The 57,671-nt window shown below is 35.7% G+C and carries 38 protein-coding genes (2 of these 38 running past the window's edge); 4 read left to right on the top strand and 34 right to left on the bottom strand.

Annotated features, from left to right (window positions below; translation table 11 throughout):
* From QMG60_RS14955 to QMG60_RS14895, 13 genes are all read right to left on the bottom strand, one after another.
* Positions 1 to 405: the 5' portion of a glycoside hydrolase family 32 protein gene (locus QMG60_RS14955; RefSeq protein ID WP_281865464.1), read on the bottom strand. The gene continues 1,152 nt to the left of window position 1, outside the view; the window shows 405 of its 1,557 coding nt (coding positions 1-405); the start codon lies at positions 403 to 405; its stop codon lies off the left edge, out of view.
* 19 nt (positions 406 to 424) lie between these two features.
* Complete coding sequence (locus tag QMG60_RS14950) at positions 425 to 1,822, bottom strand: DUF4960 domain-containing protein (RefSeq protein WP_281865463.1); 1,398 nt, start codon at positions 1,820 to 1,822, stop codon at positions 425 to 427.
* Positions 1,823 to 1,841: 19 nt separating this feature from the next.
* Positions 1,842 to 3,533 carry a RagB/SusD family nutrient uptake outer membrane protein gene (locus QMG60_RS14945; RefSeq protein WP_281865462.1) on the bottom strand — a complete coding sequence of 564 codons (1,692 nt, stop codon included), beginning with the start codon at positions 3,531 to 3,533 and terminating at the stop codon, positions 1,842 to 1,844.
* 15 nt (positions 3,534 to 3,548) lie between these two features.
* The gene (locus QMG60_RS14940; protein WP_281865461.1) at positions 3,549 to 6,653 is read right to left on the bottom strand and encodes a TonB-dependent receptor; all 3,105 of its coding nucleotides are present in this window, start codon (positions 6,651 to 6,653) and stop codon (positions 3,549 to 3,551) included.
* Between the two features lie 18 nt (positions 6,654 to 6,671).
* Entirely contained in the window at positions 6,672 to 8,279 is a 1,608-nt protein-coding gene (locus tag QMG60_RS14935; RefSeq protein ID WP_281865460.1) for a glycoside hydrolase family 32 protein, read from the bottom strand.
* Positions 8,242 to 9,600, bottom strand: a complete 1,359-nt coding sequence (locus QMG60_RS14930) for a sugar porter family MFS transporter (protein ID WP_057118115.1) — start codon at positions 9,598 to 9,600, stop codon at positions 8,242 to 8,244. The genes QMG60_RS14935 and QMG60_RS14930 overlap by 38 nt, the downstream gene beginning before the upstream one ends.
* A 230-nt stretch (positions 9,601 to 9,830) precedes the next feature.
* Positions 9,831 to 12,569 carry a substrate-binding domain-containing protein gene (locus QMG60_RS14925; protein WP_281865459.1) on the bottom strand — a complete coding sequence of 913 codons (2,739 nt, stop codon included), beginning with the start codon at positions 12,567 to 12,569 and terminating at the stop codon, positions 9,831 to 9,833.
* 692 nt (positions 12,570 to 13,261) lie between these two features.
* A complete protein-coding gene (locus QMG60_RS14920) occupies positions 13,262 to 14,263 on the bottom strand; it encodes an NADP-dependent oxidoreductase (protein WP_281865458.1) in 1,002 nt (333 codons plus the stop codon).
* A 377-nt stretch (positions 14,264 to 14,640) separates the two neighbouring features.
* Positions 14,641 to 15,231, bottom strand: a complete 591-nt coding sequence (locus tag QMG60_RS14915) for a TetR/AcrR family transcriptional regulator (RefSeq protein ID WP_281865457.1) — start codon at positions 15,229 to 15,231, stop codon at positions 14,641 to 14,643.
* Between the two features lie 279 nt (positions 15,232 to 15,510).
* A complete protein-coding gene (locus QMG60_RS14910; RefSeq protein ID WP_281865456.1) occupies positions 15,511 to 16,023 on the bottom strand; it encodes a RidA family protein in 513 nt (170 codons plus the stop codon).
* A gap of 80 nt (positions 16,024 to 16,103) precedes the next feature.
* Positions 16,104 to 17,021, bottom strand: coding sequence for an alpha/beta hydrolase (locus QMG60_RS14905; RefSeq protein WP_057118121.1), 918 nt, complete (start codon positions 17,019 to 17,021; stop codon positions 16,104 to 16,106).
* A 237-nt stretch (positions 17,022 to 17,258) separates the two neighbouring features.
* Positions 17,259 to 17,666 (bottom strand): cupin domain-containing protein, encoded by a 408-nt coding sequence (locus QMG60_RS14900; protein ID WP_281865455.1) that lies wholly within the window; start codon positions 17,664 to 17,666, stop codon positions 17,259 to 17,261.
* Between the two features lie 163 nt (positions 17,667 to 17,829).
* Positions 17,830 to 19,128: an amidohydrolase family protein gene (locus QMG60_RS14895; RefSeq protein ID WP_281865454.1), complete on the bottom strand. Its 1,299-nt coding sequence runs from the start codon at positions 19,126 to 19,128 to the stop codon at positions 17,830 to 17,832.
* A 98-nt stretch (positions 19,129 to 19,226) separates the two neighbouring features.
* On the opposite strand from QMG60_RS14895, the gene QMG60_RS14890 reads away from it, so the two are divergent.
* From QMG60_RS14890 to QMG60_RS14875, 4 genes are all read left to right on the top strand, one after another.
* Positions 19,227 to 20,051, top strand: coding sequence for an AraC family transcriptional regulator (locus tag QMG60_RS14890; protein ID WP_281865453.1), 825 nt, complete (start codon positions 19,227 to 19,229; stop codon positions 20,049 to 20,051).
* A gap of 303 nt (positions 20,052 to 20,354) precedes the next feature.
* Positions 20,355 to 20,750: a DoxX family protein gene (locus tag QMG60_RS14885; RefSeq protein ID WP_281865452.1), complete on the top strand. Its 396-nt coding sequence runs from the start codon at positions 20,355 to 20,357 to the stop codon at positions 20,748 to 20,750.
* 155 nt (positions 20,751 to 20,905) lie between these two features.
* The gene (locus tag QMG60_RS14880; RefSeq protein ID WP_281865451.1) at positions 20,906 to 21,793 is read left to right on the top strand and encodes an oxidoreductase; all 888 of its coding nucleotides are present in this window, start codon (positions 20,906 to 20,908) and stop codon (positions 21,791 to 21,793) included.
* 63 nt (positions 21,794 to 21,856) lie between these two features.
* Positions 21,857 to 22,672 carry an AraC family transcriptional regulator gene (locus QMG60_RS14875; RefSeq protein ID WP_281865450.1) on the top strand — a complete coding sequence of 272 codons (816 nt, stop codon included), beginning with the start codon at positions 21,857 to 21,859 and terminating at the stop codon, positions 22,670 to 22,672.
* Positions 22,673 to 22,864: 192 nt separating this feature from the next.
* On the opposite strand, the gene QMG60_RS14870 is transcribed toward QMG60_RS14875, so the two are convergent.
* The 21 genes from QMG60_RS14870 to QMG60_RS14770 form a co-directional block, all read right to left on the bottom strand.
* On the bottom strand, positions 22,865 to 23,632 hold the full coding sequence (locus tag QMG60_RS14870) for a LytTR family DNA-binding domain-containing protein (protein WP_281865449.1): 768 nt from the start codon (positions 23,630 to 23,632) through the stop codon (positions 22,865 to 22,867).
* The gene (locus tag QMG60_RS14865) at positions 23,613 to 24,629 is read right to left on the bottom strand and encodes a histidine kinase (protein WP_281865448.1); all 1,017 of its coding nucleotides are present in this window, start codon (positions 24,627 to 24,629) and stop codon (positions 23,613 to 23,615) included. Before QMG60_RS14865 ends, QMG60_RS14870 begins: the two co-directional genes overlap by 20 nt.
* Positions 24,630 to 24,898: 269 nt before the next feature.
* Complete coding sequence (locus tag QMG60_RS14860) at positions 24,899 to 25,669, bottom strand: DUF1223 domain-containing protein (protein ID WP_281865447.1); 771 nt, start codon at positions 25,667 to 25,669, stop codon at positions 24,899 to 24,901.
* Between the two features lie 54 nt (positions 25,670 to 25,723).
* A complete protein-coding gene (locus QMG60_RS14855) occupies positions 25,724 to 26,134 on the bottom strand; it encodes an organic hydroperoxide resistance protein (RefSeq protein ID WP_134141431.1) in 411 nt (136 codons plus the stop codon).
* A 60-nt stretch (positions 26,135 to 26,194) separates the two neighbouring features.
* On the bottom strand, positions 26,195 to 27,235 hold the full coding sequence (locus QMG60_RS14850) for an alpha/beta hydrolase (protein WP_281865446.1): 1,041 nt from the start codon (positions 27,233 to 27,235) through the stop codon (positions 26,195 to 26,197).
* A 500-nt stretch (positions 27,236 to 27,735) separates the two neighbouring features.
* Positions 27,736 to 28,116, bottom strand: a complete 381-nt coding sequence (locus tag QMG60_RS14845; RefSeq protein ID WP_057118138.1) for a response regulator — start codon at positions 28,114 to 28,116, stop codon at positions 27,736 to 27,738.
* A gap of 281 nt (positions 28,117 to 28,397) precedes the next feature.
* A complete protein-coding gene (locus QMG60_RS14840) occupies positions 28,398 to 29,519 on the bottom strand; it encodes an alpha/beta hydrolase-fold protein (protein WP_281865445.1) in 1,122 nt (373 codons plus the stop codon).
* 27 nt (positions 29,520 to 29,546) lie between these two features.
* Positions 29,547 to 30,773 (bottom strand): glycosyl hydrolase family 8, encoded by a 1,227-nt coding sequence (locus QMG60_RS14835; protein ID WP_281865444.1) that lies wholly within the window; start codon positions 30,771 to 30,773, stop codon positions 29,547 to 29,549.
* A gap of 181 nt (positions 30,774 to 30,954) precedes the next feature.
* Positions 30,955 to 32,451, bottom strand: a complete 1,497-nt coding sequence (locus QMG60_RS14830) for a RagB/SusD family nutrient uptake outer membrane protein (RefSeq protein ID WP_281865443.1) — start codon at positions 32,449 to 32,451, stop codon at positions 30,955 to 30,957.
* A gap of 9 nt (positions 32,452 to 32,460) precedes the next feature.
* Positions 32,461 to 35,469: a TonB-dependent receptor gene (locus tag QMG60_RS14825; protein WP_057118144.1), complete on the bottom strand. Its 3,009-nt coding sequence runs from the start codon at positions 35,467 to 35,469 to the stop codon at positions 32,461 to 32,463.
* Between the two features lie 678 nt (positions 35,470 to 36,147).
* Positions 36,148 to 38,091 carry a glycoside hydrolase family 97 protein gene (locus tag QMG60_RS14820; protein WP_281865442.1) on the bottom strand — a complete coding sequence of 648 codons (1,944 nt, stop codon included), beginning with the start codon at positions 38,089 to 38,091 and terminating at the stop codon, positions 36,148 to 36,150.
* A 77-nt stretch (positions 38,092 to 38,168) separates the two neighbouring features.
* Positions 38,169 to 39,527 carry a glycoside hydrolase family 43 protein gene (locus tag QMG60_RS14815; RefSeq protein ID WP_281865441.1) on the bottom strand — a complete coding sequence of 453 codons (1,359 nt, stop codon included), beginning with the start codon at positions 39,525 to 39,527 and terminating at the stop codon, positions 38,169 to 38,171.
* 35 nt (positions 39,528 to 39,562) lie between these two features.
* A complete protein-coding gene (locus tag QMG60_RS14810) occupies positions 39,563 to 41,476 on the bottom strand; it encodes a glycoside hydrolase family 97 protein (RefSeq protein ID WP_281865440.1) in 1,914 nt (637 codons plus the stop codon).
* Positions 41,477 to 41,497: 21 nt separating this feature from the next.
* Positions 41,498 to 44,092 carry a xylan 1,4-beta-xylosidase gene (gene xyl3A / locus QMG60_RS14805; protein WP_281865439.1) on the bottom strand — a complete coding sequence of 865 codons (2,595 nt, stop codon included), beginning with the start codon at positions 44,090 to 44,092 and terminating at the stop codon, positions 41,498 to 41,500.
* A 41-nt stretch (positions 44,093 to 44,133) separates the two neighbouring features.
* Positions 44,134 to 45,711 (bottom strand): glycoside hydrolase 43 family protein, encoded by a 1,578-nt coding sequence (locus tag QMG60_RS14800; protein ID WP_281865438.1) that lies wholly within the window; start codon positions 45,709 to 45,711, stop codon positions 44,134 to 44,136.
* Between the two features lie 52 nt (positions 45,712 to 45,763).
* Positions 45,764 to 48,076: a glycoside hydrolase family 127 protein gene (locus tag QMG60_RS14795; RefSeq protein WP_281865437.1), complete on the bottom strand. Its 2,313-nt coding sequence runs from the start codon at positions 48,074 to 48,076 to the stop codon at positions 45,764 to 45,766.
* 52 nt (positions 48,077 to 48,128) lie between these two features.
* Positions 48,129 to 50,657 (bottom strand): glycosyl hydrolase 115 family protein, encoded by a 2,529-nt coding sequence (locus QMG60_RS14790; protein ID WP_281865436.1) that lies wholly within the window; start codon positions 50,655 to 50,657, stop codon positions 48,129 to 48,131.
* 71 nt (positions 50,658 to 50,728) lie between these two features.
* Positions 50,729 to 53,446: an alpha/beta hydrolase-fold protein gene (locus QMG60_RS14785; RefSeq protein ID WP_281865435.1), complete on the bottom strand. Its 2,718-nt coding sequence runs from the start codon at positions 53,444 to 53,446 to the stop codon at positions 50,729 to 50,731.
* 17 nt (positions 53,447 to 53,463) lie between these two features.
* Positions 53,464 to 54,699, bottom strand: a complete 1,236-nt coding sequence (locus QMG60_RS14780; protein ID WP_281865434.1) for an SGNH/GDSL hydrolase family protein — start codon at positions 54,697 to 54,699, stop codon at positions 53,464 to 53,466.
* Positions 54,700 to 54,804: 105 nt separating this feature from the next.
* Positions 54,805 to 56,535 (bottom strand): glycoside hydrolase family 43 protein, encoded by a 1,731-nt coding sequence (locus QMG60_RS14775; protein ID WP_281865433.1) that lies wholly within the window; start codon positions 56,533 to 56,535, stop codon positions 54,805 to 54,807.
* 138 nt (positions 56,536 to 56,673) lie between these two features.
* On the bottom strand, positions 56,674 to 57,671 hold the 3' portion of the coding sequence (locus tag QMG60_RS14770; RefSeq protein ID WP_281865432.1) for a RagB/SusD family nutrient uptake outer membrane protein. Its footprint extends 943 nt past the window's final position; only the last 998 of its 1,941 coding nucleotides appear in the window; its start codon lies beyond the right edge, outside the window — the gene reads right to left on this strand; its stop codon occupies positions 56,674 to 56,676.

The following is a 57,671-nucleotide window of genomic DNA, read 5'->3' as shown; positions in this document are numbered from 1 at the left end:
ATAAAGACTGCCCGCTTTGATAACTGACCCAGTGCCAATCGCAAAATCAGGTTCAAGGTTTGAACCATACGGAATGGTTTGGCCTTCATAAGTAAAATGCGCCAGATCTATGCTCTGATATTCATGAATATCATGAAATCCTTTTCCTGCTGGTTTATTCTGTGCGTCATGCAAGAAGTAGATATGAAATTTTCCGTTATCAAAAAAAGGCATTATATCTCCAGTATAACCCGCGCTATAGTACGGATCGTCTGCGCCCATCCATTGCGCTGGCGGAACAGGAAAAACACTTGTTATTTCAGAATTGCCTCCTGAAATCGAACCTCCAATATAAGTTTCATCTTGACTGCACGAAGCAAGCCAAAAGAAAGCGAGAGCAATTGTAATTATATTTCTGTATTTCATTGTATTAAATTCAAGTGATTTATTTTCCCGCTAGGTAATTGATACTGTTTTGTGTCAGCAGTCTGATGTTTGCAATAAACTCATTAGACTGGCTTGGCACGCCGCTGCTGTTGGTTTCATTGTACCAGTCGTAAGCCCCCATTGAAATAACAATTACATTTTTATTTGTACTTGTATTTGGAAATTCTGCAATGGTAACCCTTCCGTTCAGTTCATTATCCCAAGCTTCACTTGCCAGATTGGTTCCTCCTGTTTGGTTTCTCCAACCTTCTCCATTATTGTATCCGCCCCATTCCGGTAAAAACCACCATGCGGTATGATTTAATCTGAAAGTGCCGCTTTGCAGTAAATTAGCTTTTCCAGCTTCAAAAGTGGTTAAACCCTGAAATATTGGATGAGCTTCATGACCAACAAATGACATTCCCCATGAATTTCCGTCTACAAATCCATTTGGAGGAAAATCACCAAAAACATTATTTGGTCCTTTTCCTGATGGAACAATTCCTAAAGCATCAACGTATTGTGAAGCGAAAGAAGTCAAAAGCAGGTTTCCGCCATTTGCCCTAAAATTTTTAAGTGCAGTGGTAACGGCAGGATTATAAGCAATAGAAGGTAAATTTGCAGCCGAATCAAAATGCCACCAAATCACATCGACATCACTTAAATCTGCACCATTCTGAACACTTTCAAAGGAAATATATTTAGCTCCCGGGAAATTATCAAATAACCAGTTTGAAGCTGTAACTTCATCCATGTTTGTGATTCCTGATCTTGTAGCTGCAGTTCCTAAAAATGCAACTGTTAATCCTGTAACTGGAACTCCGACATTTGCAGTATAGTTAACGCTCTTACCATTTGATGTTATTACAAAAGTGACTGCATTTGTAAAATCAACTGTTGCTCCTGAAGCTGGTGAAATTGTAACGCCTGTTGTAACTTCGATCACTGGTTTAAGCGCTGTTAAGTCAGTATTTTCAGGTAAGGTCAAATTAATTGTTCTGCTGATGTCGTTTACAATTGCTGCTGCACCATTGATCGTGAAACTCTTAATTGGACTTAAAACGGTTGTTGTTACTGTGTAATCTTTGTATAAATTACCGTTAACCACTCTGAATTTTACTGGATTTGTAAAATTAATAGCTGAATTTAATTCCAGATTTGACGTTGCTCCTTCTTCTAAAACAACTTCTGGTTTTATGGCTGTTATATCTGATCCGTAAGGCATTACAACAGTAATTTTCCCTGTTGTCTGATCAATGCTTCCTGAAACTCCGTTTAATTTAAATGAAAGTACATTTGAAGGCGAATTCATATCAAATCCGCCAGTTTCAAAACTGTTTTCGCAGGCAGTAACCATAAAAATCATTGCCAAAACTATAGACATTTTAGTCCAATATTTATTTAAAGCTTTTTTCATTTTGCTGATTCTTTAAGGATTAATAACCTGGATTCTGTTTATACAATCCCTGACTGAAATTAATTTGCTTCAACGGAATTGGGCAGTATTCTTCTTTGTGTGCATCAAAAAAAGCATCCTGATAATAGGTACGTTTTGTTTTTTCTTTTGCATAAAAGTCATTCATAACCTGATCTGTAATTCCCCAGCGAACAAGATCGAAGAATCGGCTTCCTTCCATAGCCAATTCTAAACGACGTTCCCAGCGCAAAGCTTTACGGGCAAAATCCTGTGTCCAGTTGCAATTGCTTCCGTCCACATATGTATTGATTTTAAAATTGTTTACGTAAGGCAGTCTTCCTGTGCTCTGTGCAGCTCTTTCTCTTATTTCATTAATTAAAGGCAAAGCTTCAGATTGTCTTCCTAATTCAATCAAAGCTTCGGCACGCATCAGAACCACATCAGCATAGCGAATCTGGATTCTGTTTTTTGAATTTCCATAAAACGGATCAATATTTACCACACAGCTGCAGCTTGGTGCAACATTTTCTTTTAGAGAAGCAAAATAACCATACGTTCCTGGAGATCTAACCCAAGCTTCAACATATAGAAATTCAGGATCATATTTATAAGGCAGACCTGGCATTGCAACGGTATGATATAATCTCGGATCAACTGTATTAGCATCTATGTTTTTATAATCAAAATCCTGATCATTATAAGTATCAAATTCCGGCAGACCATTTACGCCTGTTTTAAAGGCATTCACTAGATTCTGGCTTGGCTTATGAAAATCGCAGCATCCTAAACCTTGCGGCGTTGAAAGAACGTCTGAGAAATTCAATCTTCCATAAAGCGTACCGTCATTATCAGAAAACTGGATTGAGAAAATAGATTCTGGTCCGTTCTCGTAAGTTCCGGGAAGAAAGTTGTTTGCAAAATCAGGTTCTAAAGAAGCTTTTCCAATTACGTTATCTGTTGCCGCAACTACTTCCTGCAGATGCTGCTGGTTTATACCTGTAACTTTAAATGTTTCATCCTGCGTATAGGCCTGATACAATCTTGTTTTTGCCAGATAAGCATAAGCCGCTTTTTTAGTGGCACGCCCCACTTGTGGCTGTGTATCTGGCAAATTATCGGCTGCAGCCTGAAAATCTTCTGCAATTTTATTCCAAAGTTCTTCGTTTGAAAGCGCTTTGTTTGAAATTGTTTTATAATCTTCTACTGGAATATCTTCTGTTATGTAAGGAACATTTCTAAACATAATTTTCAGCATAAAATAAAAATGTCCTCTTAAAAAACGCATTTCAGCCATTCGTGTTTTTTTCAGCGGATAATCCGCTTCTGAGAGCTGCTCTAATGCTTTTAAGGCTTTATTGGCTCTTGAAACTCCTACATAGCTGATATACCAGAAAGAATCCAACTCTCCAAAATCGGGTCTGATATTATTGGATACTTCAAAAAAGTGAAAATCCTGTATGTCATTTGTACCGCTTCCTCCTTTGTAAGCATCATCTGAGCGGACATTCCCGAATGGCCACAGACTATACGGAGAATCATAATGATCGTTTCCTAACTGTGCATAAGCTGCATTCATAAATCCTTCAACGGACTGAGGTGTAACAATATCTTCTTCTGACAACACCCCACGCGGATCATTTTCTAAAAAATCGGAACAGGAAGCCAAGAAACCCATCACTGCAAATCCTGCTATATATAGTATTTTTTTCATTTTTTCAATCTTTTATTATAAAGTAAAATTAAGACCGGCAGTAAAGGTTGTCGGCTGAGGATATCCAAAACCTGCATTTTCCGGATCAACTCCTGTGAAGCTTTTGGCATCAATAATCAATAAATTCTGTCCGCTTATGTAAAGTCTAAAACTCTCCATATTTAGTTTCTTCAGTAATTCTTTAGGAAAACTATATCCAAACTGCAAAACTCTAAGTTTAAGATAATTTCCATTTTCTACATAATAAGTTGAAAATCTCGACTCTGCATTTCTGTCAACAGTTGTCAATGCTGGGATTGTAGAATTTGGATTGTCTAAAGACCATGCATTAAGCAGGCGGGTTCCTTTGTTTGATCCCACATCATCAACACTCCAGAAATCAGTCTGATATTTGGTATTATTGATAACATCTACATCGCTTGCTCCTTCCCAAAAGGTTGTAAAATCAAAGTTTTTATAAGACAAGTTTAAATTAATGCCGTATAGGAGTCCAGGATTTGGATTTCCAATCCACGTGCGGTCTTTATCTGTAATTGCCCCGTCTCCATTTAAATCTCTGTAACGGATTCTTCCAAGCCCCTTCCCTTCTTGAATTGCCGAATTATCCACCTGATCCTGACTTGTAAACAATCCGTCAGTAACATATCCGTACATCGAATTGATTGGTCGCCCTAAAATATTATCATTCAGTCCGTCACCACCGTAATTGTTTTTTACTTCATCTGGCAATTGTGTAATCTTATTTTTGTTTGCCGAAATATTTCCTGAAATATCATATTTCAGTCCAAATGAGGTTTCATCATGATAGCCCAGAGAAAACTCCCAGCCTTTGTTATCCATAGAAGCTCCGTTTACCCAGCGGTTTCCGCCTTCTCCAATAACTCCTAAATAAGGTGGCAATACTAGAATATCATCTGTTTTTTTGATATAATAATCTACAGATCCGCTTAATTTTTGTTTGAATAAACCAAAGTCCAAACCAATATTCGTTTGTGTAGTTGTCTCCCATTTCAAATCATCATTTCCAGACTGAGTCGCAATAAAACCAGACGGAAGTAATCCGTTTCCATTTCCTGCAATATCGTAAGCTGTTCCAAAAGAAGTTGCCCATGTTGGACTTCCACCCGCATAACTTGCCAGATAAAGCGAATAAACCGCAGTATTACTGATTTCCTGATTACCAGTCTGTCCCCAGCCTGCTCTTAATTTTAAATCTGAAAAAACAGAAGCATTGTTTTTGATAAAATTTTCGTTGCTGATTCTCCATCCTGCTGAAACTGCTGGAAAAGTTCCAAACTGATTGTTTTTTCCAAAACGGGAAGAACCATCACGACGAATTGTAGCCGAAACCAGATATCGATTATCAAACTCATAATCTGCTTTTCCGAAATAAGAAAGTAAAGAATATACAGTAGAAGTTCCGCTGGTAAAAGATTCTCCTGTTCCTGCATCGGGATACATATAATCTGGAGTTTCAATCAAAAAGTCGTTCTTACGCAGCGTATTTGTATCATAAGTATCTTTGTACATCTCTGTTCCTGCCATCAGATTCAGATTGCTTTTTCCAAAATTCAGGCTATAAATTGCAGTATTTGTCCATGTCCATTTGTCGCTGATCGACTGATCGATGGTAACAGAAGTCTGATCGTTTTGCAGATAACCAGATTTGTAGCTTCTCTGCAGTGTACGTTTTTTGTAAAAGCCGTAATCCATTCCGAAACTGGTTTTGATGTGCAGGTTTTTAATGATTTCTAAATCCGCGTAAGCGTTACCAAAAAGACGCAGGTAATCGTATTTATTATCTTTATTGTATTCTAAAAGACGAACTGGATTCTGTCTGTCATTCATCCCTCCGACTGGTCCTCCCCAGCCAATTCCGTCTACAGTGTGCACCGGAATAATCGGTAAAGCTCTAAGCGCGGGGTCTAGAACACCAGGATCTGTTACTTCATTAGTTCTATTTAAACTGAAATTCTCGCCAATAACCAGCTTTCCGTCAAAATATTTATACGACCCATTCATGCGGGCAGAAATTCTTTCAAAATCTGTTGTTTTAACCACGCCTTCGTTCCCGTAATATCCTAATGAAAAAACGTAGCTCCCTTTGTCTGAAGCATTCGAAACAGACAAATCATAAGAATTGGCAACTCCAGTTTGAGAAATCGCATCGTACCAGTCCGTATTTGAAGCTTGTATGGTTTGCTCGGCATCTAAATATTCTGGAACCAGAACTTTATTCAATTGCGGTTTATTATTATTTACCGACCAGTCAAACTGATAACGAAGGTTATTATTATTTGGATTTAAACCATCGTTTATATTGGCCTGCCAAAGTGCCTGACCAAACTGGTTCGCATTGAGAACATCTAACTTTCTTGAATAATCAGAAAAGGAAGCATATGTGCTGAAATTGATTCTCATTTTACCTTCTTTTCCTTTTTTGGTTGTAATGATAATCACACCATTTGAAGCTCGGGAGCCATAAATACTGGCTGAAGAAGCATCTTTCAGCACCTGAATGGTTTCAATATCGTTAGGATTTAATTCATGCATTCCAGATTTTGTCGGCATTCCGTCAATTACGTAGAGCGGATCTGTATTGTTCAGCGTCCCGACACCGCGGATCACTACTTTTGTATTTCCTCCGCTTGGCGAACCATCTGAAGACACTTTTACTCCGGCAACTCTTCCCTGCAAAGCTTTGATCGGGTTTGGCTCTGGCTGTTTCATGACTTCTTTCATGTTCACAACTGCGACTGCTCCTGTGATATCCGTTTTCTTTTGTTTGGAATAACCGGTTACTACAACTTCATTCAATTGATTGTTGTCAACTTTCAGCGTTACATTGATCGTTTTCTGCCCGTTAACAGAAATAGATTGCGGCGCATATCCGATAAACGAGATTACAAGTACAGCATCTGAAGCAACATTTTGAAAGGAAAAATTTCCATCAAAATCTGTTGCTGTACTGGTATTTGTACCCGAAATAATTACGGTTGCTCCTGGAAGCGGCATTCCGTCATCTGCCGAAATTACCGTTCCCTTTACTCCGTTTTCCTGAGCTGTCATCATCAGCATGGGAAAGAAGAAAAATAGAAAATAAATAATTTTACTTTTCATGAGGTTAGTGGTTTTTAGTTAGTTTTTATTTAATTGGTTAATTACGAGGTTGTTTAATTCTATTGTCTGTTTTGAAGACACCGAAAGAGATGTAAATGGCTGCTGCGGGAAAAAGATTTCGGTTATAACTTTTTCGCCATTATTGTAAAATATTTCAATAGATGTTTTATCCAGAATAATTTTAAAAGCACCCTCTTTTTGACTGCCGCCTAAAGATGCTTTGGTAATCGTTGCAGCAAATTTTTCTGAGAAATCATTTTTTCCAGACTTTGAACGGTCCACAAATAAATAATGAGCTTTATTATTGATTCCGAATGTCAAAGACTCGCCTTTATCATTTGAAAGCATAAAAATGTAGGTGTCCTGTTTTATGTTTTTTAGCTTAAAATCAATAATTGCCTTAGTTAAATCAACTTTTGCAGCTTCTGGAATAGAAAGATTACCTTTACCTTTTAAGCTTTTGCCTTTGATTGTTTTAGAAATATATTTATTGATTTCTTTTACAGGAATGCTAATCAGACTGAACTCATTTCCTTTTTTTATTAGCTGAATTTCTCTAGCGATCGTAGTGCTGCTTCTCCAGACATTTGTCGGTACATCTTGGGCATAATCCCAATTGGACATCCAGCCGATAAATAATCTTCGCCCGTCCGAGTTTGGAATATTATTCCATGTTACACCGGCATAATTATCTTTTCCGTAATCTATCCAGACGGCTTTTTCCTGTTCTATTCTTTTGGCAAAATTTGGGTCTAATGTAAAAGCAGTTCCATCAAAATCTCCAATAAAATATTGCGTTCCAGAACCTCCATTTGCACCTCCTGGATTTAAGCTCTGAATTAAAACCCATTTGGTTTCATTTGTACCCTGCACTTTTATTTCAAAAAAATCTGGACATTCCCAAACACCTCCATGTGCCCCAATATTTTTTCCGAAATCAGATAAATATTGCCAGCTTTTTAAGTCTTTGGATTTATAAAATTGGGAACGGTCCTGCGCTGCTAAAACCATTATCCATTGTTTATGGGTTTTATCCCAAGTCACTTTTGGGTCACGAAAATCACGAATTCCCGGGTTTCTTACGACAGGATTTCCTTCCTCAAATTTCTGCCATGTAAAACCATTGTCATTCGAGAAAGCAATATCCTGCTGCTCAACATCAATTTTATTTTCTTTTTCCTTTGTCATATCATGCAGCGTATAAACCGCTACAATTGGCGCCGTATTTTCGATACCTAAACCTGATGTATTATTTATATCTACAACAGCACTTCCTGAGAAAATATATTTATCCTTATCTGGGTAAATTGCGATAGGCAATTCTTCCCATTGAATCAGATCTTTACTGACCGCATGCCCCCAATGCATTGGTCCCCATTTATTTCCATCAGGAAAATGCTGGTAGAATAAATGATATTTCCCATCTGCATAGAACATTCCGTTAGGATCATTCATCCAGCCTTTTTTTGGTGTAAAATGAAAATTAGGTCGGTACATTTGTTCCTCAGCCGAGGCTGATACTGAAACAGCAGTTGTTTGTGCAACAGCCGAGTACGGTATAAATCCCCCTGCTGAAAGGAGTATCGCACTATAGAATGCCAGCGGCAGATGTTTCTTTGATTTCATTTTTTTTGATATTTTTTTTGGTTAGATTTTCGCTTAATACTTCTAAAGAGATTCCTTTAGTTTCCGGCATCATAAAAATTACGAACAGGAGCTGTAATACCATCATTAGTGTAAAAATTAAGAATACGGCATCTGGTCCTATTTCTGAAAACAACATTGGAATTAAAGACGGAATAATCGCTGCCAGAACCCAATGCACTGAACTTCCAAATGCCTGTCCCGATGCACGGATATGATTTGGAAAAATTTCTGAGATGAAAACCCAGATAACTGCTCCCTGACCGATGGCGTGTGAAGCTATAAACAGGAAAAGAAAAATGGGTACTGATAATCCTCCCCAATTGTAATAAAATGAAGCAGAAACTAATCCTAAAGATATGATATATCCAATAGAACCAATATACATTAACAACTTCCTTCCTAATCTGTCAATTAATGCTACTCCAATTAAAGTAAATATAAGATTGGTGATCCCAATGCCGATACTGCTTAATAAAGCCGTGTTCTGTCCTAAACCTGCTTCTTCAAAAATTCTGGGTGCATAATATAAAAAAGCATTGATTCCTGAAAACTGATTGAAAAAAGCAATTAAAAAAGCTAGGATTAAAGGGAAACGGTATTTCTTCATGAATATATTTTCATGTTTCGTCACTCCATTTTCTCTGGAATCATCCATAATGGAAGAAAGAGAGGCCGAGGGATCGATTTTAAGGAGTACTTTACGGGCTTCTTCATCACGGTTTCTGGACAGGAGCCATCTTGGACTTTCTGGAATTGTTATGATAAAAAGAATATAAACAACAGACGGAATAGCCTGAACCCCAACCATCCAGCGCCAAGCATTTTCTCCAATGTCTTTTAAAAAATAATTAGATATAAACGCGATTAAAATACCCAGAACAATATTAAACTGATACAAAGCAACCAATCTCCCTCGTTTTTCAGCTGGAGCAATTTCTGAAACGTACGCCGGAGCAGCAATGGTTGAAGCCCCAACACCCAAACCTCCAATAAACCTAAAAGCAGCAAAAACATAAGGATCATTGGCAAAAGCAGCACCAACTGCAGAAATGAAATATAAAATTCCGATCCAAAACAGGGTTTTTTTACGTCCTATTTTATTGGTTGGGATTCCTCCAAAAATAGCACCTACGACTGTTCCCCACAGTGCCATTGCCATAACAACAGATCCATGAAAAGCATCAGATGAATGCCAGAGAAGCTGTAGTTGTTTATCAGCTCCAGAAATAACTACGGTATCAAAACCGAATAGAAAACCTGCCAGTGCAGCAGTAACAGACCAAATCAATATCTTGTTCATTGTAGATGTATTAAAAACTTGTTGCTAAGATATCCGCAATAAAAACAACTTATTTTTAATGATGTTACAATTTTATTCTATAATTATTGATAGTTTGATATTTTTACACTAAAAGACTTATTTACAAGGCTTTACATAATTTAAAACTTATTTACGAAAACCGTGTAGTTTCGATTTTGTTACATTAGGTTTAAAATTGATACCTGATTTGTATCAATTTTAAATCAATATTAATTTGAGGATTTGTATTCCTTTGGTGAAATTCCAAATTTATTCTTAAAAGCTGTAGAAAAATAATTGGGAGAAGAGAATCCCAGCGAGTAAGCAATTTCAGAAATATTCATATTATTTAACTTTAAAAGCTCTGCCGCCTTCTCTAATTTTACATTATTAATATGGTCGCTGATATTAATTCCGATAATTGCTTTTACTTTTCGATACAGCTGAACTCTGGAAACTCCAAGTTTATCGGCTAAATCTTCAACAGAGAATTTAGGATTTTCGACATTCTTTTTAATAATATCATTCATTTTGGTAATAAAGGATTGTTCCTGATTGCCAAATTTCGATTCAGGCTCAACACGATAAATATTATTAGTATAATAATAACGAAGTTTCTCTCTATTAAAAAGCAAGCTTGATATAGATTGTTTCAAAATAGAAAGACTGAAAGGCTTCGTAAGATACTGGTCTACTCCGCTTTGCAATCCTTTCAAAACAGATTCTTTATTACTCTGCGCAGTTAAAATAATAATTGGAATATGAGAAGAACGAAGATCTTTCTTCAATTCTTTACTAATCTCGTAACCATCTTTATCTACTAAATTAATATCACAGATTATAATATCCGGAATAATTTCTAATGCTTTTTGAATCGCATCGCTTCCATCAGAATTATACACTACATATTCATTGGACAGTTTTGCTTTTAAAAAGTTAACCAAATCTACATTGTCTTCTATGATTAGTAGAGTGTGTTTCTCAGCATCAGAAATGGTGTTTGATTCTTTTAAATCGGGTTCTATATTTAAATTATCAGTAATTAAGTTTGGAATACTGGTTAGGTTTTCGGCTTTTTGAATAATTTCACCAGGCTGTAAATGACTGCTTCCTTTTAATAATGTAATGACAAATTCACTGCCCTGCTTAGATTTCAGTTCGATTATTCCTTGATGCAAAAGCACAAACTCTTTTGATAAATGCAATCCAATGCCTGAACTGTTTTTATTATTATTTGAAGCCCTGAAAAATGGATCAAAAACATTTGAAAGTTCATCATCAGGGATTCCAATTCCGGAATCTTTAAAATGGATCTGTACTGTATTATCCTGATTTTCGACAATTGAAATACTAATTTTACCATTATCGGGCGTAAATTTAAAAGCATTTGACAGCAAATTGAAATATACTTTGTCCATTAAACCGCGATCAATAAAGAGTTCCAGATTTTTGTTTTTACAGCTTAATTGAAAATCAATATTTCTTCTGGCAGCTTCGCCTTTAAAATTAGCCATGACTTCATTTGTGAAATCGTAAATTTTTGTACTGGAAGCCCTAAGGGTAAATTTTTGCTCTTCAATTTTCCTGAAATCCAATAACTGATTGATCAAACGCAATAATCTGTTTGAGTTTTTATGAATTAGTTTTACTTCATCGATAAGGGCAGTTCCCTTAATTTTTTCATTTTCAATCAGCGACTCTACATAACTCATAATCAAAGTTATAGGAGTTTTAAATTCATGTGAAAGTCCTGTAAAGAAATTCAGTTTTGCTTCATTGCTTTTAGTCGCAAGCTGAGCCATTTCCTGAATTTCATTATTCTGGTCAATAACAGTCTGATTAATTTTTTCAAGCTGTTTTTTCTTCTTTGAAATAGAAATAGTTGAATAAATGCTGTAGATAGTCAGACTCAAAATAATCACTAAGAAAAAACTCAATAATCGAACCAGATTGTTCTGCGAAGCATATTCTCTTTCCTGAACTTTTATTGCTCCCTGCTGAGACTCAATAACTGTCTGCTGCTGATCGACTTTATCCATTTGATTTTCGATAATTTCAGCATTATTCTTATCTATTACGATTGTATTGAGTATGTTATTTTTTGCAACTGCTTCTTTATAATACATTTTTAAAGCCAGTTTCAATGCTTCATTTCCTCCTGTCGGATACAGCACTGTTCCGTCTAAAACTCCGTTTTTAACCAATTCTATTCCCCCATTCACTGTGTTGAGTCCGTCAACACCAATAAATTTAATTTTCTTTTCCAGTCCTGCAGTTTTGGCAGTTTCCCAGGCACTTAAAGCCATACGGTCATTATGGGCAAAAATATATTCGATATCAGGATTTTGCAAAAGAATCGCTTTTAGGGGCGCTTTAACTGACTCTTTTTCCCAATCACCAAATATGATTTTTTCAATTTTGAAACGTTTATTTTCTTTGATAATCTGATCAAACCCTAAACTACGCTCATACGCTGGTGAAGAACCGTTTGCTCCTGTTATTTCTATAATCTTACCTGAACCTTTACCGTGCGAAATAATATATCGCGCTGCAATTCTGCCAATTTCAATATTATCAGCTCCAAGATAAGCAGTATAGTTTTCTCCTTCAATTTTCCGGTCTACAATAAGAACAGGAATTCCGGCTTTTATTGATTTTTCTACAACTGCCGTCAAAGGTTTAGACTGGATTGGGGATACAATAATGACATCTGCTTTATTAGATATGAATCCTTCAATATCTTCTATTTGCTTCTCTATGCTGTTATTGGCATCTTTTATAGTCAGATCGACTTCAGGCCGTAATGAGGCTTCAATTTTCATTGAGCTGTTCATCTGCTTACGCCAGTCATCAGTAGTCATGGCCTGAGAAAATCCAACTTTTATTTTATCACTCAGTTTTTGTTTACAGGAGATTAGACCTAATGACACTATAAAAAGTATCAAAGTATATTTTAGAAATTTATACATCGAAATTATGGGTTTATGTAAATAAAAAAATAAGTTCTTACAATACTTTATTGAGCCAGCTGCTTGTGAAAAAAATTAGGAAGGAATATTTTTACTATAACAAGCGGTAAGAAAATCTAATAATTAAAAAAGTAAAATTAAACTTTTATTTCATGTACACAAATGAGCGAATAATATATCTGATGTAAAATAATAATCATGCTTATATTTTACTATATAAGATTTAAAAGTATTAATGGCAAAAAGTGCAATTAAGGAGGGACATCCCTGTAAGTGTAGGATACTTACAAGTATAATTAGAGAATGTCATTTAGAAAAGGAGCGCCTGTTCGCATATAGTTAGGAATTATATTGATTGCAACTCCCAAATTAGTTTCACGTACTAACCAATCAAGTTCTTCCGGATTTTTAGGTTCTAATCTTTATAATTATTAATCTGGCACTTTTGATTCAAAAAAGCATTTTTGATACTGCAAATCAGTTAAACAGTATTTTCTAATTTAAACAATATTTGATTATCGTTTATAAATCACCTGCTAGGGCCACAATGAATAATGAAAAAGAAAAATATTCATAACTATCAGGTGAAATAAATGCTAATTTGAAACTGAAAAGTGCCGATTAAAATCTTAGAAAAAGTTTTTACATCACAAATATGAATGCATAAAAACCTTTGCTTTCGGGTAAAAATGTTATTTTATTTTAATGACAACTTTTCCTTTAGCCCTTCCGCTTTCTACATAAGACAACGCATCGTTTGTTTTTTCGAAAGGAAAAATTTTATCAACAATAGGTTTGATTACACCAGACTCGATAAGTTTGGTAATTTCACTTAACTGCTCCCCATCTGCTTTCATAAACAAAAAAGAATAGTCTACGTTTTTATGTTTTGCTTTTTTACGGATACTAGAACTTAGTAATGACAGGACAATTTTTACAAACCAAGGAGCTTTGATTTCTTTTGCAAAAACAGGTGTCGGCGGTCCGGAAATAGAAATTAGTTTGCCACCTGGTTTTAATATTCGCAGCGATTTTTCGAGTGTTTTCTGATCCTGACTATTTAAGACTGCATCATAATCACTCAAGATTTTTTCGAAATCACTGTTTTTGTAATCAATAACAATATCAGCTCCAAGTTTTTTTAATAAGCCGGTACTTTGAGCACCTGCCGTAGTAGCAACTACAGCACCCAAATGTTTGGCCAGCTGAATAGCAAAAGTTCCAACTCCACCAGATCCCGCCTGTATAAACACTTTTTGACCTGATTTTACTCCAGCTCTTTCAACCAAAACCTGCCACGATGTAAGCCCTACCAGCGGAATAGATGCAGCTTCTTCCATCGAAAGATTTGTAGGTTTCAGGGCGGCATCTTTTTCGTCAATGGCAATAAACTGGGCAAACGTACCTATTCGGTAATCTGAGACTCTCGCATAGATCTGGTCCCCAGTTTTAAACTTTTTTACATTCTTTCCTGTTTTTACAACTATTCCTGCCACATCATGACCTAAAATGAGCGGCAGTTTATAGGGTAGAATGAGTTTAAATTCTCCTGTTTTTATTTTAGAGTCTAAAAGATTGACACCTGCCGCATGGATTTCGACCAATATATCATTTTCTTTTACATCTGGTAAAGAAAGTTCTACACGATGCAGACTTTGCTTTTTACTGTATTTATTAATTACAAATGCTTTCATTTTAGATGTTTTAAAGTTTAATTACTGCTTAAGGCAGCGTAGTTTTTTTAGAATTTACCAGATTGAAAGCCAGTTTTGGAAAAAACCTGCTAACAATAATAATTTAGAATTACCAACACGAATAGTAAATTGCTCTTTTTGATTCCAGAAATAAGAGCTTTTACTAACTGCTCTGGATTTAGTTTTTTGTTGCAATTGCGAATCTTATTCGGTCACTTCTGCCACTTATAAATATTGTATTTGCCGTTTTTTTATTTCATAATTATTTAAATTAATTTTATGTTTTTGGTTCTCTGATCAACAGATTGTTTTGTTTAAAATAAACTAAAAAGTCTATTTTAAATTATACTTTTTAGTTTATTTCATACTAAAAAAAATTAGATGACGTATTGTTCTAATTCAGACTTTAGACTCTTTACTAAACCCTGCATTGGTTTTGCAGTCTGCATAACTCTGCACATTACTATTCCCCCTTCAACAGAAGCTACCAATTTAAAAGCAAAAACAACGGGATCTAGTTTGGCAGAAAATTCTCCGTTATTAATTCCTTCTTGAAGCAGAGCGGTTAATTCCTGTTGACCTTTTTTAAATACTTTAGCCACTTTTTCTCTTATAAAGGGATAATTATCATCTGCCTCTACTGCAGTATTAAATATCGGGCATCCGCCTGAAATATAGGTATTAATGGGGTTTTTATAAAAATCTAAAAAGGCATGTATTTTGCCCTTCATTGTCTTTGAGCCGTAAACAGCAGCTCTTATTCTATCAGAAACCATCTTAAGAGATAAGTCAATTACTTGGTCAGACAAATCTTCTTTATTTTCAAAATGACCATATAAACATCCTTTGGTAAGCTTGGTCGCCTCAAGAACATCATCAATGTTAACTCCCGAAATGCCCTTTTCATTATAAAGAGGAACCGCAGTTTCTAATATGAATTGTTTTGTTTTTTCGGCCTTAGTCATCATTTTAAATTAATTAGACAGCAAATATACTAAAAAGTATATTTCATACACGAAATTATAATAATTTATTCTTTTGAATTTTAGCCTAATTATGAATCACCTCTATGAAAAAATACCATATAACTAATCTATATTTTTGTGACACATTGTTAAAGTGAATTCATAACACTGCTCGGCAAAAAGCTAAGACTGTCTGGTTTTAACTTAAATAAATTATCCAATACGATTTAAGAAAAAAGCTTCGATGGCAAATATGATATATGATAAAACAATACTGGACAGTTATTCCATTTCAACAATCATTTCTGCTTCAATTACCATGTTTTGCGGAAGTGTATATACACCCACAGAAGTACGCGCATGCCTGCCCTTCTCGCCAAACACTTCAATTAATAAATCAGAAAAACCATTCATTACTTTTGATTGGTCAGTAAAAGACTCCGCGGTATTTACATAACCATTTACTTTTACTATGCGTTTTATTTTGTTCAGACTTCCAAAAGCACGTTTAAGTACCGCCAGCTGATTTATGGCTGTCAGCCTGGCGGCCTGATAACCTTCTTCGGTGGTGAGACTGCTCCCGACTTTTCCAGCAATGTATTTCCCGTCTGCTTTAAGCGGTCCTCTTCCCGACAGGAAAACCATGTTTCCAACTTTTACCATATCCACATAACTTCCTAATGATTCTGGTATTTGCGGCAATTGAATTCCTAATTGACTTAGCTTTTGCTCTGGAGTTTGTGCTGATAAATTAAAACTCAATAGTACTAATGCAAGTGTTACTATATTTTTCATTATTTCCTTCTTATAATTATCTAAAAAAGAAAGTCATCTTTAAAAGACGACTTTCCTAATTTTTGTTTTTATTTATCTTATTATTTTATGAATTTGATCAATTCAGCATTAAATTTTGGAAGCTCTTCGATAAACAAGGCATGACCGCTTTTCTCGAATGGAACCAAAGTTGAATTGGCAATTGATTTGTGCATTTGTTCAGCTAATTCGTAAGAACAAATTTTGTCCTGTGTTCCGTGAAGTATAAGAGTTGGTATTTTGATTTTTTTCAAATCTTCTCTTAAATCTGTATCACGAAGTGCTTTCATAGATTCTCCCATTGCATATGGAGATGCCTGTGCCTGAATAGTTCCTAACCATGCACCTTGTCCTGCCGATACGCTTGTTTCATTTGCTGGGAATATTTTTCCGAAATTCTCAAATAATTGTGGTCTGTTAGTATTATTAAGGGCAATAAGACCGTTTACATCTTCTTTTGTCCAGAAACCGTAGTTAAAATCTGCTCTTTTTGTCCATAATGGAGCTGCTGCACCAAACAAAGCCAGTTTTGAAACGTGGGCTGCATTGTATTTGGCAACATAATGAATCACTGTTGCGCCTCCCATAGAGAATCCGCCGATTGTTGCTCCTTCAATTTTAAGTTTGTCTAGGATTACTTTGATATCATCTGCATAAACATCATAGTTGTACGCACCACCCGGTTTGTCTGATAATCCAAAACCTCTTAAAGTAATTCCGATAACGCGATATCCTTTCTGGATAAGTTCTGCATATTGGTATTCATACATAGCATCACTTAATGGCCATCCGTGAATCAGTACTACTGGTTTTCCTTCTCCTAAATCCGTTACATGCAGTTTTACATTTTTCTCTACTTCAATATATTCTTCTCTTCCTAAACTTGCCGGTTTTCTTTGACTTTGAGCAAATACTGTTGATACAGCTAATAAAAAAATGGCGAAGCTTGTTGTTACGATTGTTTTTAAATTGGTTTTCATTTCTTTTAGGTTTTAATTTATTTAAAATTTTTATTTATCTCTGTCATTTCTTATTGACAGGACAAAATTGATAATTCTACGATTATAAAACAAATTAATAATTTTTAGTATATATAAATTTTATTTATAATCTTGTTTAATCAGAACTTCAATTCATTTAGAGTTTCCATATGATTCAATCTTTTTTAAGCAGGAATGAATCACTAATTTATCTTATAAATAGATTTTCAGTATAGTTTACTTTTTCATTACCAAGACAGGTTTTCCTTTTTCCACTATATATGTTGCCAGTTCCGAAGCTTTTGCATGACTGTTATTTCTTGCAGAGTGAACTACGCCAGCAGGGATAAAAAGTACTTCTCCGGCCTTTAAAGTAACAGGAGACTGACCTTCGACTTCATATTCCAATACGCCATCAAGAACATAAATAACTTCCTCTCCGGGGTGAGAATGTTTTCCAAAAGCAGTATGAGCATCAAAATCGATGCGTGCCTGAACCGTTTCGTATCCCGGTACACTAAGATCGTAACGCTGCAAATCAGTACGTTTTATTCCTGATTGCTGGGCAGAAACAGTATTGGTAATAATCAATGCTAAAAGGCTAAGGGCAGAAACTGTAGTTGATGCAAAATTTAAAGTTTTCATGTTTAATCGTTTTAATTAATTTGTTGTTTTTGTTAATATTCTTGTCAAAAGTACCAAGGCTTTACTGGCATTGAAATGATAATATACCTCAAATGGACAAAGTGAGAAATGAAGTGGACAAAAGTGGAGTTATGATTATTATGGATTATAAAACTTTGTCGATTTAGCTGTGATAAGACTCACCTTCCTTCCATATTCCCACTATAGATAGAGAATCAGAAATATTAATAGTAGGATCACCTTTAACTAAAAGCAAATCTGCTCTCAATCCCTCAGCAATTGATCCTCTGTCTAATAAGTTAAATCTTTTAGATGGTACTGATGTGGCTGCTCTTAATGCCTCAATTGGGCTTAATCCCGCTTCTACTAACAGCTGCATTTCATGATGAACACTCACACCATGTGCAAGTCCGCCCAAATGGGGCATCGGTACAGATACATCTGTTCCAACAAGTATATCTACTCCTGCGTCTCGTAAATCCCTCACGTTGTCAAAGTTATCTTTCATATTGCCTTCGGGAAAAGTATTGAAACAAGAACACATGGTCATTTTCCAGTCTTCATTTAATTTTTTATCAACTCTTTCATCATGCGCAACATGGCAGGCAGAATTACCTATAATCGATGAATTTAATACCAGACAAGGAGTTACGAAAATTCCCTTGCCCGCAATAGCTTCAATGAGTTCTTTGGTCCAATCTGGTCTGTCAATAAATAGATGTGCCAAGCCGTCGACACCAATTTCGACCGCTGTTTTGGCCGCTTCTGCCGTTAAAACGTGGGCTATTGCAATCTTATCTAATTTATGAGCTTCATCAACTGCTGCTTTTAATACCGGAGTTTCAATGACAGGTAAACCCGGTGCATTCATTACAGTTCCTTCCTCAATCATTATTTTAAAATAATCTGCACCATTATTTACCTGACGATGAACAAAATCTATTGCTCCGCTAATTGAGGTAACATCGGCACCTATTTCTTCTTCTTCCTTTTGAGCTTGGTGAGCAGCTAAAAAAATGGCCTTTTCTTCTTCACTCATTTTCTCCATTTCTTTTAACACGAATTCCGGAATACCATCACCTTTAGGAATAAGCTCGTCTGGATGACCGCCGGGAGCTGTTAGACCCATACCGGCAGAACGCACATCGGCAGCACCTGTAACTCCTTTTAATTGGGTTTCACGTCCTTTACTGGTAAATCCTCCCATCATTTCTAATTCGGTAGTGATACCGAATTTTAATGCATCTTTTAAGAATTCTACGGAGGTATGCACATGGGCATCTATTAAACCAGGCAGCAGAGTACAGCCTGATCCGTCAATAACTTCACTTATGTCTTCTGGTAATTCATTTAGAATGGAAGTAATTACACCGTCACTAAAGACAACTGTTTTTATACCAATTACATTCTTGCCATCAAACACATTTACATTGCTGATGGCTTTAGTTTTAATAGTAGTCATTTTGAATTATTTAAATTAATTTTTAGGCAAAGTTATCTAGTCAATAAGGATTAAAATAGCTACATTTGACACAATAATAGCTCTAAAAGGTCATTATAATGAAATTACATTTAAAGGAGGAATTCGGTTTTTTAGCGGGTTTTGCGGATTTATTAGGTACAGAGGTAAAAAATGGAATATTAGTAATACCCGACAATAAAGGGAAAGGCTATTTAAGAGGATTTAGATTAGACAATTCCATAAATATGCTTGTAAGTTTTTATGAGTTTAATGACAATGTGCTTGCGAAAAGACTAGGAGGTCAAAATACACTGAATAGAATACTATTTTCTTTTAATAATATTTTTCCAGATGCCGATTCAAAAAACAAATATTCAGGAAATCTTCCTTCAATTCAGATTTTTAAGGGAAAACTTAATATTGAAACATTCTATCCGGGTAGAACTAAATTCAACTCTATTTTTATTGGAATCGATTCCGATAAATTAGCCAAAACTCTAGGAGTGAATATTGACAATGAAATTTTCAGAAATATTATTACCAGCGAACAGTCGATCTTATTTGAAGAGCTGCTTTCGCCAAAAATTGAGCAGGTGGCTATGGAAATTATTCAGGCTGATATTCCAGCTTCCCTCAATGATTTCTTTTTTAAAATTAAAGCCGAGGAATTAATCTGTCTGACTTTAAAAGAACTTTTTAAAAGAGAAAATCCAACTACACATGCACTAAATCAAATAGATGTTCAAAAAATTTATAAAGTGCGAGATACAATCTTGAACAACATTGCTGCGCCTCCCGTTATAAAACAACTGGCTTCAGAAGTAGGAATGAGCGAATCAAAGTTTAAAAGACTATTTAAACAAATTTTTGGGGACAGTTTGTTTAGCTATTACCAAAAATTCCGAATGAAAGAGGCAGCATGATTACTAAAAGAAAATAAAATGACTGTGTCAGAGGTTGGCTTTAAGATGGGATTTTCTAATTTAAGTCACTTTGCCAAGGTTTTTGAGGAACATATTGGGACCAAGCCAAAATCGTTCCAAAAAATCAAATAAAATTAAAGAGCAATGCTGACTATTTCGATCAAATTGTAAAGCTTTAAATAAAATTAGCCTCCAAATTGTCTATTTAAAGATCGAAATTGTCCACTTCAATTACTTATGATTATCTAATGAGAGTGTTCTGATGCAAATTTGCCCTGTTTAACAGCTTAAAATTTTAAAATCATGAATGCAAAAACAACAAAAATTATTTACTGGACAGGTGTTATCTTAACTTCTTTATGGTTTGGAGCCAGCGGTTTTTTCGAACTTACTACAAATCCTATTGTTTGGGGAATTACCCAGCAATTAGGATATCCAGAACATTTCATCTACCTGCTTGGTGTGTTTAAAGCCGCAGGAGTTATCGTGTTATTAATTCCAAATAAGTTACTGCGGTTGAAAGAATGGGTCTTTGCGGGTATTTTCTTTGATATCACTTTTGCGTTCTTTTCAAAACTCGCAGTACTAGGCTTTTCTGCAGTAACTGACGCTGTTATTGCTTTTGTAATGGTTAGCATAACTTATTTAATGTTTAGAAAATTATACACTGTTCACTACATTACCCATAAAACTGAATAGATTTATTATTTATTGGAATAGTAAAGCCTGAGATAATCTCAGGCTTTTTCGTTATAGAATCATGAGCTTTCTAACAAATAAATTTGAGCTTTCTAACAAAATACTCATCCCTGCTTCTGCCGTAATTTTGTACTGAACATTTAAATACAATTACAATGAATAAAATATGGTTTATTACAGGAAGCTCAAGAGGATTAGGACGTAATCTTACAGAAGCAGTTTTAAAAAGCGGTGATAAAGTTGTGGCAACGGCCCGCGATATCGATCAGTTAAATGATTTGAAGGCTCTTTACAAAGATCAAATCTTTCCGCTAGCCTTAGATGTTACTAACTATGAACAAGTGTATAGTGCGGTTAAAACGGCTGCAGAACATTTTGGAAGAATTGACGTCTTGGTAAACAATGCAGGATTCGGAATTATCGGGGCTGCCGAAGCTTACACCAGTGAGCAGGTCCGCAGTCAGTTAGAAACTAATTTATATGCCCCAATTGAGATTACGCGTGCCGTCCTTCCTTATATGCGCAAACAGGGGTCAGGAAGGATTTTACAAATCAGTTCTATTGGCGGACGCGTTGGTAATCCAGGTCTAACGATGTATCAGGCGGCAAAATTTGGTCTAAGCGGCTTTACCGAAGCTTTGGCCAAAGAAGTTTCTTCGTTAGGAATATTGGTAACTAGTGTCGAACCAGGCGGTTTCCGTACCGATTGGGCTGGCGCTTCTATGTCTTACGCAACTGAAATAGAAGGCTACGAAATGGTAAAACAACGTACTGATTTTTTCAAAGGAGGACAATTTGTTGCTGTTGGTGATCCCGAAAAAGCAGCCAAAGTGATGGTGGATTTAGCGTCTCATCCAAACCCTCCTGTACACTTGGTACTAGGTAGTGAAGCAATTGGTATATTAAAAAATGCTGACCAAAAGCGAACAGAAGAAATGGAAAATTGGATGAATGTTAGTATATCAACAGATCATGATGAAGCAGGAAGCTTTTTTGATACCGCACAAGGAAAATGGTATACCAATAATACTAAAAAAGAATAATTTAAATACATTCTGTAATGGTCAGTACTAAATATTGCTGACCATTTTTTATAAATTTGTAATATGAACGATTCAAAAATAAATCAGAAAATACCAGCAATTGCTTATTCGTGCTATTATACCCAAAATCGCGAAGGTGAACAATTTGCTGCAGAACATGTTTTAAGTTTTCAGATTTCAGGAATACTTACTTTAAACAACGGCATCAGAGAATATATTTTCAAACCGGGTGATTTTCGATTTATCAAAAGGAATCAGCTTATAAAATTCAATAAACAGCCTGATCCTAATGCTGCATTTCAATCCATTTCAATTTATTTGAATCAGGAAGCATTGCGTGATTTCTCAATAAAACACAATCAAAAGACCAGTTTAATTAAAAGTCCTGAAACAGAAACTGTTTTTCAATTGGAAGAAACTCCACTGCTTAAAAGTTTAATGGGATCTTTGATTCCTTATATCAACGAAGATCAATTAATTACAGAAGAACTTCAAACTTTAAAAGTAAATGAAGCTATTACCATTTTATTGCAATGTAAACCCGAACTCAAAGATACTTTATTTGATTTTAATGAGCCGGGGAAAATTGATTTGGAAGCTTTCATGAAAAAGAATTTTCATTTTAATGTGCAGTTAGACCGTTTTGCCTACCTCACTGGTAGAAGCCTGGCCACTTTTAAACGTGACTTTCAGCGTATTTTTGAAGTTTCGCCAAGCCGTTGGTTATTACAAAAAAGATTACAGCAGGCTTATTATCTGATAAAAGAAAAAGGAAAAACCCCAACTGAAGTCTATCTTGAAGTAGGTTTTGAAGACCTGTCCCATTTTTCATTTGCCTTTAAGAAACAATATGGATTGTCTCCTTCGAAGGTCTTTTAATTTTTTTTTGTTTCAGGTTTCATGTTTCATGTCTAAAGTTCTGGTTTATACGGCATGTCGTCCAGATATCTATATAATCTTTCTTTTTGCCCGTTTGGCAACCTGAGCCAGAGGTTTCGGGACTGAAACTTGAAACTTAATCCCGAAGTTTCAAAACATGAAACATGAAACATCAAACAAAAAAACTAATCTTTACCTATTTTCCAGCCAGTTCAAAAAGGCGGTTGCTTTCTCTTTTCCTACCAACAATTTTTCTTCTGTTGGAATGGTTAATTTGATAATTAACTTACGAGAGAAATAATGTTCTGCCTCTCTAATTGCTGCAAAATTCACCAAATACTGCCTGTTGATCCTGAAGAATTGTATGGGCGATAACAGCTTATGAACCTCATCTAATGATTGTGTAATTTGATATTCAGTTTTATCAAAACACATGATGGTTGGAGTTTCATTTTTAATATAAAACAAAGCAATATTCTCGGTTAAAACTGTTTGGTATTTATTATTTTTAAAAACCAAAAAACTGCTTTTCCCTTTATTCTCGCCAGTTCGTGTCAATAAATACTCGAAATCTGGTATCATCTTTTTATTTCTTTGGAAGAAATTCTTCAGTTCTGCTGCTTTCTTAATAGCCTGTGCAATACTTTCTCTTGAAAATGGTTTCAATACGTAGTCAATTCCGTTTGACTTAAATGCCTCAATTGCATAGTCATCAAATGCGGTGCTGAATATTACTGGTGATACAACCTCTACATTTTTGAAAATTTCAAAACACAGACCATCTGCCAGCTGAATATCCATGAAAATAAGATCTGGCTGATCATTTTCTGACAGATAACTCACGGCACCATCTATGCTCTGTATATACGACAAAATTTGAGTATCAGGTCTGATGCTCAGAATAAGCTGCCCAAGCGCTTTGGCTGTTTTTACCTCATCTTCAATTATTATGATAGTCATAGATCATTGGTATTTTTACTTTAAATATAGTTTCGGTTTTATCAATTTGAATTTCCTTATGAACTAAATGCATAAGTCGATTATTGATGTTATCCAGACCAACACCTGTTGACAAAACACCTCTTTTGAGCTGTATTGGATTTTCAATAACTAAAAAATCGTCCTCTGAGTATAACTTGATTCGCAATGGTTTTTCAAGGGAAACCACGTTATGTTTGATGCAGTTTTCTATTAATAACTGAACAGTAAAAGGGGGAACTACAGACTCGTATTGTTTTTGATCCACTTCATTTATCAGAACGAATCCATCTTCAAAACGCGCTTTGAGCAGAAACACATAAGAATCTAAAATTTGAAGTTCTTCTTTTAAGGGTATTAAATCTAACTTTCGGCTTTCGAGTGTAAAACGGTAAAAATCAGATAATTTTAAAATAAAGTCAGCACTCTGCGGATCCTGAATTTCTACCATAGATTTCAGCGTATTGAGGCTATTAAATAAAAAATGGGGATTTACCTGCTGTTTCAGTAATTCGTACTGCGCTCCTAGATTAACAGCATGCGTGCGTTCTAATTCCAGTCCCATCTTCTGGGTCTGATAGTTTTGAAAAAGCAGATGCAGAAACATATAAACAATCAGATTAATTAATACGCCCCGCAATTCAAACATGATTGGAGCATCCATTTTAGAAATCTGAAAAAGTTCCTGATGCCCAATTACCAGAATGACCATAATTAGAATCCCCAATATCACACTTAGTAAAAGTTTCCAGTTAAACAAACTTTTATTGGTACGCTGCGACGAGAACTTTGGAAGGCTGTAAATATTATAATACCAAATAAATATAGAGAACATTAAGGTAATCGAAGAATTGATGACAATATCTCCAGGAGTTGAACCAGCGTCAAATAACTTTGGTATCGAAGCAAGAACCGCCAATGCTATAGAACTTCCCCAAATCACCTTTCGGGAAACGTGAAAGTTTTTTACTTTTTCCATATATTTTTTATGTGTTTTTAGATCTCGCTTTGTCAAAGATAGGATATTTTGAAAGTATTTTTTAATCCCTAAAAAAATCGGAACAAAATATTTCTGTTCCGATTTTATCTTTAGTAAGTTCAAATTTCAAAGCCAAAGTGCCTTATTCTCCTGCATTAACAACATGATATTTTCTTTTATAATAAGATCACTTTTATTACGCTTAAAACTTTTGGTACGTTTTGCTTCCGGCATTTTACTGCAACAGGATAAGCTTAAAAAAACTGTTTTCATAAAATCGGAGATTGTTGTAACACAGCTCGTGATGCTCCCATAACACTTCCTGTATTATTGTCCTGAATAAAACCAATCACTTCAAAATCTTTTGTATTAAATTTTTTTGGCAGATGAATCCATACTATTCCTTTTTTATCTTTTAAAGCTGACGACTGTAAATGACGAACAATTTGATAATGCGATAGAATGCGGTTAGCATTCTCTCCTCTTTTTACATTGCTTTTAGCTGTTTTCTGAACAATTGCAAGTAACAAGCTGCTGTTTTTAAAAACGCCTTCTATATTGTAATTTACTTTAAGATTATTATTGGCCTGAGTGCCTTCGAGAAATAATTTGGCAGCAGCAGGTTTTGAAAGTGCAGACTTGATTCCATTTCTAACAGTAGTTTCCTGCGAAGCAATATAATCAGTTTTTCCGTTTACAACCAGCTGTGGTGTATAAATTGGTTCTTTTCCCAGAAATTTTGCATAATCGTACTGCCTTTTGGTATAAGCTGAATTGCTAAAGACATCTTTCCATCCTTGTCTGTCCCAATAATCGACATGATAAGCCAAAATATAAACCTCATGGTTTTTATATTCATTTTGGATTCTTCCCATCAGTTCATCTGCAGGCGGACAGCTTGAGCAGCCTTCAGAAGTGTATAATTCTAATAAAGCAAAACCTTTCTCTGCTGTTTTATCTGGATTTTGCCCTAAAACAGTCACTCCTATTAAAAGCATCAATGTGATGAAAACAGCTGGTAATAATTGTATCTTTTTCATGATGTAAATTGACTATAATAAGCCTCATTCGAAGAGACTCTTGATTTTAAATGTTTAAAGGATATTAATTTCAACATTAATATTTCCTCTTACTGCTTTAGAGTAAGGACAGGTCTGATGTGCTTCATCGGCTACTTTTCTTGCTGTGTGAGGATCTAGACCTGGCAGACTAATATTCAATCTTGCCTGAAGAGAATATGCACCTTCTGTCACGCACAAGTCTACTTCAGCATCTACCGAAGTATCCGACGGAAGTTTAATATTTAACTTTGAGGCGGCAATTCCCATTGCACCAATAAAACATGCTGACCAGCCTGCCGCCAAAAGTTGTTCCGGATTTGTCCCAGAACGTGAAGAACCTGGAGAACTAAGTTTAATATTCAATTGTTCATCTGAACTTTGTGATGCTCCTTCGCGGCCGCCAGTCGTGTGTGTCCTGCCTGTGTATAAAATTTTTGTTTCCATAATTTTTTAATTGTGTGTTGTGAAATGTTAATTGTGTGTTGTGCTTGCTTTTTACTTTATTTATTTTTTACTTAAATTATCGACGTCTATAATTGCTTTTGCAAATGCCTGTGGATCTTCTTGAGGAACATTATGTCCGATGCCTTTGAGGATTCTGTGTTCATATTTTCCTTTGAATTTGTCTGCGTACGCTTTTCCATCGGCGAAAGCACCGTCAAAATCGCTTCCTATTGTAATAGTAGGCACTTTAATTGCAGGTCTTGCTGCTAAACGTTTTTCTAAACTATCGTATTTAGATTCTCCCGCTTCAAGTGATTGTCTCCATCTGTAATTATGAATAACGATTGCTACGTGGTCCGGATTGTCAAAAGACTGCGCCGTTTGATCGTAAGTCGCTTTATCGAACTTCCATAATGGAGAGGCGATCTGCCAGATTTGTTTATTAAACTCGTAGGTATTTTGAGTGTATCCTAATTTTCCCCTTTCTGTTGCAAAGTAATATTGATACCACCATCCTAATTCTGCTTTTGGAGGCAGCGGTTTTAAATTAGCTTCAAGATTTACAACCAAATAACCGCTGACAGAAACTAATCCTTGTAAACGTTCAGGCCAAAGTACCGCCATAACAACCGCTGTCCTAGCTCCCCAATCAAAACCTCCAATAATGGCTTTATCAATTTTAAGCGCATCCATCAAAGCAATAATATCAGTTGCTAATGCTGCTTGCTGTCCGTTTCTAAAAGTATCTTTCGAAAGGAATGTCGTAGTTCCAGATCCCCTTAAATATGGAGTGATTACTCTATAGCCTTTTGCAGCTAAAATAGGAACCACTTCCTTATAACTGTGAATATCATAAGGCCAGCCGTGGAGCAGTATTACAGTAGTTCCTTTGGAAGGTCCAGCTTCAGTATAGCCTACGTTTAATAAACCAGCATTAACTTGTTTTAGTGTTCCCAAAGAAGGACTTATTGTTACTGCATTTGGTTTCTGGTTTTCTGATTGTGCATTGACAGCATTAAAGCTTAAAAAAAGAGCAGTAATTAAAAATACCTTAGAAGTTAAAGCTGTTATACGGTTGGTGATTTTTGATATTGTTTTCATAATCCTGATGTTTTAATCATTTACCTATTAGTTAATTTATTAGTCAAAAGTATAGCTGCAGTTCTGGTTTTAAAATCAGAAAATATCCCAAACGGACAAACTAGGGCGTGAAATGGACAGGCTTAAATTTGAAAATTCTATATAAAAAAATAACCTGCAGGTGCAGGCTGATTTAAGAAAAAAACTAAATGATTAAAAAGGAAAAAGGAAAGCTCTAAAAAGCATCACCATAAGGATATGCAGCGCAATAAGCACCGAGAAGAAAACAAAAGTAATTGAAATCAGTTATGAGTATAAAACTGACTTTTTGATTCTGTCTCGAAAAAAATTACATATTTAATAGCAATGATTTGTGAAATTTATGATCCGTATATGCCAAGATTTGGATGGCTGCATGTGTTTTTTCACATAGATAATTAAGTCAGATATAATTAAAAAGCACACCTGTACAATGCTATAAACAAATTAGTTATAACAAAAGGACTTCGCCTGAGAACTGCCTATAATATTTCATCAAGGACTGATTTTAGTTCCTCAAATGTATCAGGCTTTGAAATATATTTTACGATCGTATCGTTTTTTAAAAGCCAGGGAATCATAATATGCTCATCTGGTGTTGAAAACATTACCACTTCAATATTTGCCAGCCTGTCATAACTGCGCAAACGGCGTATAAATTCCAGCCCATTTATAAAAGGCATATTATAATCCAGTAATATCAAATCAGGAAGTTTATCAGTAGAATTGAGTTCTGAAAGCGCTTTTATAGGATTGCCCGCAGTGCGGCAGTTCACTTCTTTGTTCAGAGAGCTGATGGCATCCATAAAATTGGTAATATCGTCATCATCATCATCTACAAGAAATATCTCTTTTCTTAACATATAATCTAATTTAATAATCTATAATCTTTACAACAGTTAATAATAACCTTAAATATAAGATTATTTTTAATTAAAAGACAAAGAAGACACAAAAAACTCCCTTTTGATACAAGAATAAAAAAAAACTCAGGTTTTTGTCTAATCCTTGTACTAAACAATCAACCTGAGCTATTTTTCCGTACTTCACTGTTCAAAATAAGATAAAAACAGTTAAAAGAAATATTATATACTACTAATGATAATGAATATGAGAACCGCAGCACTGAGCTGAAAAATTCGATTTACTTAAATAAAAGCGGTGCTAATTTATGGAAGCTTCTGCGCCAAGTCAAAAATTCGTGCCCTGTATTTTCTGAAACATAAGAGACCGCATTGAATCCTTCCTCTTTCAAAGTCTTTACAGCAGTTTCTACATTCTCTGGTCTTTCTCGACTTCCACAGCTTATAAAAACCAGCTTTACTTTTGATTTATCTTTAATCTCTTCCGGCTTATAAATACCTCCACTTAGAAGTGCATATTGAGAAAAAACTTCAGGCCTATTAAGGGTAATAGAATGTGTTTCCATTCCACCCATCGACAAACCAGCCATGGCACGATTGGCTTGATTAGGAAATGTACTGAAATTTGAGTCAATATAAGGAATTAACTCTTCTACAAGAACAGTCTGAAACGGTTCTATCTTGAAACTAGCCAGACCTCCGTATTTAACATCATTTGTCATGCCATATGCCATGACGATAATAAATGGTTTTATTTTACCTTCAGCAATCAAATTATCCATAATTAAATTTACACGTCCCTGATTGCTCCAAGCCGTTTCGTCTTCTCCCCATCCGTGCTGTAAATACAAAACAGGATATTTGATGTTTTTATCTTTATTATACCCAGGTGGTGTGTAAACAAAAGCTCTACGTGAGGTATTGGTGCTTTTTGAAGGGAAAAGAATCTGCTGTACATTTCCGTGAGGAACATCTTTCAATGCATAAAAATCCTCATCATGCGCTGGTATTTCTATACCACTTTCCCAACGGGTAGATCCAAAAAAGTTAAGTGCACCTGGATCATTAAAAATTCCACCGTCAACAGTTACATGATAATAATGAAACCCTTCATCCATTGCACCTGCCGTGGTGCCTCTCCAGTAACCATCCTGATCTTTTGTTAGAACCGTTCCTCCTTTTGCTCCTCCTAACCCAAGGCTTAATACAACTGATTTAGCCTCAGGAGCTAAAATTTGAAATCGTGCATAACCTTGAGAATTGACTTTTGGGTATTCCTGCCCAGGCTGATTTATTGTTGATGGTTTAAAATCTTCTATAATAGAAGCTGGGTTTGTCTGTGCAAAACCTGCAGCGCCTATCAAAACAAATATCCATATTATAACAACTGATAACTGTTTCATATCTTTACTTTTAAGTTTAAATTCTAATTAACTCTTTGGAGTTATAATCTGGTAGTTCCCGCTAAGATGCATTAAACTGAAGAGATACATTAATCCATCATAATAGGGATCAAAGTAACCGTCTTCATAAGGTTCAAGTTTGGCATTCCAGACAGCGTGAACAAAATCCATGCTTGCTTTATCTTTATTTACTAACGATGCTGTAGCGGCGGTTCCTACTAAACCGATTGAATGTCTGAGTTTTTTAACAGGACCGGCCTGAAGAATAAAATCGGGAGTAGAACCATCAAGATTAAACTGATCTTCATACTTGTCTAATCCTTTAGATCTAAGAAAATTTTGAAAACGCTTCGCATAGTCTTCCTGCCATTCTTTATCTTTTCCGTACCAAGTATAATCCATGGCAATGTTCATAGGAACTCGCCAAGAATCATAACGGAATCCAGGAGGCATCCAAGGTGTCGGATGCGGTTCTCCATTAAATTCTGTATAATCTGAATTTAGCCCCGTCACAGGATGACAGGCTTTATGTAAAAAATTACGCGAAACATCGGCGCATTCTTTATAAAACTGCTCATGACCGTCTTTAGCATACAATGCCCATATTTCATAAAATGCAGGAACATGATAAGAAGGGTCTGTCCAGTTGTAACCTCCTCCTTCTGGCACAAAGGAAATTTGTTTATGCTCAATATTTATAATATTATGAACATTCGCTGTACCATCTTTTTTCCACATGGCATCTAAAATTCTTCTGGCTTCTTTATAGTAATTTATTCCTGTATCATTACTCCATTTATTAGAAGCAAAAAGCAGACTGGTTATAAAATACAATTCCCCGTCTGAGGCAGAGCCGGGAGAATTTTGTTTTTTGGTCTTTGGATCTACACTCCAAGCAAAATATCCTTCTCTTGGTCCTTCTTGATGCTGCATGTATTTTACAGACCACCTCCATAAACGATCAAAAACATCTTTTTTATTGAGCTGAACGGCAACCATCATTCCGTATGACATTCCTTCTGTACGGGCATCTTTATTTTTAACATCAGAAACATATCCTAAAGTTTCTCCTTCTTCAAAATATACTTTGTTTGGCCCTTCGAATATATCATAATAGGCTTTGGCTACTTTCTTGTCTATTTCGTCTTGGCTGTAACCTGCTTCCTTAAATAGATTTCTATATTGCGGTCTTTCGGATTGTGTTTTTTCCGTCTTCTTTTTTTCCTGTCCAGTAACTCGAATGGGTGTTGTCATGATGACGATCATTAAAAAAAACGAAATTTTAATTACATACCTGCTTGAGTTTTTTTTATATACAACCATATTTATTTTTTTAAATATATTCCTAATCAGAAAACCGTAAACAATAAACAGCGCAGTAAATGCGCTGTTTATACAAAACTAACTTAACTTAAACTAACCAAAATTTAAAACCTTAATAACCAGGATTATTATCACTTGGTTTTATTTTAGGATTAGACGAGGTTTCTCTGTTTGGTATTGGCCATAACTCGCTTTTACCAGCAGTAAAACCTGTTCCTTGTAATACAGTACTTGCTATACCCCATCTTATAATATCATCAAAACGAGATTGCTCTCCGGCAAATTCTACCTGACGTTCGTGCACAATTGCTGCAAAAACAGCGTCTTTTGTTGGTGCAATATTAGTTGTCAGATTTGCTCTATCGCGCACTTCTTTAATGTATGCTATTGCAGCTGTCTGAGAACCGCCGTTTCTTTGGTTTTCGCATTCGGCTTTCATCAGCAGTACATCTGCATAACGCATTACTTTAAAGTTAATGCTTGATCGGGTTGCTTCATCTTCTCTATTGTAATAGTTTTGGTATTTTTTCCAGCCGGCTCTTCTAATACCTGCAGAGGTAGTAAAGTTACCTGCTACCATTACCTTTGTTCCTTTTAAATAAGAGGAACCTGGCACATAAAAAGTATCTCCAAAACGATTATCACCTGCTTCATATGAATCTAAAAGATTATCTGACGGATAAACATTGTACCAGCTAAGATTTCCATATTCCTGACCTCTAAGCGTTGACTCATCAAAGCCTGTTCCTCCGCTATCACCAACAGCTCCCCATTGATCACCTGTTCCATTTTTTTCGTCAAACTCAATTTCAAAAATAGATTCTTTACCATGTTCTGTTTCTTCCATAAAGTTGTTGTAAAAATTGCCTTTATCTTCGAGGCTGTAACTGGTCACATTATTAAAGGCTGCTAAGGCTTCATCGTATTTTTTTTGATATAACAATACTTTACCCAAATGTGCATAAGCCACTTCTCTATTAGCCCTTCCTACTGATTCTGATGCTTTGGGTAAAAGATTTTGCGATGCAAATACAAGATCTTCTTCAATCAAGGCATACACTTCTGCTTTAGGGCTTCTTGCGTTTCCAATAATAGTACCTGATTTATAAATTGGTAAATCTCCAAAACGTCTTACTAATAGAAAATAATAGTATGCTCTTAAAAAATGAGCTTCTCCTAAATATTTATTCTTTTTTTCCTGAGATAAAACAGAATTTGGAAGTGCATTGATTTTTTCTTCGTTATCCAGCACAAAATTAGCTCTGGATATTCCTATATAACAAGATTCCCAGTAATATTGAATAATATCGTTTCCTCCGTTAAAAGAAAAATCCTGGAAAGGTTTTTTGTTACCTTCTAACTGTGGATTTCCTAAAGCATCATGCCCCATAAGATCCATCGCGAAGAAAAGATTTCTGCCATAGAGTCCTCTTGTCTGAAGATTTGCATACGAAGCATTTACTGCAGACTGCACTTGTGCTTCGGTTTTAAAGAAAGTTTCAGGCGATAAAGTATTGGGATTATTCAATTCTAATTCGCTAGTGTCACATGAAGTAATGGTTAAAACCCCAGACAGTACTATAAGTATATATTTTATTTTTCTCATCATCTTTAAATATTAAAATGTAACATCAATTCCAAAAATTACAGATTTTGGCTGTGGATACCTTCCTAAATCAATTCCTGCTGAATTTGCATTACCATCTGCACGTGCAATCTCTGGGTCTAAACCTGAGTAATTTGTGATAGTAATAAGGTTCTGTCCGCTTACGTAGAATCTTGCTTTTGAGAAATAACTCTTAAATGAATCTCCTGATAGTGTATATCCTAAGGCTATATTTTTTAATCTTGTAAAAGAACCATCTTCGATGTAGCGCTGGTTGGCTGAAGACCAGTTTATATCAGCTCCCTGTGCTCTTGGTAATGTAGCTGAAGGATTTGTTACAACGCCATTTACAACAACTGCTCTATCTAAAACATCTGTGCTTGCGTTAAACAAACGGTTCATTCCTTTTAGATCAAAGGTGTTTGCATTGTAAATATCATTACCTGCAACTCCAGTTATGAAACAATTGAAATCAAAGTTTTTATATGCGGCACTAAGATTTAAACCATAAGTGAAATCAGGATATGGATTTCCAATGTTTGTTTTGTCATCTGCGTTGATTACTTTATTGCCATCGCGGTCAACAATTTTTAGATCACCTGGTTTAATTGTAGTCTGTCCTGGTCCAAAAACCGCATCAACTTCTGCTTGGTTTTGATAAATTCCATTGGTCTGATATCCATAAAAGTAAAATAACGGCTGACCTACTTCTAGTCTTGAAAAATTCTCTAAACCTGCTCTTGCCGAAGGTCCGCCTAATACACTAGTTACTCCTGGCGCTAAACTTACTACCTCATTTTTACTTGTCCCTAAATTTGCCACTGCAGACCATGTAAAGTCCCCTTTTCTGTCATTGAAACCTATTGAAACTTCATAACCGCTTACTTTTACGTCTGCAATATTTTGAATCTGAGTCCCGCCGCCTGCAGACCCAACAGAAGCTGCAAGAGGAACTGCAAACAGAATATCACTACTCTTATTGTTAAAATATTCGAATGAACCCGTTAGTTTTTCATCAAAAAAACCAAAATCTAAACCGATATTTCTATCTAATTTTGACTCCCATTTTAAGTTAGGATTAGCGGCAACTCCCAAAGAAACACCGGGTGCGTTTGCTCCTCCAATAGGGTAATTATAGTTTGCCAATAAAGTGGCACTATATTGATAATTATCTATTCTGTCGTTTCCTGTTGTTCCAGTACTAGCTCTAAGTTTTAATGTGCTGAAAATAGAATTTTGCATAAAATTTTCTTTAGCTATATTCCAACCAACTGCAACAGAATAAAAATTCCCCCAGCGGTTATTAGCTCCAAAACGAGAAGATGCATCTCTACGTCCTGAAACAGCAAGAAGATATTTATCATCGTAGTCGTAGTTAATACGGGCAATGTATCCTATGTTTTTTTCTTCGTAATTAGCAGATCCTAAACTTCCTTCATTATAACGAAGCTGATCAATTTCATCTGAAATATAATAACGGCTTCCGGCTGCTAGATTTTGAGATTTTCCATCAATTTTAGTAATAACTCCTAACACTTCAAGATTGTGCTTTTGAGCAATAGTCGTTTTATAGGTTAAGCTATTATCAAAAACGATAGTCTGCCCTTGTGAATTTGTTTCGTTTGTTGAAGAAAATGCCTGTTTGTGATAAGAACCATCCTGAAAGCTTGGAATAAAAGTATGGTCTTTACTTGTATAGTAATCTAAAGAAACTTGTGATCTGAATTTCAATCCTTTGTAAATTTCTAATTCAGCAAAAATATTTCCAATTATAGACAAGTTATTAATTTTCTGGTATCCTAAATTAGCGACACGAACAGGATTTTCTGCATCATTCCCATCAATAGCACTTGGTCCTTGATAGCCTCCTAAGCTATTTTCATTGTAAATTGGCAAGTACGGCGCCATTTTAATAGCATGCTCTAATAATGTTCTTCCTCCTGACGTTCGTTCTGGATTAATGGTGCTGAAAGAAACTCCAATGTTGCTCCCTATTTTTAATTTACCAATATCCTGCGTGTTATTAGCTCTAAAAGAATAACGTTCGAAACCTGTATTTACAATAGCGCCATCCTGCTTCATATATTCTGCAGAATAACGGCTTGTAGAATTCTCTGTACCATTTGAAAAACTCAAATTGTAATCCTGCATAATTCCCGTTTGAAAAATCTGATCCTGCCAATTTGTATTTATGTTTCCAAATTCAGCTGCTCTTGCTGTTAAATCACTTCCTAAATCTTTCGCATATTGAAGATACTGCTGAGTGTTTAAAACACTATATCTTTTAGTTACTTCCTGCCCGCCCACATAAGTGCTAAAAGTTAACTGCCCTGGTCCTTTTTTACCTTTTTTAGTAGTAACTACAATTACACCATTAAAAGCTTTAGAACCGTATAAAGCTGTGGTCGATGCATCTTTTAATACAGAGATACTCTCAATATCATTAGGACTTAAACCTGAAAGATTACCTGTTAATACTCCGTCTATGACATATAAGGGTGCACTGTTTCCCATTGTAGCCAGCCCACGAATATTAACTGTAGGATTAGAACCTGGCGCACCATTTACAACTGTAACCCCTGCAGCACGTCCCTGTAATGCTGATTCAGCATTCGTAATAGGCACTGCCGCAATATCTTTTGAACTTACTGTCGAAACTGCTCCCGTAATCTTTGTTCTTTTTTGAGTACCGTAGGCTATTACAACTTCATTTAAATTTTGTGTCGATTGCACAAGGGCAACATTTATTGAATTTCTTTCTCCAACCGTAATTGTCTGTGAAATTAAACCAACAAAGGAATAAGTTATTTTATCAGTAGGATTAACTCCTTTTAAAGTGTATTTACCATCAAAATCTGTTGATGTGCTATTCTGACTGCCTTCTACATTAATACTGGCACCTGGTAATGGAAATCCTGAAGGGTCTGTAATAACGCCATTAATGGTCTTTGACTGCGCCATTATACTATGACTGCTCGCGATCAGCAGTCCGATTAGTGCAATTTTGAGTTTTAACTTCATAATTATTGTTTTAGTTTGGTTAAATAGTTTAGTGGTTTGTTTTTGTTTTAATTGAATTAGTGGTTCATAATTTCTTTTTAATTAATCTTTGAGTACTTTAATGTGAATCAATCTAATACACTAAATATATCAGTAACAAATATAAAAAAACAATTTAAAAAACAATCGGTTGTCTTTTGATATTTTTAAATTATATATAAAAAAAAACCAATATAAAAACATAAAGAATAATATTTTTATTTAAATAATGATAATTATTCATTTCAAAATTAATTTCAAAATAAAAAACAATGGATTTAACAGCCAAATGACAGATTTTATACAAAAAACATAATATTAAAAAAACAATAAAAAATTGATTAAAAGGGTTATTATATAGGTAAAAAACTATTAAAAAGGCTTTTATAAAAAGTTTTATAAAATTTACCTTATACTTAAAAGAAAAAAAATAGATTATACAGATCAAAACAACAATCGGTTGCTAAAAAATATTTCTTCTTGATATAATAAATATTGTAACAAAAAAGCCTGGTGGTAATTAATAATTAATTTCCACCAAGCTCAAAATTTTCAATTGAAACTCATTTATGTACTATTCAGAATACCAATTACTGCTGCATAAATTGCTATTATATTTTTTTATTTAATTTTAGTGTTGACATCAACTTTCTTACGCTTTTAATTTGTTATTAATATTCCTCCGTTGTGAGGTATGCTTATTTCAACTTCTTTGTTTTTACTTATTGTCAGTTTACTCACTTTTCCGTTTAACTGGTCATCGTCTGCATAGTAATTTACTGCCGTACCAGAATTAAGCATTTCTAGTTTTATCTTTGTCTTTAACTGTTTATTTTCAGCATTAATTCCAGCGATATACCATTTTGCACCCTTTCTTCTGGCCATTACAACATACCTTCCTGGGTATCCTTCTAAAAAACGAACTTCATCCCATACTGTTGGTACTTCTTTCATAAATTGTATAGCCCAGTCTGGAGCATCATATAAATTATTTGGTGCTAAGGCAAAATGCTGCACGCCGCTTTGAAAAAGCACCGAAGTCGCTAACGCAAATACATCAGAGGTCATTCTTTTGGAGCCTTTATTGGCAATGTTATCACTATTATAGAATTTATTTAAAGCGCTTCCTCCAAAATCCATACTTCCTACAGTGTTTCTAATAAAAGTATGTGTTGCTGCACTTACAGCTTCATTATCACAGCTTTGCTGTCCAAAATGCAGATTTTCACTAGCCAAAACTGCTTCACTAGAGGCATAATTTGGATACATGCGTTCCCAGCCTCGAGCTAAAGTACAGCCATGAAAAATTACCATTATTCCAAATTCATTAGCATCTGTCAAAATATCTTCATACAATTTCATGGTCACCTGTTTATCGCCTCCAAAAAAGTCAACTTTAATGCCTTTAATTCCGATGCTTTTCATCCATGCCATTTCTTTTCGACGGAGTGCTGTATTATCCATTAGTCCTTTGGGGCCTTGAGGAGCATCATTCCAGTATCCATTTGAATTATACCATAAATAGAGTCCTACTCCTTTTTGTTTACCGTATGCTGCTAATTCTGCTATTTTATCACGACCAATCTGCGTATCCCAAAGTGCATCAATTAAAATGGTTTCATATCCCATTGAAGCACTAAAATCAATATACTGCTTTTGTACAGGAAAAGTAGTATTGTTATCCATTTTCATGATCCAGCTCCAAGTTCCTTTTGTATACTGATACTCTTTAGAGGCTTCATATTTTGGCTTAACCAAATCAAACGGAATAGTGGTCTCAACTATCGGAGCAAGTGTTTCCCCAATTGTAATGGTACGCCATGGCGTTTCTCCTGTAAGCGGTATTCCTGGTCCTGTTGTCCCGTTTCCGTTATTTTCTCCCGGCATCGGAAATCCAATAGAATATAATCCGTTCTCATGTCCTATTAATCTACTTGCACAATATCCGCTGTCTACACCTGTTTCAGAAATTAAAAGCCATCCCGCATTATTTACTTTAAACAGACATGGAAACGTATATCCATTTCCCAAGCCATTCTTTCCGAGAACATCATCTAGTGTATATGAAGTTTCATAACTGGGAGCTGTTCTGGCAAATCCAGTCATTGGATTACTTTGCGGGCAAAGAAATGTCGAGGTTCCTTTTGGCAGTAAAAATCCTGAAACTTCTTCTTGAACTATACAGGAAAGTGTTTCTTTCTGCGGATATAATTTATACTTAAATGCCAGATTGTTGTTGCTTACTCTAAAGACTACATCTAAAGCTAATCTGCCATCTTTTGTGAATGAAAAAACGGCTTCGTTAGCACTATAATGCACACTGCTTTGTTTTATGTTTCGGAGCTTATAGGATTCGTCGATTTTATTTTGGCTGCTATTTTTTTCTAAAGTTAATCCAGAGCTATAGTCCCCCGCATTTGTTTTTAAGCCTAATGGAGATTTTTCTATAAATGTTTTTTCATTGTATGTTACACTATACTTAGGCATTCCGTTATTTACAGAAATCGACACCGCAAGTTTTCCGTCTGGACTTTTTACTGCTGGCTGAGCGTTTAGTTTAAGGAAACCCGCTAAACATACGAACATTAAATTTTTAAGATTCATGACCTTTTAAGATTTATCTTTTTGTTAATGATTGAACTCCTTTTCATTGCAAGAAATAGTATTGTTAATTAAAAATGTCATTTAGAAAACATCCAGTAATCAAAATACATGATTTTATCAGAAGCATTACCCTTGTATACAAAATAAAGATCATGCACTCCAGAAACTTTTTTAATATCTGTTGTAACAACAGCCCATCTGTCATTTCCTCCTGTCATAGGAACTTTTACTGTTCCTAGTAATTCCCCATCCAGACTATCAAGTCTAATTTCCATTGACACATTTCCATTGTGGGTGGTACCTACACGAGCAGTAAATTTTGCAGCACCCGATTCGCGAAAATCAACATCTTTTATTTTAGTGAATGCATTGTTTTTCATGGCAGTAATGAAGACGCCTACTTCTTTATTCTGCATTGACTTTACGTCTTTTGACCAAGCTATCGTTTCTGCTTCTGACTTAGCATAAGGATTTAGAGTATTGATTCCTTTTTTTATACCCTCTGTCATATTCATTTCTTTGACTTTTCCATCAGAATTAAACAACAATTCTTCAACTGCTACAGATCTGGTAAAACCGCTGCCACCTGGTAAAGCTCCATTATGATAAAAGAAATACGTTTTTCCTTTAAAATCTACAACTCCTGGATGATTTGTAAAACTCTCTCCCTGTGTTGGCATTACAACTCCTTGATATTTCCATGGTCCAAGCGGACTTTTGCTTGTTGAATATCCTATATGCTCAGAAATAGGTCCTGCGGCAAAAAACAGATAGTACAATTTATTCCTCTTATACAGCCATGGTCCTTCTTCATAAGTGGTAGGTCTGCGGGTATCTTCTTTTCCAGTACGTTTTCCAAATGATTCAATTGTGTTTGGAAAGATCTTTAACTCATCGTTGTAAGAGATCATGTCTTCATTTAATTTAACATAATGGCAAACAGGGTTACCCCATAATAAATAGGCTTGTCCATCATCGTCGATAAAAACGGTTGGATCAATATCGGCGTTGCTGTTTTGTATCAAAGGTTTTCCTAATGGATCTCTAAATGGTCCATACGGACTCTCTGATACTGCTACACCAATACCATTTCGTCCTTGATTATCTGTAATTGGGGCATACAAATAAAATTTGCCTTTTCTTTCTATGCATTGAATTGCCCATGCATTCATTTTAGCCCAGCTAAAATCTTTATACGATAGTACAGAACCATGATCTGTCCAGTTTACCATATCTTCTGTACTATATAATTTCCAATCATTCATGGTAAACCATGTAGAATTGTCTTCGTCATGCGAAGTATATAAATACAGTTTATTATTGTAAACCATCGGTGCTGGATCTGCTGTGTAGCTTGTCTGTACAATTGGGTTTTGAGCAAAACTAAATACAGGAATAATAAATGCTGTTAAAAATCTTTTTTTTATAAAATACATTATCTGATTGTTAATTAATTTAGGTTAAAAAACATTTACTTATTTAATACTAATGACGCTGCAAAACCACCCATATTTAATACTTTCACATCCAGCGAAGTTGTTTTATCTACCAGTAAATATTGCGTAGAAAAAGCTTTATCATGATTTCCATCGGCAATTAATGTGAGCTTAAAAGTCTGTCCTGCTGGTAAAAAATCAAATTTTAAATTTTGGATTCTTTCTTTTCTTCCGGAATTAATACCTCCAATAAACCAATCTGTTCCTTTTCTTCTTGCGATAACCGTATATTTTCCAGGAAAGCCGTCAAGCAGGATGGTATCATCCCAAGAGGCAGGAACCTGTTTTAAAAATGTTTTGGCTGCATCTGGCAATTCGTAATAACCTTCAGGTCTGTCTGCCATATGCTGTATTCCCGATTCAAAAACTACACTTAATGCAAGTTCATGACCATAAGAAGTAATATGAGGAAATTGTGAATTTGTAAAAGTTACCGGAGTGTAATCCATTGATCCTACGACATTACGGGTAAAAGCCAGTATATTATTGTGTTGTGCCGCCGTTGCGGTTAATTCTGGTCCATTGTTGTACCATTCTGCTCCGCGGACAGCTTCATAAGTCATAAGATGCGGATAAGTCCGCTGCCAGCCTCTCGGTACTAAACATCCGTGAAAATAAACCATGATTTTATATTTCGCTGCATCTTCTAAAATGTCTAAGTAATAATTTATCATTTCTTGTTTTTCACTTAAAAAGAAATCAACTTTGATCCCGTAAACGCCAAGCTTATTTAGCTTCTCAAATTCTTTAACTCGGTTTTCGTGAGTCAGCATTCGGTCAACAGGTGTGGAAGTGATCCATTTAAACTTACCTGAATTGTACCACATTAAGGGCTTAATACCAATCGAATGAATATATTTTATGGCATCTTCCAAGTTGCCGCCATTGCCCATCTGATCCCACTCCCAATCTAAAAGCGTATAAGGCCAATCCATAGCAACGGCTAAATCTGCAAACTGGGTTACGGTTTTAAAATCTTTTGTTCCGTGATTATTCGACCAGTAATTCCACGACGCTATACCGGGCTGAATCCAATCTGTATCAGTTAAAACAGACGGTTTCGATATATCATCAACCAATGTAGATTTTACAATATCTCCAAGCTCTCCTGCAATTATAACTCTCCAAGGCGATTTCCAAGGCAGTGCTATTTTGGCAAAAGGCTCTCCTATGCCCTCTTCTGCTCCAGGCAGCGTAACTTTATACCGTTCTTTGTTTTGGGTATTAGTCAGTTTTGAAGCTGCATAATTTCTGTCTAAATCGGCTTCATGAATCAGATACCAGCTAGGGCCATACTTTGTCTTAAACAATGCAGGATAGCACCAATCTTGCTGTATATCTCCATTTTTCATGCTATTGTACAGGCCTTCATTAGACAAATCAAACTTCTCCAGCCATCTTTCTGTACCTTCGGGAATAGAATAAGCTGTTAGTTCATCTGAAATGGTATAAGTTCCTTTTTTTTCTGGAAATTCATAACGAAATGCCACACCGTCGTTGTAAACTCTCAGAATTACATTTAAGAGAGATTTCGATTCGTTTTCAAAATAGAAAACCAATTCATTTGCTGTGTTAGAACAGTCCGATTTCTTTCCATGCAATACTTTGTACTGCTCTTTAATAAGTACTAGCTTGCCGATCTTTTTTAGTTTTAAGCCTTTTGAAAATGATTGGTCGTTTCGTACAATTCCCAAATATATTTTTGGAATTATTTCGTCATGTTTATCTTTATTAGCATAATTAACCTGCAAATACCAATTTCCAGAATTATTCTGAGTGTTAAATAATGCAACAGTTATTTTTTGATTGGGAGAGGTTAAAACTGCTTTTTGCCCGTACGACCAGACGATAGTAAACAGAACCAAAACAAGACTTAATGTAGATTTCATATTACTATTTTAAATCGTTTTTTACTGTACCAATACTTTAAGCATTTTGAGATCTTTTGCCGCTGAACTAGTGCCGTAATACAATTCATATTCGCCAGAAGTTACTTTAACAGCCATAGATGCTGCATCGAAAAATTCAAATGACGAAGCGGGTAAATCTATCAGCACGTTTTCTTTATCTCCAGCATTGACAGCAACGCGCTTAAAGGCTTTTAATGTTTTTAAAGGACCATCAGTATCATTTACTTTTTTAACATACACCTGAATAATTTCTGTCCCATCACGCTTACTGGTATTTTGCACAGGAATAGTCAATTGAATATTTTCATTTGATTTTATTTTAATCTTGTTCAATTTACCTGTACCAACAATAAACTTAGAATAACTCAATCCAAAACCAAAAGGAAATAATACATCTGTCGTATACCTGTAGGTGCGTCCTTTCATGGAATAATCTTCAAAATCTCTTAATATTTCCGAGTTCTTGTAAAATGAAACAGGCAGTTTTCCAGCAGGATTATAATCCCCAAAAAGCACATCGGCAACAGCTTGGCCTCCGGATTCTCCTGGATACCAGGCCTGTAAAATAGCATCACAGCTGGTGGTTTCGGGCGTTAAAGCTATAGCTGAGCCAGAACAGTTTACAAAAATCACTTTTTTTCCTGCCTCTTTTAATTCTTTTAAACATTTTCTCTGTACCGCTGGCAATTCTATATTGGTTCTATCTCCTCCCTTGAAACCCGGATAAGAAACCGGCATTTCTTCTCCTTCCAATAAAGTAGAAAGACCGCCAACAAAAACTACAGTATCAATACCATTTAACTTTTGGATTAAAGACGCAAAATTGATGTCAAATTCTTTTCCAAAATCAAATTCAAGATTAGCCTGCCAGTTGTTTGACTGGGCAAAATGAATTTCAATTTTATAAGTTTTACCTGCTTCAACTGGAAATGAAATATTTCCTGGAACAGTTCTCCAGTTGGTATATTTTGCAATAGATTTTCCATTAACAATTAATTCAAAAAATCCTGTCGCACCGGTTTTAAATACAAGGTTATCAGTTGCTTTTGCGGTAAATTCAGTTTCATATTTTGCAGAAAAGCCTTCGAGCTTAACTCCAGAAGCAAACTCATGCTGTCCAGCAGTAGTCATTTTTATCGGATTGGTAATTTGCGTTGAAATAACACTATTTCCTTCTCTGTTTGGATTATTCCAATAAGTGGCTCTCATTCCTTTTTTACCTTCAAACGAAATCTGATCGAAATAACTTTGATTTACTTTATCTTCTACCAAATCACAGGCTTTATCATAAAAGATTTTATCTGATCCAGTCTTGGATTCTATTCCTTCTTTGATTGTAATTGTTTTGACTGGCGTTCCGTTATAATTACCCCATAACATAGCTTCATTTGCTGCATTAGGTCCAATAACTGCGATTTTTTTCGATGTTTTAGCCAATGGCAGAATGTTGTTTTTATTTTGCAGTAATGTCATAGATTTCTGCGCCATTTCTAATGCCAGCTGTTGATGTTCTTTACTGTTAAGAACTGAAGCTGGAATCTGCGTCCATGGTACTATCGCATCGTCATCCATTTCTCCAAGTTCAAAACGGCCTTCTAAAACACGCTGTAAACTTTTATTGATATCGGCTTCTTTAATTAAATCTTTTTCAACTGCTTCAGGCAGATTTTTAAAAGGATATTTCTCCCAGACACATTCTACATCTGTTCCTGCCAGTACAGCTTTGGATGCAGCATGTACAGCATCTGAAGAAACTTTATGTGTGGTATAAAAATCTGTTACAGCCCCACAATCTGAAACTACCATATATTTATATCCCCATTCATCTCGGAGAATACGCTGCAACAATCGGGTATTGCTGCAGCAAGGTTCATCATCTAGACGCTGATAAGCGCACATTACTTCACGAACATCTGCTTCCTGCACCAATGCCTTAAAAGCTGGCAGATAAGTTTCGTAAAGTTCGCGCGGATTTACATTATTTAAATTCAGTTCGTGTCTGCTCCATTCGGGACCTGAATGTACGGCAAAGTGTTTGGCACAAGCTAGAAGTTTACGATATTTAGCGTCCGTGGGCCCTTGCAGTCCTTTTACAACAGAAACTCCCATTCTTGATGTAAGGTAAGGATCTTCACCGTAAGTTTCCTGCCCGCGCCCCCATCGCGGATCCCTAAAAATATTGACATTTGGAGTCCATACTGACAGACTTAAGAAACGTTTGTTTTCGTTTCCATCTTTAATCCATTGGTTATATTTGGCTCTTGCTTCATCTGAAACAGCATTAAAAACGCGATAAAGTAATTGATCGTCAAATGAGGCTGCCATTCCTATAGGTTCAGGAAAAACGGTCACATTATCGTTATTTGCATAGCCATGTAAAGCTTCGCTCCACCAGTTAAATTTTTTAATTCCAAGTCTTGGAACAGCATCAGACTGATCGCACATTAACGCTGCTTTTTCTTCTAGCGTTAATCTTGAAATTAAATCTTTTGCCCTATCGGAAGAACTTAAAGAAGGATTTTTATATGGCAACAGCTGTGCATGACTGCTAACTGCTGAAAACAAACTTATGACAAACCAATATTTTATTTTCATTGTTTCTATTTTTAGATTGTACTTTAAACCTTTTATAAAGATTAATTGTTTTTTGAAATCTTATCGTCAATACGGAAATAATCAAAATCAGCGAAACCGCCAGCAGTTTTAGAAGCGTAATTAAACAGCCCAAATCGGTAACCCATAAAATGCGGAATTGTGTATGGCATCTTGATAGATTTTCCTATACTGATCCATTTTTTTCCATCTATACTGTAATAAAATCTTCCCTGATCTGCTTGATTCCTAAAATCACATTCGGCTTTTAAATATATTTTGTCCTGATTTAATGGAACACTTTCTACTTCCTTTGGATTTCCTTTTTCAGCATCTATCATGACAATCCTTTTTGTTCCATGATCCACTTTTACTCCAACCCAGCCAAAATCCTTTTGCAGCAATGAAAGCCCAGCAAAATCTCCTTCCTTCATGTTTGAAATCTCGATCGCTGTCGTTCCAGAACATACAGGCCCAAAAGTTCTTTGTGTCAAAATATTTTTTACCTGCGTAAAACTGCTGTCTATTCTGGATGTTTTTAATCTTAAATAACCTTTTCTTTCTTTAACAGACCAGTTCGCATTATCTGGATTATGATTCCACTGCCAAACCAAAGGCAGGTCATTTTCTCCACTTTTACGATTAAATTCGTCTGAGTTTACAATTCCGGGAATTAAGCTTTTATTGGCTGGAAGATCTAGCATTTGAGGCACTTTACCATTTTCCCCTAGTATTGGCCAGCCGTTTTCCCATTTTACAGGAACCAGATAAGGAATGCGGCCAACTCCACCTGCATCTCTAAATAAATAAGAAAACCATCTGTCGTCGGGAGTATCAATAATCCCGCCCTGTGCAACGCCCAAATCCTGAAGTCCTATTTTTCCTTCCCAAGGCCCCATAATATTATCTGCTCTGTGTATGATTACGGTACGCATCCCATTTTTGGGCCAGCAGATATTAAATAGATAATATTTTCCTTTAATTTTAAAAAGCTGTGATCCTTCTGCCGGCAGCATAATATCACTCTTCGCGGGAGCATTGGCATTTTCTATTAAAACTTTCTTAGTTTCTTCTTTTACTGCCGATAAATCTTCTTTTAATTCTACAATTTGAAGTTTTCCTCCACCCCAAACAAGGTAGACTTTACCATTATCGTCAAAGAAAAGGGAATGGTCATGATAGGAATTGTTTAAAACAGTTCTCTTCCATGGTCCTTTTTCAATATCTTTTGTAGAAAAAATATAGGTTTTACCCGTCGTGCCTGAAAAAGTGCTTACATAATATACACCATTGTGATAACGCAGACTGCTCGCCCATGAACCCCTGCCGTAGTCATTTTTGCCATGATTTAAATTCAGTCTGTCATCGTTATCTTCTAAAGTTTGATAGGCATAATTAACAAGATGCCAATTCACCAAGTCATTAGATTTCATAATTGGCACCCCAGGATTCATGTGCATTGTGGTACTGCTCATATAGTAAGTGTCGTTAACCCTGATTATAGACAAATCAGGGACATCTGCGAAAATAATGGGATTCTGCGCCTGTCCTTTTTGCGCCTGACTCGTCAAAACGATCGATGTAATTGCCAAAACAGCATATATAAAATCTTTTGTTTTCATCGTAGTTTTATTTTCGGAATTTCTGAAAAATGTACAACTGAGATATTATTCGTTAATTCTTAACAATTCTAAGCTGATAGAATTTCGGACTGATTTTTCCGTCTTTAGCTAGAATTTTAATATTCAGCACATCCCTGCTGTCTATTTTTATTTTGATCATTTTTTTATCGGCTGAAGTTATTACAGCCGGCTTTTCATTAATCAAAATACTAATGTTGTCAATATTCAATTCATCTAAAACGCTTATATGCAAAAACCGTCCGCCGCTGTTTTTGTTGAGCATCTGATAAGAAATATAAGAGCTTGTATTTCGCCAGAACTTTCCGTCCTCGTAGCCAGAACTGCTTTTTTCTCCTTTATACAAATGATCAACTTCTGGTTGCTGCTCTCCGCAATTTATTTTATCTATTGTTTTCTCTTCAAGCGCCATAGCCTCGATTTCCTGCTGTTTCAGCAACTTCTGCTTTTCCTTATATTCTTCTTTGGAGTACGTTTGAAAATACATTTGATAACGGGCGTCATGCACCTCGAAAAAAGGTTCTAATTCTAATGAGTCTAAACGAAATCTTAAGTTTCCTAAATCCTTAAGTTTTGAAATATAAGCTGCTTTATTCCCAACCAGTGCATAGGCTTTATCAAGCGGAATAAATTTTCCTCTGGCAGCATGTCCCATTCGGCTGTCATCTGCAAATAAACCGTCTAATCCCTCGGTTGAAGTTTTTGCAGCCAGCACAATCGGTCCTTTTACAAATGCACTCCAATTAGAGCCGTCAGGAAGATTTTCTAAATGTACCGACATTTTAAATCTGACGGTTACTTTATCTCCCGATTTCCATTTTCGTGAAATCGCAGCATATTCAGATGGTTGAGATGCTGTTTTCTGCTCTTTTCCGTTAACGAGTATTTCAAAATTTTCAGCCCATTTTGGATAACGGATATTCAAGGTAAAATTTTTTGATTTTTTAAGTTTTAAGATTAACTCTGTCTGATTCTCATAAGGGAATTTTGTGGTTTGTTCTATCTCTATTCCATTTTCTTCCCACTTTAAAACCGACGGAATAAAAAGGTTTACAAAAAGATCATTTTGGGAATGGCTGTAAATTAATTCGCCGTACTTGGCATGATTTTCAAGCCCCGTTCCCACACAGCACCACATGCTTGTCTGGGGCTGAGAATAAACACGGTAATGATTTGGACGAATAGGCGTAAAATAAACAAAACCACCTTTTTCTGGATGCTGGCTGGAAAGAATATGATTGTAAAGCGTACGTTCATAAAAATCCAGATAATGCACATCCTTTTTATCGAGAAACAAAGCCTTTGCAAGACGTTCCATGTTGTACGAATTGCAGGTTTCCGGACCTTCATTCGATTTGACCATTCCGCTGAAATCGTTTACGGGATTAAAATGTTCTGAAACGCTGTTTCCTCCAAATGCAACTGTTCTTTTTTGTGTAACATTATCCCAAAAAAACACTGCCCCATCTAACCATTCTTTATTATCAGAAAGAACAGCAATCTTTTCAAAACCAACAACTTTTGGTATTTGTGTATTGGCATGCAGACCAGTGAGTTTGTCCTCTTTCTGCAATAACGGATTCAGGAAAGCTTTTTGAGATAATTGTTCAGCCGTTTCAAGATATTTTTTGTTTTTTGTAATGATATACAGATCGGCAAAAGATTCATTTATGCCTCCGTGCTCAGTAGCTAAAACTTTCTGGATCTGCTCATCAGAAAGCGGACGGATTAATTCTATAAACCAGTCTCCTAATTTTATTACTATTTCTTTCGCTTTCTTGCTTCCAGTATACTGATAAGCATCAATTAGACCAGCAAAAAGTTTGTGAATGTTATAGATCGGAACCCAGGTATTGTTTAATCCAAAACTGCTTCCATCAATATCTCCTTTATGAATCCTGTCCCAAAACACTTTACCCTGCGGAATACCACCAACATAACCATTGCCATTTTTATCCTGACAGCGTGCCAATTCTGAAAGCATATAGTCTAATCTGTCTTTAAGTACTTTATTTCCAGTAGATGCGTACATTAAAGATAAAGCAGAAAGATAATGTCCGCCGATATGTCCGTCAAGTCCTATACTTTCCCAGTTACCGTAGCGATCTGCTTTTGGCGGAAGCCCAGATTCTAATAAATAAGGCGCTAAAAGTTTATCGGGATCTAATGCTAAAATATATTTCAGATCTACATCCTGCGCATTTTTAAATGGTCCTTCTTTTAGTTTTACTGCGCTTAAATCAAATAACTGCATTTGAGCCGATACATTGGCTTTTAGATCTGATTGCGCTTGAGCTAATATAGAAAACCCAAAGAAAAACAGCAGATTATATAAATGCTTTTTCATGTTTTTTTTAATCATTTTAATATTTTTTTATCTACCAAAAGTGTCCTAAAACTTATTCAGCTACTCTATCACTTTCTGGAGCTCCCAAATAAGAAGGCTTCAAACCGCCTGTATCGATCAAAATTTTTTGAAGCACAATTCCAGGATCTAAAACCCTGAAACGAAGTATATGTTTTCCTGATTTCAGAATGTTATGTTTAGTGACAGAATGAATCATGTGTTCTGCCTGCCATTTGCCTAATTCTCCTTTATAATGACCATTAAAATTTACGAGCTGTGGTTTTTCTCCATCAAAAGATATTTCATATCGAAGTCCTTTATTACTGTTAAAATTCAACGTTGGAGCAAGTAAAAGTTCTACCGTAAATTCTCCCGCTGAAGTAAAATTAATTTCGTACTCCACAAAAACATTATCTGCTTCCATTGAGTAACTATTTTGCGGAAATGTTGTAATACCACTCAATGTTTTTCCAAAATCTGGAATTACTTCCCAATGTATTTTTTTAGAATTATTCATTTTAGAAAAATGAGCTGCATTAATCGATACATAGCCATCTTTTTCTATAAAAACTTTCGGATCAACAATTTCCTTATCAGAAAGATATTTTACGTCTGGAAGAATATTTTTAGGATCATCATGCCAAGCTTTATAGCCTATACGCATCTGATCCATCATATGAGTCCATTTGCCGCCAGAAATCTCATTATTGTATTTATTTTGAAGAATAGAATCTCGCTCAAATTTAACTTTAACCTGATCTGCATAATAATTGGCCCGACTATTTTTTTCGGCTGCCAGTTTCATATTTTTTGCCTGTGCAAAATACATTTCATAAAGATTACAGCAGGCATCTATTGGATATAAAACCAGTTGAAAATAAGCATCTTTATATTCTTTAGGAAGTTCATTGTAGACTCTATAAGCATCAAGGGCTAAGTTTTTATACTCATTAACAACCGTTTCAAATTCATTATAATTTTCTAAAGAATAAGTTTTGCTGTCCAGCATTTCTGGAGTAACGCGACGATTAAATTTCGGATAGGTATTTAATAGTCTGACTACTTCTTTAGAATATTTGCTCCCAAACTGCTCTGCTGCCCAGTTTTCTGTATATTGAAAGAGATTCTGAGAATTGAAATTTTTAGGGTTCCAAGCCATGTCCAAAAAGAAGCTGATTGGGAATTCCATTGGCTTTAAGTCACCAACATTAACAATCCAAACTTTATCGACCCCGTTTTCATAGCTAAGATTCATTTGTTCCCAGACCCTTTGTATCGGACTTATGTTAATCCATTTTGAATTTCTTGGACCGCCCACATAATCAAAATGATAATACATTCCGTATCCGCCTTTATGTAGGGGTTTTGAAAGATCTGGAAGTTTGCGGACATTTCCCCAGTTGTCATCACAGAACAAGAGAATTACATCATCAGGAACTCGCATTCCCTGATCGTAATAATCCTGAACCTCTTTATATAAAGCCCAAACCTGAGGTGTTTTATTGGCGCTTTTACCTGTTTCTTTCTCAATAATTTTACGCTGTTCTTTTACAATATTCTCCAGTAAGCTAATATTAGTGCCTTCGCTCATTGCTTCATCGCCATCACCGCGCATTCCAATGGTTACCAGCTTTTCCCAATTTTTGCTTCGCTGAATTCCTGTTTTCCAGAATTCGTCTAAAACTGTCTTATTTTTGGAGTAATCCCATATATTAGGCAGATTATTTTTTTTGATGTATCGACGCCAATCTGTCTGCGCCAAAGCCATTGGCTCATGATGGGAAGTGCCCATTACAATTCCCATTTCATCAGCCAAAGGCCCACTGGCCGCATCATCGTCATAAAACGCATTTCCCCACATTGCAGGCCACATGTAATTGCCCTTTAACCTAAGTACTAATTCAAAAACTTTTTCATAAAATTTGCTGTTGAAACCATCAAAAGTAGCTTTTGCCCAGCCGCTTAATGCAGGTGCTTCATCATTCAGAAAAATCCCTCTGTACTTTACAGCTGGTTCTCCATCTGTATAAATTCCTTTAATAAAGTAAATATTTTCTTTATGTTTTACGGGTACATCTGCCCAGTAATACCATGGAGAAACGCCAATTTGTCTGGATAGTTCATAAATTCCGTAAATTGTACCGCGTTTATCACTTCCTGCAATTACAAGCGCCTCATCTACGCCCTTGAAAGGGTTTTTAACCTGCTGTATAATAAACTTCTCATTTTTGCCTTTGAGTTCTTTTCCTTCGATTTTTTTTTGTTTAATTAAATCATCAATAACAGAATTTGTCCCTATCATTCCAATAATAATGAGTGGTGATGAAGTATTGGGATTTTGATTTAAAATATTAGGACGCTGGCCGGTAACTTTTTCAAAATCTGACTGAAGATTATTTACAGCACGCAAAATACCTGCATCCAAATTTGGATTTACCCAAAGAGAGAGTGATAAAGACTTTTCTTTCAGCACCATAACGTTCTGGTTTCTCTCTTCTGTTATAAAGGGCTGAGAAGCCTTTGAAATAGTACTTATTAAAACAATAATTACAGTGCTTATAAATTTCAAATAGTTTTTCATGAGGTGTTTATTATCAAGACATTCCAGGTAGTTTATTTTAAATCAAAATCTTTAAATTCTGTTTTATTCTGTTATTTGAACAGCAACTGTGAGTACAGGAACAAATCATGTCTCCATACTGGCCAGGTGTGCCCGCCAGAATATTCACTATATTTATATTTAATGCCTGATTGATCCAATTTCTGCATCATGATTTTACAGTTCTCATAGGCTATATCTTCTTTTCCTCCCATAGAAATCCAGAAATCTTTTAGATTAGCATTAATAGACTGTGCGTTGTTTTTTATAAATTCATATTGAGGATCTGATAATTTTGGATTATTTGCCCACCAGCCTGAGCTGAATACTCCAAGACTTGAAAACATAGCGGAGTTTTTTATTCCTGCATAAAGCGTCTGAAGCCCTCCCATTGATAAACCTGCTAAAGCTTTATTTTTGCTGTCTGTTGCAACTTTAAAATTACTTTCAATAAAAGGTATTGCTCCATTTTTCAACTCATTTTCAAATGCTTTTAATGTTTCTTCGCTAAAACCTGCAATACCACCTGTGTTTCCCATATTTCCGTCAAGCATTACAATAAGCATTTTCTTTGCTTTGTTTTCTGCAATTAAATTATCTAAAATCAAATTTGCTTTTCCCTGAGTACTCCATCCTCTTTGGTCTTCACCTCCTCCATGCAATAGATACAGCACAGGTAATTTTTCGGATGAAGTTTCATATCCTGGAGGCGTATATACATACATTTCACGCCATGAATTAGTTCCTTTAGAAAAATATTTCATTATCCTTACTTCTCCATGCGGAACGGTTTTCAATTCATAGAAATCGCCATCTCTTTTAGGAATTTCTATTCCGCTGGCCATACGTCCCATTCCAAAAAAAGTTTCGCTTGATGGATCTGCAACTGCCACACCGTCAATTAATAGCGAGTAATAATTAAATCCTCCGTTTATTACATCAGTTGTAACATTCCAAACCCCCTGACCATCTTTCAGCATATCGTACTTTCTTCCAAGATCTATCTGCACTTTTGATGCTTCAGGTGCGTTTACTTTGAATACTACCCTGTTATCCGGCAGAATCTGAGGATATTTTGCGTTACGTATGTTTGTTTGGGCTGTCGTTCCTAAAACGGTATATTTTGCAAAACTTGACACGTCAACAGATTTGAACAATAACTGAGAGAACATGTATAAGCTGTTTTTCCATACTTTAAAATCATGAACCCCAGGTTCGAGATAATAAATGTGAGGCACATTGTTTTTAAATAAGTAATCGTGAGTTCGTCTACTGTTTTCCAGCAGCCAGTCATTATCTCCACAAGAAATCCAAAGCAGTTTCAATTTCTTTTTGGTTTCTTCGGGATTAGGCACTAACTCTTCTGTTTTCTTAGTATTTGGAGCCGATGAAAATCCGCCTATCCAAGCAAACTTGTCTAAGTTTCCTAATCCGAAATTCAGAGATTGTCCGCCTCCCATAGATAATCCTGCAATGGCACGGTGCTCTCTATCTTTGTAAACATTATATTTTTTTTCAATAAAAGGAATTAAATCCTTCAATAAATCTTTTTCAAAATCTGCAAACGCCTGCACTTTGTCTGGTGCCATTATATTTCCAGTAGCGCTGTCATCTTTCATGGCTCTGCCGTTTGGCATTACCACAATCATGGGCTGTAATTTTCCTTCTGCATAAAGGTTGTCAAATATAATCTGCGGATTCCCTCCGTTAAGCCATTCTTTTTCATCTCCTCCAATTCCATGTAAAAGGTATAAAACTGGGTATTTTTTGCTTTTACTAAATCCAGGCGGTGTATAAACAGCTGCTTTTCTAATTGTCCCAACTGTCTTTGAATCATAGCTTACCATTTCTATTTTTCCCGCTGGAACTGTATGGTCTAACTGGTCAAATCCTACTGGCGCCTGAACTATAAAGGGTTCATTTGTGTTATTTGATTTATACCCTAATAACGTAAGCATTTTTTCTGCATAACGTTTTCCTAAATCTCTATATCCTGCAGCACTAAAATGCAGTAAATCCGAAGCTACTGCACAGCCTTTTGATGAAATTACATAAGAAGTTGGAATGGTTTGAGGTAGTGTTGCAATGATTTTATTCATGCTGGCACATTTTCCTTTTTGTTCTTCATGAACGGTTTCTCCAGAAAGCAGCGGCACCTTTTTAGGATCAAGGTGTAGATCTTTCATCAGGTTGTCGTATACTATTTTTACCTTTTTTGGCCATAGCGTATCACCTGTGTTAGATTCTCCCTGATGCAGTAAAATACCTTTTATAACGCCTTTTTTCTGCGCAATTTTTGCCATCTCTACAAGTCTCGCATACGGACTGCCATTATATTCTTTAATCATTCCCAGCATCCAGTCTGGTGCTGTTTTGACATAATTTTCGAAATTATTTTTATCAAAAAGCTCAATTTTACACCCTCCCACTGCAACATTTACCACTCCTACTTTTATGTTTTTAGGAAGATTGGCAACCATTGTTCTTCCAAAATAATCTGTCGGAGATAATCCGGTTTTGCATCGGCATAATGGCGGAATTGCTGTATACCATTTACCCATTTCACGATTCAAATCTGGGCAGTTTACTGCTTCCAGAACCTGAAAGCGAGGATCTACATTTATTTTGTCTTCAGCTTCTATAGGAGCAGCGCCTTCCATATTGGACTGTCCAAAACTTAAATAAACATGAAAATTTGGATCCTGAGAATATCCATTTTGTCCTGTTAAAAAAAGGAGCGCTATTGCGAAAAATCTAATTATTGATTTCATGGTATCGTGTTATCTGTTTATTTAAATAAGTTTAAATCTACTACTTCACCCATCCTTTGGTATCCCAGTTCGTTTGGATGTAAAAAATCGCCGTCATGCATATTTGACAAGATAGTTTTAGAATCAGTTGCTGATGCCATTTCTTTGTCAAAATCTATCACAGCATCAAAATTGTTGTTTCGAATCCATGCATTTACGATATCTCTTGCTTCTTGTTTGAAAGGTGCATCATAAAATGATTTTTGAAAAGGCAGAATTGTACATCCATATACTTTTATGCCTCTGGCATGTGCTTTCTCAATCATAATTTTATAAGTATCTATAATTTCCTGCGCTTTTACAGGAGCATCTTCTGCTCTCTTAATTCCGCCTATGTCATTTATGCCTTCTAAAATTACGAGCCATTTTGTACCTGCCTGCGAAAGTACATCACGATCAAAACGGTCTAATGCTGTTGGGCCTAGTCCGCCTTTTACAACGCAATTTCCTCCTATCCCTAAATTCAAAACTCCAACATTTGCAGTCGTTTTATCTTCTCTCAATCTAGCTGCTAAAATATCTGTCCAGCGATTTTGCCTGTTTGTGCCAGATCCGCGTCCATCGGTAATGGAATTTCCTAAACAAACAATATTAGACGCATTTTTTGAAGCCACTACATCCAGTCCCATAATAGAGTACCAATGATCTGTTTTTACGGCATTAGAAAAAACGTCATTATCAAGATTATCACCTGGCAGAATATAGGATGTCGTTCTAGATCCAGGATGTCCAGATGTTTTTTGTGATGCGGCTCCATAATAAATAGTTATAGCAAGCAACTGACCAGGTTTTAATTGAAAATGCAGCATATCTGAAAACACTTCCTGTCCCGGATTTAGTATTATCTCCTGACTTCCATTAAAACTAAGATTCTTTTGTGTCTTTTTATCAATTGCCGGAGCGTCAATTACATTGGCTATACTAACTTTCTTTAAAACGGTAACCTGATCGCTGAATATATTTGAAAAACGAAGACGGATTTGCTCTCCTCCTATAGAAACTTTTATAATCTGGCGAAGTGTGTTTTCGGCCAAACCTGGGGCTGGAGGCATATTGTTTGGTTCTACAAGCATTTGTGCACAAGCCCACGATCCTGCCCAGTTTGCTGAAGCTGACTTTTTAGACGAATTTTCTAGTGCTTGATTGGTCTTGCATCCTGCAATTAAAATAAAAAGCTGCAAAAACAATACATATTTTAAATGTCTCTTTATCATACCTGTTAATTTAAAACATCTTTATTTTTTCCAAAAAGCACAGTGATGAAGTACTTCTCTTTCCGTAAACTCTTCTTTTTATCAATAATGAGCGTTTGAAAAATTCTATTTCGGATGCGCGTTATTAAATGAAGTGGCATATAATCCTACCAAAGCTCCTGTAAATCCGCCAGCTACGTTTGTTGAAAGGATATCCCCTGAAACTGCGCTTCCCAGATTTTGAAAATCCGCACCATTTAATGCGTAACTAAACTGATAACTATCTCCAGCAGCTTTAACTTGAAGGCGCAATGCTCCTTTAATTTCTATTTTTGCACTTGATACAATTGCTGACTGTCCATTTTCTGTTCTTTCCAGCAGTATATAAGTATCTTTTCCTTTTTTAGTTACTCCAAAAACATAATTATAGCGTTCATTCTGCAGACATACAATTCCTGCAAGATCTTTTTCAGATTCTGGTTTAAACTCTAATGTAGTTTCAAAAGAAAAAGTATTGTGCTGCTGTCTGTAAAATAATGTAGAGGTTGGTTTTAATTCTTGGATATTTACAGGAAATGGATTAATCTGTAATCCTTTTTTAACAATAGAAATAAAATGCTCTCTTGGGCCTCGTAATCCTATCCATCTGTAATCTAACTTTTCTGAGGTGAAATTCTCTGTAAATGTAAAATTTCCATTAGGGAAAAAATCATCTTTACCAGTTTTGTTTACTACTCCATTTGGCATTTTTAATTTTGGCCCCATTGGAACCAAGCCATTTTCAAAAACAGGAAAAGTACCTGACCAATCTACCGGAAGCATAAATGTTTCGCGTCCTGCATTTACTCTGTCTTTTTCGTTTGGACGAATTCCTAGAAATACACCGTAATATTTATTATCAGGTCCAAGCACTAAATCAGCATGTCCTGCCCAATCTACTTTGTTTGGTCTGTTTTGAGGGAAATATCTTTGAGTAAGGATTGGATTATTAGATGATGGTTTAAAAGGCCCTTTTGGACTATCACTAATAAAAACTACCTCACTATGATTTCCTCCTGTACCTCCTTCGGCACACATTAAATAATAATGATTGTCTTTTTTGTATAAATGAGGAGCTTCAATCCAGATAGGTTTCTTTGAAAGATCAACTCCGCCATCCACTATAATTTTATCTGTCCCTGGAATTACCTGATCTTTTTCTAAATCATATTCCCAAACTTTAATTACACGATGTCCGCTGTACAATTCTTTTCCTTTATCAGGAGCATCATTGTGTACCACATAACCTTTGCCGTTATCATCAAAGAAAATAGAAGGATCAATTCCGTTAAAAGCTAATTTAATTGGGCTTCCCCATCCTTTTTTAGGATCTTTCGTTTTTACAATAATATTTCCCATATTACCAGTAAAAGCCGTTACAATCATATAGAAAGTATCATTATGAGGGTTATAAGTAATTCCTGGCGCATAAACTCCTGCACTGATACCAGTATCATGAGGGTTAAACTCTGAAACTTTATTTAATACCCCACCTAAATCAGTCCAGTTTACCAAATCTTTAGAATGAAAAATCGGCACTCCTGGAAACATCGCAAATGAAGAACATACCATGTAATAGTCGTCACCTTTTCTTGTAATAGCCGGATCAGGATAACATCCTTGTAGAATTGGCGAATAAAATTCATCCTCTTTTAAGGGATTGTTTTTATAAATTTGGTCGTCTCCTATATAATAAACCTTAGAAAAAATAGGCTTTTTACTGTTTTTCATTTTTGAAACTGTGCTTCCCTGAGCATGAATAAAGACAGAGCAAAACAAAGCTGCAACTGATAGGAGAAACTGTTTTTTCTTGATCATTGTATTGTATTTATTAAAATATATTCGAAAAATATTAAAAAGCCGAGATGGATACTCCCGGCTTTTTATTAAAACTAACTTAAATAAACCATAAGACTTTATCTCTATCTGTATACAATTAGTTTTATAAGATAGAACTTAATAACCAGGATTCTGATATGCAGCTTTTTCATCAGCTGACATTTCCATTCCATCAATCTGCGCCTGTGGAATAGGTCTTAGATAATGATGTGGTTCAATTGTTCTGGTCACTACTTCTGGTGTGTGTTGTCCATAGTTAGAACCTCCTATAGAGTATTTTCCAGCAATTTCATTCCACTTCTGTGTTCTCACTAAGTCATACCAACGGTATCCTTCTCCAAAAAACTCTCGTGAGCGCTCTGCAAGAATGTAGTTAATATCAATTACAGCTGGAGTTGCACTTGTCATAGCCGCGCTGTTATCCTGTATTTTTGCAGTATTTCCATTATTGTTCCATCTCCATTTTCCTGCTCTGGCTCTCAATACATTTACAAGTGACCTAGCGCTTAAAGATCCTGTTGCTCCTTTCACTGCAGCTTCGGCGGCAACAAGATATAATTCTGAAAATTTTGCTACTGGAAATGGTCTTGTACTTCCAGCATTAGGCTGTCCTAGTCCTCCTGCATTATCTGTTCTGTAAGGACCTAATTTCCAAAAACCTGGGTATACTATTCTGCTTATTCCTTTTGGAGAAATCACATAATCAGCTCTACCTGGCAGAACTCCCGCTCCAACTCCGCTGTCTCCTTGTCCTGAAGGATAAGTTATCGGAGTTAATGGTTCGTCATCAAGGAAAGTTAAAACAGCATCACCTGGCTTAATTGTCAAACCATTTGCATTGGTTAGCGTTGCCACGCCTGTAAGACCTGTTCCCTGAAGATTCCAATTGCCTCTGAAAACTGTCGCAAATGTTCCGTCATATCTAGAATCATTAATCTTATCTGCGAATGTATTGGTAAAAACTTCAATAGGCGGAGCCATTCTTGTCCATGGGCGTCCTAAAAATTGATTTGCTTCTCTTTGTACTGATGAAACTGCTGCTGTTCCGTTTTTGCTTCTAATAGCAGTATAATTCCACGTAACCATCCACCCAGAAAAGTTATCTGGGGCACCAC

It is taken from the genome of Flavobacterium sp. GSB-24 (assembly GCF_027924665.1).
Classification (GTDB): Bacteria; Bacteroidota; Bacteroidia; order Flavobacteriales; family Flavobacteriaceae; genus Flavobacterium.
Note: the sequence above shows the minus strand (reverse complement) of the source record. Positions and strands in the feature narration are given on the sequence as shown.

What these genes read in the sequence shown, in the direction of transcription:
- QMG60_RS14815 (WP_281865441.1), bottom strand. Translation starts at nt 39,527, where the DNA reads ATGTATTTTATAAAAAAAAGATTTTTAACAGCATTTATTATTCCTGTA.
- QMG60_RS14820 (WP_281865442.1), bottom strand. Translation starts at nt 38,091, where the DNA reads ATGAATCTTAAAAATTTAATGTTCGTATGTTTAGCGGGTTTCCTTAAA.
- QMG60_RS14790 (WP_281865436.1), bottom strand. Translation starts at nt 50,657, where the DNA reads ATGAAAAACTATTTGAAATTTATAAGCACTGTAATTATTGTTTTAATA.
- QMG60_RS14855 (WP_134141431.1), bottom strand. Translation starts at nt 26,134, where the DNA reads ATGGAAACAAAAATTTTATACACAGGCAGGACACACACGACTGGCGGC.
- QMG60_RS14825 (WP_057118144.1), bottom strand. Translation starts at nt 35,469, where the DNA reads ATGAAGTTAAAACTCAAAATTGCACTAATCGGACTGCTGATCGCGAGC.
- QMG60_RS14795 (WP_281865437.1), bottom strand. Translation starts at nt 48,076, where the DNA reads ATGAAAAAGCATTTATATAATCTGCTGTTTTTCTTTGGGTTTTCTATA.
- xyl3A (WP_281865439.1), bottom strand. Translation starts at nt 44,092, where the DNA reads ATGAAAATAAAATATTGGTTTGTCATAAGTTTGTTTTCAGCAGTTAGC.
- QMG60_RS14875 (WP_281865450.1), top strand. Translation starts at nt 21,857, where the DNA reads ATGAACGATTCAAAAATAAATCAGAAAATACCAGCAATTGCTTATTCG.
- QMG60_RS14810 (WP_281865440.1), bottom strand. Translation starts at nt 41,476, where the DNA reads ATGAAATCTACATTAAGTCTTGTTTTGGTTCTGTTTACTATCGTCTGG.
- QMG60_RS14835 (WP_281865444.1), bottom strand. Translation starts at nt 30,773, where the DNA reads ATGACAACACCCATTCGAGTTACTGGACAGGAAAAAAAGAAGACGGAA.
- QMG60_RS14895 (WP_281865454.1), bottom strand. Translation starts at nt 19,128, where the DNA reads ATGACTACTATTAAAACTAAAGCCATCAGCAATGTAAATGTGTTTGAT.
- QMG60_RS14945 (WP_281865462.1), bottom strand. Translation starts at nt 3,533, where the DNA reads ATGAAAAAAATACTATATATAGCAGGATTTGCAGTGATGGGTTTCTTG.
- QMG60_RS14785 (WP_281865435.1), bottom strand. Translation starts at nt 53,446, where the DNA reads ATGAAATCAATAATTAGATTTTTCGCAATAGCGCTCCTTTTTTTAACA.
- QMG60_RS14775 (WP_281865433.1), bottom strand. Translation starts at nt 56,535, where the DNA reads ATGATCAAGAAAAAACAGTTTCTCCTATCAGTTGCAGCTTTGTTTTGC.
- QMG60_RS14925 (WP_281865459.1), bottom strand. Translation starts at nt 12,569, where the DNA reads ATGTATAAATTTCTAAAATATACTTTGATACTTTTTATAGTGTCATTA.
- QMG60_RS14860 (WP_281865447.1), bottom strand. Translation starts at nt 25,669, where the DNA reads ATGAAAAAGATACAATTATTACCAGCTGTTTTCATCACATTGATGCTT.
- QMG60_RS14920 (WP_281865458.1), bottom strand. Translation starts at nt 14,263, where the DNA reads ATGAAAGCATTTGTAATTAATAAATACAGTAAAAAGCAAAGTCTGCAT.
- QMG60_RS14840 (WP_281865445.1), bottom strand. Translation starts at nt 29,519, where the DNA reads ATGAAACAGTTATCAGTTGTTATAATATGGATATTTGTTTTGATAGGC.
- QMG60_RS14890 (WP_281865453.1), top strand. Translation starts at nt 19,227, where the DNA reads ATGAAATTACATTTAAAGGAGGAATTCGGTTTTTTAGCGGGTTTTGCG.
- QMG60_RS14930 (WP_057118115.1), bottom strand. Translation starts at nt 9,600, where the DNA reads ATGAACAAGATATTGATTTGGTCTGTTACTGCTGCACTGGCAGGTTTT.
- QMG60_RS14940 (WP_281865461.1), bottom strand. Translation starts at nt 6,653, where the DNA reads ATGAAAAGTAAAATTATTTATTTTCTATTTTTCTTCTTTCCCATGCTG.
- QMG60_RS14900 (WP_281865455.1), bottom strand. Translation starts at nt 17,666, where the DNA reads ATGAAAACTTTAAATTTTGCATCAACTACAGTTTCTGCCCTTAGCCTT.
- QMG60_RS14935 (WP_281865460.1), bottom strand. Translation starts at nt 8,279, where the DNA reads ATGAAATCAAAGAAACATCTGCCGCTGGCATTCTATAGTGCGATACTC.
- QMG60_RS14910 (WP_281865456.1), bottom strand. Translation starts at nt 16,023, where the DNA reads ATGAAAAATATAGTAACACTTGCATTAGTACTATTGAGTTTTAATTTA.
- QMG60_RS14830 (WP_281865443.1), bottom strand. Translation starts at nt 32,451, where the DNA reads ATGATGAGAAAAATAAAATATATACTTATAGTACTGTCTGGGGTTTTA.
- QMG60_RS14915 (WP_281865457.1), bottom strand. Translation starts at nt 15,231, where the DNA reads ATGATGACTAAGGCCGAAAAAACAAAACAATTCATATTAGAAACTGCG.
- QMG60_RS14800 (WP_281865438.1), bottom strand. Translation starts at nt 45,711, where the DNA reads ATGAAAACAAAAGATTTTATATATGCTGTTTTGGCAATTACATCGATC.
- QMG60_RS14885 (WP_281865452.1), top strand. Translation starts at nt 20,355, where the DNA reads ATGAATGCAAAAACAACAAAAATTATTTACTGGACAGGTGTTATCTTA.
- QMG60_RS14845 (WP_057118138.1), bottom strand. Translation starts at nt 28,116, where the DNA reads ATGTTAAGAAAAGAGATATTTCTTGTAGATGATGATGATGACGATATT.
- QMG60_RS14850 (WP_281865446.1), bottom strand. Translation starts at nt 27,235, where the DNA reads ATGAAAACAATATCAAAAATCACCAACCGTATAACAGCTTTAACTTCT.
- QMG60_RS14950 (WP_281865463.1), bottom strand. Translation starts at nt 1,822, where the DNA reads ATGAAAAAAGCTTTAAATAAATATTGGACTAAAATGTCTATAGTTTTG.
- QMG60_RS14870 (WP_281865449.1), bottom strand. Translation starts at nt 23,632, where the DNA reads ATGACTATCATAATAATTGAAGATGAGGTAAAAACAGCCAAAGCGCTT.
- QMG60_RS14905 (WP_057118121.1), bottom strand. Translation starts at nt 17,021, where the DNA reads ATGAAAACCAATTTAAAAACAATCGTAACAACAAGCTTCGCCATTTTT.
- QMG60_RS14880 (WP_281865451.1), top strand. Translation starts at nt 20,906, where the DNA reads ATGAATAAAATATGGTTTATTACAGGAAGCTCAAGAGGATTAGGACGT.
- QMG60_RS14780 (WP_281865434.1), bottom strand. Translation starts at nt 54,699, where the DNA reads ATGATAAAGAGACATTTAAAATATGTATTGTTTTTGCAGCTTTTTATT.
- QMG60_RS14865 (WP_281865448.1), bottom strand. Translation starts at nt 24,629, where the DNA reads ATGGAAAAAGTAAAAAACTTTCACGTTTCCCGAAAGGTGATTTGGGGA.